Here is a 57,671-nt window from a genome sequence, read left to right as displayed (position 1 = left end):
CATCCGATGATGCGCTTGGTACAGGGCGATGTAGGGTCAGGCAAAACGCTGGTGGCTGCACTGGCTGCGGTGCGGGCGATCGAACACGGTTATCAGGTCGCGCTGATGGCGCCGACCGAACTCCTGGCTGAGCAACATGCGATCAACTTTGCCAACTGGTTTGAAAGCATGGGTATTCAGGTCGGCTGGCTGGCGGGCAAACTGAAAGGTAAAGCCAAAGAAGCCGAACTGGCGCGCATTGCCAGCGGCGAAGTCAAAATGGTGGTCGGCACTCACGCCCTGTTTCAGGAGCACGTGGTGTTTGACCATTTGGCGCTGGTGATCATTGATGAGCAGCACCGCTTTGGTGTTCACCAGCGTCTGGAACTGCGTGAAAAAGGCGCCAAACAGGGTGCTTACCCGCATCAGTTGATCATGACCGCAACGCCGATTCCGCGCACGCTGGCGATGACCGCCTACGCTGATTTAGAGACCTCCGTGATTGATGAATTGCCGCCAGGGCGTACTCCGATTCAAACCGTGGCAATTCCGGATACCAAGCGTGACGACATTATTGAGCGCGTACGCCATGCATGTCTGACCGAGGGCAAACAAGCCTATTGGGTCTGTACACTGATTGATGAGTCGGAAGTGCTCGAAGCACAAGCGGCGGCCGAGACCGCCGAAGAGCTGCAGCGCAAACTGCCGGAGGTCAAAATTGGTCTGGTGCACGGACGTATGAAGCCGGCGGAAAAGCAGGCCGTGATGCAGGCGTTTAAAGACAATCAGCTGCATTTATTGGTCGCCACTACCGTGATTGAAGTCGGGGTGGATGTCCCCAACTCCAGCCTGATGATCATCGAAAACCCGGAGCGTCTTGGTCTGGCCCAGTTGCACCAGCTACGCGGCCGGGTTGGCCGTGGCTCCGTGGCGAGTCACTGCGTGCTGCTCTATCATGCACCGCTGTCAAAAACAGCGCAGAAGCGTCTCGGCGTGCTGCGCGAGAGCAACGACGGCTTTGTGATTGCGCAGCGCGATCTGGAAATCCGCGGCCCGGGTGAACTGCTCGGTACCAAACAGACTGGCCTGGCCGATTTCAAAATCGCCGATCTGGTGCGCGATCAACGCCTGATCCCTGAAGTACAACGCATCGCGCGCCACATTCACGACCATTACCCGGACAGTGCGCTGGCCATTATCGACCGCTGGCTGGGTGAACGCGACGTTTACGCCAAAGCCTAACTCTCACTGTCGACAATAGAACAGGCGCGAACTCGCGCTGATTGACCGCGATCAATCACTTATCTCCACGCCATAGCAAACGTTTGCCTTTCTGAGTAAAACCTCTATAATCGCCGCCAAAATCGAGTAAACGCAAACGTTTACCTCGGGGTGCATCCCCACATCCTGAACCGGACCTGATTAACAGCAATCACAGATAACGTCCGCGTTCCGCTTCCACTGCCCACTCAGCGCAGGCGAAGTGACATAACACATTAGGAAACTGCCATGACAACCCAAAACACGCGTAAGTCCGATCTGGTTTACCAGCTCAATGACCGTCCGCCGCTGCCACAAACGTTCTTTGCCGCTCTGCAGCACCTGCTGGCGATGTTTGTTGCCGTAATCACCCCGTCTTTGATCATTTGTCAGTCGCTAGGCGTACCAGCCGATCAGACCAACACCATCATCAGCATGTCGCTGTTTGCTTCTGGTTTGTCATCGTTTATCCAGATTCGTACCATCGGCCCGATTGGTTCCGGTCTGCTGTCGATTCAGGGGACCAGTTTTAACTTCCTTGGTCCGATTATCGGTGCAGGGCTGGCGCTCAAAGCGGGTGGCGCTGACATCTCAACCATGATGGCGGCCATTTTCGGTACTATTCTGCTGGCCTCTTTTGCTGAAATTCTGCTGTCGCGCGTGCTGGAGTTTGCCCAGCGCATCATCACCCCTCTGGTCTCCGGGATTGTCGTGACGCTGATTGGTCTGACGCTGGTACAAGTGGGTCTGGTTTCCATGGGCGGCGGCTATGCGGCGCTGGGTGATGGTACCTTCGGAAGTCTGGATAAACTGGCGCTGGCAGGTACAGTGCTGGCAATCATCGTGATTCTTAACCGCTCACACAATCCCTATGTACGCGTCGCTTCTATCGTCATTGCGATGCTGGTGGGTTATGTGATGGCGTACCTGATGGGTATGATCGATACCAGCCAGCTGGGCGATACCGCCGTGATTGCACTGCCCATTCCGATGCAATACGGCCTGAGTTTTGACTGGTCGCTGTTTATTCCTCTGGTACTGATTTTCCTCATCACCGCGCTGGAAGCGATCGGCGACATCACGGCAACCTCAGAGGTGTCTGGCGAGCCGGTCAAAGGCCCGGTATACATGAAACGTATCAAAGGCGGCGTACTGGCAGACGGCATCAACTCGGCGCTGGCAGCGGTGTTCAACAGCTTCCCGAACTCTACCTTCAGCCAGAACAACGGTGTGATCATGCTGACTGGTGTTGCAAGCCGCTACGTGGGCTACTTCATTTCCGGCATGCTGGTTCTGCTTGGCCTGTTCCCGGGTGTGGCGAGCTTTGTCCAGCTGATTCCTGAGCCTGTTTTGGGCGGCGCGACCATCGTGATGTTCGGTACCATCGCTGCGGCGGGTGTACGCATCATTTCCCGCGTCGACCTCGATCGCCGCGCGATTCTGATCATGGCGCTGTCGTTTTCGATGGGCCTGGGTATCGCCCAGAAACCGGAAATCCTGCAATTTATGCCGGACTTCATTAAGAGCATCTTCTCATCTGGTGTCGCAGCCGGCGGAATTACCGCTATTCTGCTTAACCTGCTGCTGCCAGAAACACATACTCCTCGTGAAGAAGCGCGCGAAGAGGCACTGGATTCGTAATCGCGCATCCTGACTGCAAATCATAAAAAAGCTCGCCATTTGGCGAGCTTTTTCGTTGTCTCAGTGCTGGAAAAAACTAGCGGGTCGGAAAGCTGATTTGCGCTTTCAGGCCGCCATCACTGCGGTTATTCACCGCCACCGAGCCGTGATGCTGGCTGATGATACGTTTGACAATCGCCAGCCCCAGTCCGGTACCTTCACTGCCACGCGCGGTGTCACCACGAGTGAAGGGTTCAAACAGCTTGTTGACCTGCGACGGCTCGATGCCCGGGCCGTTATCTTCCACACTGACCCACGCCATTTTCTTATCCGCGGTTAAGCCGGTGCTGACTTTGACCCAGCCGTTACCGTAGCGCAGTGCATTGACGACCAGATTGCTCACCGCCCGCTTAATCGCGATCGGGTTGCCAAATGCCGGCACCAGTTCCGGATGCAGATTCACTTCTACCTGCACCTCGTAGCCACCTTCAGACGTCGCCACATCGTTGGCAATCTCATTCAAATCAACCTGTTCAAAACTCTGTTTGTTGACGGGTTTGAGATAGTCCATGAACTGACTGATGATCTCGTTGCACTCTTCGGTGTCACTGATGATGCCTTCGGCGAGATAGCTCTCTTCCGGTGACATCATTTCCGTCGCCAGACGAATGCGGGTCAGCGGCGTACGTAAGTCGTGACTGATGCCCGCCATCAGCAGCGCGCGATCGTCTTCCAGAGCCTGAATGCCTTTCGACATCTGATTGAAGGCGCGCGTCACGGAGCGAATTTCGCTGGCGCCTTTTTCACGGATCGGCGGCGGAATTTCACCACGGCCCACCGCTTTGGCGGCTTTTTCCAGCGCAATCAGCGGCCGGTTCTGCAAGCGGATGAACAGCCAGCCGCCAACCAGAATCAGCACCGCCATGACGATGCTATTGCGAAACAGCGGCGCAAAATCCTCTTCCTGCAGCTCAGACAGCGGGATCAGCAGTACCTGCCCCGGCAGCAAATCGATTTTCATCCACAGCACATAGCTGTCTTTGCCCAACCCCATGCGCACTTCGGTGTGCGAACCGAGTTCCTGCGACATCTCTTCGCTCATCAGATCGATGGTCATCGAATGGTTGAAACCATCGGCCTGCGGGCTGTTCTCATTGAAGATGCTCACCCCAAGCTGTTCCAGCACTTTGCGCCTCATCGGCACATCCATCGACAAACCTTGTTCTGCCGGATTGGGCGAATCGTCCAGCATCAGGCTGATTTCATGGCTGAGGATTTTGTTGAACTGCTGCAAGCTCGGCATCAGCGCATAATTAAACAGGGCGTAATAAGAGTAGGCTTGGCTGGCAATCAGCAGAGTGAAGAACAGCAGAATGGTTTGAGTAAATGAACTGCGGATACGCATGAGACACCTTTAGGGAAAGAGAATGTTGAGTACCAGCGTCAGGGTGACACTGGTACTGCAAGGGGCGTCAGATTAGCTGGCGGATTTACCATCCGGAACGAACACGTAACCCAGACCCCATACGGTCTGAATATAACGCGGTTTGCTTGGATCAACCTCCAGCATGCGGCGCAGGCGAGAGATCTGCACGTCAATCGAACGCTCCATCGCCGAATATTCACGGCCACGAGCCATGTTCATCAGTTTATCACGCGACAATGGCTCACGCGCGTTGGTTACCAGCGCTTTCAGCACGGCAAATTCACCCGACGTCAGTGGCATCGCTTCGTCACCACGGAACATTTCCCGCGTGCCGAGATTAAGGCGGAATTCGCCAAATTCGACCACGGTATCGTCCGAGCTTGGCGCGCCCGGCGCTTCAATCACCTGGCGACGCAGCACCGCTTTAATACGGGCCAGCAGCTCACGTGGGTTAAATGGTTTTGGCAGATAGTCGTCTGCGCCCACTTCCAGGCCGACGATGCGATCAATTTCATCGCCTTTAGCAGTCAGCATCAGAATCGGAATTGAATTGTTGGCGTTACGCAGACGGCGACAAATCGACAGGCCATCTTCGCCGGGCAGCATCAGATCGAGCACCATCAGGTGAAAGGTTTCACGGGTTAACAGGCGGTCCATCTGCTCACTGTTCGCCACGCTGCGCACCTGAAATCCCTGTTCAGATAAATAACGCTCCAGCAATGCACGCAAACGCGCGTCATCATCGACGACTAAAATTTTGTAGTTTTCTTGCATGTGTCCTGATCCCACCAATTAAGTGACTGCGCCCGATAAGACCGGGGCGAGTAAAATGTAACACTGTTATGCACGCTTAGATTCAAAGAATTGTTAACGTTTATTTCCGTTTACCGCCTTGCAGCAACCCTTTGACGGTTGAGGCGGTTACGCGCCGCTAGGCATTAATTTGCTTTTATCATAGCCCATCAGCACTGAACAACCCGTTTCATGCAGCACAAAACAAAAAAGCCAGCCGCTTGGGCTGACTTTCTCATGAATGAGCAGAGAGGGTTACAGCTCGCGCACCAGACGTGCAATCTCGTCCCAGTTGCCGCTGTCCATCAGATCGCTCGGCACCATCCAGGTTCCGCCACAAGCAACCACCGACGGGATCGCCAGATAGTCGGCCACATTGCGGGGGTTAACGCCGCCTGTCGGCATAAACTGCACCGGATAGACCGCAGACAATGCTTTAAGCATCGCGACGCCGCCCGACGGCTCTGCCGGGAAGAACTTGAGTGTTTTTAGCCCCAGCTCCATCGCCTGTTCAACCAGACTGGGATTATTCACCCCGGGAACAATCGCAATACCGCGCTGTTGGCAGTATTTGACTGTGGTCGGGTTTAATCCCGGGCTGACGATGAAATCAGCCCCCGCGCTGATGGCCTGGTCGACTTGCTGAGTGGTCAGTACCGTGCCTGCGCCAATCAGCAGCTCCGGATACGCGTCGCGCATCAGGCGAATCGATTCCTGCGCCGCATCGGTACGAAACGTCACTTCCGCACAAGGCAGGCCGTTTTCTACCAGCACTTTCGCCAGCGGCACCGCATGCGCCGCATCGTTGATCGCAATCACCGGGACAATTTTGATTTGTTGCAGTCGTTGTTCAAGAGTCATCATCAATACACCTTAAAAAATGAAGCTAAGCAGCGCGACGATCACGAAGGCAATCGTGCCGAGCAGGGTTTCCATTACCGTCCAGGTTTTCAGTGTGGTCTTCTCATCCATTTCCAGCAAGCGGGAAACCAGCCAGAAACCGGAATCGTTGAAGTGTGATAACACCGTCGCACCACCGGCAATCGCAATCACGATAAAACACAAATCCAGCTCACTCAGGCCGACGGTCTGAGACACAATCGGTGCCATCAGCGCCGCAGTGGTGGTCAGCGCCACGGTGGCCGAACCTTGCGCGACGCGCAGACAGGTTGAAATCACAAACGCGGCAACAATCACGGGCATACCTGTGTCCGCCAGAACATCCGCCAACGCCTGACCGATACCACTTGAGCGCAGCACGCCGCCAAACATACCACCCGCACCAGTGACAAGAATCACCGCACAAATCGGCGCCAGCGCGTCAGTACACAGTTTTTCCAGCTTACCCATGCCGTATTTGCCAGCGAACACACACAAACACACCAGCAAAGTGATCAGCAGGGCGATCGGCGTTTTACCCAGCATACGCAGGAACTCAATCGCGGGTTGCTGACCATCAATCAGGCCCGCCACCGCCAGCGTGTTCAGACCGGTATCCATGAAAATCAGCAATACAGGCAGAATCAGGATCAGCAGAACCGTGGAAAACTTCGGTAAATCAGTTTTGTCTTTGAACATCACTTCGGTGTTCAGAAACGCTTTAGAGAGAGGAATGTTGAATTTATTGCCAGAATACAGACCAAACAGGTAGGCACCGAAATACCAGGTCGGCATCGCCACCAAAAGGCCGACAATCAGCAGCAGGCCTAAGTCTGCGCCGAGCAAATCCGACGCGGCAACAGGGCCCGGGTGCGGCGGCACAAACGCGTGCATCACCGCAAACGCACCGGCAGCTGGCAGCGCGTATTTGAGCGGCGAACCGCCAAAGCGTTTCGCCACGCTGAACAGGATCGGCATCATTACAATCAGGCCGGCATCAAAGAAAATCGGAAAGCCGAACATCAGCGATGCCACACCAAGCGCCAGCGGCGCGCGCTGCTCGCCGAAACGGCCAATTAAGGTGTCCGCCAGCACTTTCGCTCCGCCAGTCACTTCGAGAATTTTACCGATCATCGCACCAAGGCCGACCAGCAGAGCGACCGAAGCCAATGTGCCGCCAAAACCCGACATCATAGTCGGTACCACTTTCTCACTCGGCATACCAGTGGCGAGGGCGGTGCCAAAGCTCACTAACGTCAGCGAAGCAAAGGCGTGCACCTTCAGTTTCATAATCAAAATCAGCAATGCTGCGATGGCGCAGGCAGCGATCAGCAGCAGATAAGTAGGGTCTGGGCTATGTGCTAATGGTTCCATTTTGTTCACCTTTATCAAGGATTGGATGTTTGTGTATTGGTTCACAAATCTAAAAGTTACGGGTAACATGTTACCGATAACACCACTAAGATAAAGTCAATTCTTAGGGCAATTTTCGAAATTGAGATCTCGCTCAGATCTCGTGATTAAGGAGTCTGTATGACGGGTAGCAGCATTATCGTTATGGGCGTAAGTGGCTCGGGCAAAAGCACCATTGGCGCCAGTATTGCCAAGCATCTCGACGCGAAATTCATCGATGGTGATGACCTACATCCACGCGCCAATATTCAGAAAATGCGCCGCGGTGAACCACTCAACGACGCTGATCGTGCGCCTTGGCTGGAGCGCATTCGCGATGCCGCATTCAGTCTCGAGAACAAGAGCGAACGTGGGGTGATTGTCTGCTCGGCGCTCAAAAGGTGTTATCGCGACCAGATTCGCGAAGGCAATGAGCACATGACGTTTGTGTTTCTCGATGGGGATAAATCTCTGATTCTGGAGCGCATGCGCGCCCGTCAGGGTCACTTTATGAAAACCGATATGCTCGACAGCCAGTTTGCCACGCTGGAGTACCCGACTGCCGACGAGCGCGATGTACTGATCATTCCCATCGATTGCAGCATTGATGAGGTGGTCGCTCATGCCGTCGCGGCACTGAATCAGCAGGAGGCGGTCGCATGATTCAGCCAATCATCGAGCAGGTCACCGAGCGCATTCGCCAGCGCAGCGCACAAACCCGGCAACAATTTCTGGCCAAAACCGCGGCGCAACTCGCAGCCGGGAAAGGCAAAGCCAGCCTGTCGTGCGGTAACTTAGCCCACGCGATCGCCGCATCATGCAGCAACGAAAAATCGCACATTCTTGACTTAACCCGTTCCAATCTGGCCATCGTCACCGCTTACAACGACATGCTCAGCGCCCATCAGGTCTATAAAAACTACCCTGAGCAAATCAAAGCCACACTGGCACCGCTTGGCCATACTGCGCAAGTGGCCGGCGGCGTACCCGCGATGTGCGATGGCGTGACTCAAGGCCAACCGGGCATGGACATGTCGCTGTTCTCACGCGATCTGATTGCCCAGACCACAGCGATGTCTCTCAGCCACAACATGTTCGATGGCACCCTGCTGCTCGGCATCTGTGACAAAATAGCCCCAGGGCAACTGATGGGCGCACTCGCCTACGCTCATTTGCCGACCGCGTTCATTCCTGCCGGTCCCATGGCGACCGGGATCAGCAACGAAGAAAAAGTTGATGTGCGCCAGAAGTACACCGCCGGTCAGGTCGGTCGCGACGCACTGCTGGAGATGGAATGCAGCTCTTATCACTCACCGGGCACCTGCACCTTTTATGGCACCGCCAACACCAACCAACTGGTGTTTGAAGCCATGGGCTTGATGTTGCCGGGATCAGCGTTTGTGCCGCCGCACAGCGCGCTACGCCAGGCATTGACCGATTACGCCGCCCAAGCGATTGCGGCGCAGGCGCCGGGCACACCGGGTTACCGCCCACTCAGCGACGTGGTGACCGAAGAAAGTCTGGTCAATGGCGTGATAGCGCTGCTGGCTTCCGGCGGCAGCACCAACCACACCATTCACATGGTTGCAGTCGCGCGCGCCGCGGGCCTGATTCTGACTTGGCAGGACATCAGCGATCTGTCCGATGTGGTGCCGCTGCTGGTCAATGTCTATCCGAACGGCACCGCCGACATCAATGAATTTGAAGCCGCCGGCGGCGTGCCGATGCTGATGACGCGCCTCAATGAGCGCGGCCTGCTGCATCAAAATGTGACGCCCGCCATCGGCAGCTTTGAGCAGCAATTGCAGCGCCCACAGCTGCGGCGTGGCGAACTATACTGGCAAGCGTGCACCGAGACTCTCAACCCCAGCGTGATTGCGCCGCAAGGCGAAGTGTTTCAGGCCAGCGGCGGTATTAAAGTGCTGCAAGGCAACTTGGGTCAGAGCGTGATTAAGATTTCAGCGGTCAAAGCGCAGCATCACGTGATTGAAGCCGAGGCGAAGGTGTTCGATTCGCAGCACGATGTCGAAGCGGCCTATCATCGCGGCGAGCTGAATCAGGATTGTGTGGTCGTCGTACGCTACAGCGGACCTGCGGCCAACGGCATGCCGGAATTGCACAAACTGATGCCGATTCTGGGCAACGTGCAAAAAGCGGGGTATCGCGTGGCGCTGGTCACCGATGGTCGTTTGTCGGGTGCATCGGGCAAAATTCCGGCCGCGATTCATGTTTCGCCAGAAGCACTGCGCGGTGGCGCGATTGGTTTGCTTCAAAATGGAGACCGGATTCGTCTCGATGCCACTCAAGGTCAGTTAACCTGTTTGACGGATTTACGTGGCCGCACGGCGGTGGCACCCAACTGCGCAACAACGCAGCAGAGTTGGGGCAGAGAGTTGTTTGGTCAGGCGCGCCATCTGGTGACAGCGGCGGATCAGGGCGCGACGTTTCTATTCGACGCGCAGTAAAGTGAGAATTACAGGCTGTCGCCTTCGGTGAGGCGATAGCCGAGATCAAACACTTTCTGCTCCACCGTTTCTCCTGAGAGCGCAGCCAGCAAGAGCTCTGCGCTTTTTTTACCAATTTCAAAACGCGGCGTTTCAACACTGGTCAGCTTAGGAATGATTGCCTGACCGATATCCAGCGCGTTATACCCGACCACACCAATCTGCTCTGGCACTTTGATACCTTTGTGGGCGCAATACATCATGGCACCAATCGCCACGTCATCGTTGGTGCAGAAAATCGCATCCAGTTGCGGCTGTTCGCGCAGCGCCTTTTCCAGCAGCGCACCACCGAGCGTAAAGCTCGAATGCTCACCCGTTGAGACCTGCAGCGGCTCCAGTCCGGCATCCTGCATCGCTCGCTCATACCCTTTCATCCGCAAGCGGGTTCGCGTATCCAAGCGCGCACCGAGATAAACGATGTGCTTTTTGCCGCGCGCAATCATGTTCTGCACCACTTCGTAAGAGGTTTGCTCGTGATCAAGCCCGACCGCCATATCAATCGGGCTGAGCGGAATTTCCATGGTTTCCACCACCGGGATGCCAGCCGAGTTGAGCATCTGCAACGTGCGGTCGGTGTGGTTGGTTTCGGTCAGGATCAAGCCATCCACACGATAGGACAGCAATGCCGCGATCTTCTCTTCTTCCTCTTTGGAGCTGTAGCCGGTATGCGCAATCAGCGTGTCGTAACCGGCCGCTTTGGTGACCGCTTCAATCCCCTGCACCAAATGGGCAAACACTTGGTTGGAGAGCGAAGGCAGAATAATGCCAATCGCACGGCTGGAGGATTTGGACAGAATCGCCGGCACGCGGTTCTGGATGTAACCGAGCTCATCAATCACTGCCGCGATTTTTTCCTGGGTTTTCTGCGCCACCGAATTCGGGTCACGCAAATAGCGCGACACGGTCATCTTGGTGATGCCCACCTGGTCGGCAATGTCTTGTAATGTCGGTCTGGTTTTTCGCTGCATACTTATCCTAATCGGTGCGGGCTAACGCCGCCCTGTCACGACCCCGGTGTCGGCGGGCTATGATAAAACAAGGCTGTAACCGAAACTACGCCAGTTTTTCACAAAAGCACGCCAAACTGAGCGATCGCGTGCGCATTTACGCATTTTTCTCATATTCGATGTGGTTGATGAACCACTCTTTCTCGCCACTCGGCGTACGGACCACGAACTCGTCATCGACCTCTTTTTTCAGCAGCGCCCGCGCCATCGGCGAGTCAATCGAGATGTAATCTTTCACATCGTCGCCGTAAATCTCTTCTGGCCCGACGATGCGGAATTTTTTCACTTCGCCCGCGCTGTTTTCAATTTCAACCCAGGCGCCGAAGAACACTTTGCCTTCCTGCTGCGGAGAGTAATCGACGATTTTCAGCTCTGGCAGCAGCTTGCGCAGAAAACGCACCCGGCGGTCGATTTGACGCAGCAGACGCTTGTTGAACGTGTAGTCCGCATTCTCGGAGCGATCACCAAGGCTGGCCGCCCAAGTAACGATTTTGGTCACTTCTGGACGGCGTTCATTCCACAGATAGTCGTGCTCTTTTTTGAGTTTATTGTACCCTTCGCGGGTGATCAGCTTGGTTTTCATTTACACCTTAAACATTCTAATAATCATTTGGTTAAAAAAATCCAAAACCTAAAATCACATCATTTTAGTTTGTTTTATTACATTAAAAAACACTGTTTCAATAGCATTGTGCGATTAAGAATTACTTTCGAGTCGACTTCATTATGTCTGCACACGATGCAAAACTCCAAATCCTCGCCAGCGCTAAAGAGTTGCTGACCCTGATTGTCATGCTGCTTATCGCACCACTCGCCCTGTATATTGACCTCGCGATTCTACACAATGACATCGGCGAGCTCTCCGTCACCGAGCTCACTCAGGAAACATTAGTCGCTTTTGCCGCGCTGCTGTTTGCGCTGGCAGCCAAACGCACGCCACCAGCACGCGGTTTTTATCTGCTGGCGGCGGGCTTCTTCAGCTGCGTACTGATCCGCGAGCTCGACCAGCTGTTTGATCACGTCTATCACGGTTTCTGGCTGATTCCGGCTCTGCTGACGGCCATGCTGTGTATCGGGTACGCATGCCTGTACTGCAACGACTCCATCTGGATTCCGCTGGCTGCCTTTACAAAGCAAAGAGAGTATGTGTATATGGTCGGCGGATTACTCATGGTGCTGGTCTTCAGCCGCGTGTTCGGAAGCGGACGACTGTTGTGGGAGCACATCATGGGTCAGGACTACAATTTTGTATTCAAGAGTGCCTTGCAGGAAGGACTCGAGCTGCTGGGGTACACCTGGATGAGTTACGCCGCCTATTGCCAGTGCTGGCGCCCCCAAACCCACACCGACGAAATTCAATCTTCTCTGACAAGGCTGGTAGACGTTTAAAATAGACTCTGTTGCCCCCACTTCAGTGATTCTGTTGTAAAAAGTGATATCAACCATGAGCTTAGCTATCTGTCAATCGATTGCCAAAGAGCTGAACGTTCGCTCAGAGCAAGTCATCGCCGCCGTCAAACTGATTGACGACGGCAACACCGTTCCGTTTATCGCCCGTTACCGTAAAGAGGTCACCGGCGGTCTGGACGATACCCAGCTGCGTACGCTGGACAGCCGCCTCGCGTACCTGCGCGAAATGGATGACCGCCGCCAGACCATTATCAAATCCATTCAGGATCAGGGCAAACTGACTCCTGAACTGGAACAAGCGATTCAGGACGCCGACAGCAAAACCCGTCTGGAAGATCTGTATCTGCCATACAAACCTAAGCGTCGCACCAAAGGCCAAATCGCGATTGAAGCGGGTCTGGAACCGCTGGCAGATAAACTGTGGACGCAGCCGGATACCGATCCGGAGCGTGAAGCAGAACGCTACATTGCCGCTGACAAAGGCATCGACGACAGCAAAGCGGCGCTGGACGGCGCACGTGCCATCATTATGGAACGCATCGCCGAAGATGCGAACTTGCTGGAAAAAATCCGTCAGCACCTGACGCGTAACGCCGAAATCGTCTCTCGCGTGGTGGAAGGGAAAGAGCGTGACGGCGAGAAATTCAAAGATTACTTTGACCACCGCGAGCCCATCAGCAAAGTGCCGTCGCACCGTGCGTTGGCCATGCTACGTGGCCGCAACGAAGGCTTCCTGACCCTGACGCTCAACGCCGATCCGGAATTGGAAGAGACCGCGCGTCAGTCGTACTGCGAAACCCTGATTGCCGAACATTACGGCATTCACCTCAGCCAAGCGGCAGCCGACGCGTGGCGCAAACAGGTGATCAGTTGGTCATGGCGCATCAAGGTTTCGATGCACATGGAAACCGAACTGATGAGCGCGATGAAAGAGCGCGCCGAAATCGATGCTATCGACGTGTTCGCCACCAACCTGAAAGATTTGCTGATGGCAGCCCCGGCAGGCCCGCGCGCAACCCTTGGCCTCGATCCGGGCCTGCGTACTGGGTGTAAAGTGGCGGTAGTGGATGCCACCGGTAAAGTGCTGGCGACTGACACCATTTACCCGCACCAACCGCACAATCAATACGACCGCGCGATGGCGAGCGTGGCAGCGCTGGTGAAGCAACACCATGTTGATCTGATTGCGATCGGTAACGGCACCGCATCGCGTGAAACCGACGCTTTTGCTGCTGACCTCATCAAGCGCGGCAACCTCAAAGTGCAGAAAATCACGGTGAGCGAAGCCGGCGCTTCGGTGTACTCAGCGTCCGAACTGGCTGCCAAAGAGTTCCCGAATCTGGATGTTTCCCTGCGCGGCGCAGTGTCCATTGCCCGTCGCCTGCAAGACCCGCTGGCAGAGCTGGTGAAAATCGATCCGAAATCCATCGGGGTCGGCCAATATCAACACGACGTCAGCCAGTCGATGCTGGCCAAGCGTCTTGATGCCGTGGTGGAAGACTGTGTAAACGCCGTGGGCGTGGATGTCAACACTGCCTCTCCGGCGCTGCTCACGCGCGTCGCGGGCCTGTCGAGCACGCTGGCGCAGAATATCGTGGACTACCGCGATGAAAACGGCCGCTTTGATTCGCGCAGTGCACTGAAAAAAGTGCCGCGTCTGGGGCCAAAGGCCTTTGAACAGTGTGCCGGCTTCCTGCGCATTATGGATGGCAAAAACCCGCTCGATGCCTCTGCGGTGCACCCGGAAGCGTATCCGGTAGTGAAAAACATCGCGGAGAAAAACCAAAAAGCGATCAAAGCGCTGATTGGGAACAGCGAGTTTCTGCGTAACCTGCGCGCGGTCGATTACACCGACGAACACTTCGGGGTGCCGACCGTGAGCGACATCATCAAAGAGCTCGACAAGCCGGGCCGTGACCCGCGCCCTGAGTTCAAAACCGCGACCTTTGCCGACGGCGTGAATGAAGTATCGGATCTCGAAATTGGCATGGTGCTGGAAGGCGTGGTGTCGAACGTGGCCAACTTCGGCGCATTTGTCGACATCGGCGTGCATCAGGACGGGTTAGTCCACATCTCTGCGCTGACCGATCGCTTTGTCTCCGACCCCCGCGAAGTGGTCAAAGCGGGCGACATCGTGAAAGTTAAGGTCATGGAAGTTGACGTGCAGCGTAAACGCATTGCGCTTACTATGCGCCTGAACGACGAACCGGGCCAGGAAAGCCGTCCGGCTCGCAGCAGCCAGCCGCGCCAAGAGCGTTCGCCGCGTAGGCGTGATGAACCGTCCAACGCTGGTGGCGCGATGAGCGGCGCCTTTGCCGCGGCCTTTGCCAAAGCGAAGAAATAAGCGCAATTGAGCTGAAAAAGAAAATCCCCAGTGGAATATTCCGCTGGGGATTTTTTCTGCGTGTCTCATCGCAAGCGATGACTACAAGACCGCAATCACTTCTGATGGCGTGTTCGGCGCTACAGCATGGCCGTAATGGAATTTGATTACGGTGCGCCGCTTGGCCATTTTGCCTTCAGTTATCGCAGCATCAATAACGCGTTTCGGCAGGCGAAACCGCATCGCATAACCTTTACCCTGCGAATGGCTGTAAGTCGACAAAGCCAGCAGATCGAACAATCGCTCCAGCTCACTTTTCGGCTCGTCATGCGGACGCACCGCCGTCTCGGTCTCCTGATCCAGCTCATAGCCGGGATGCTCAGACGGATCCCAGGACGACTGCTTACGCCGTTTGTCGTCGCCTTTGACCTTACGCTCCGCGTTGGGTTTGGTCAGCTCTACTGTCGGCATCACAGGCTCACGGACTCGGTTGTCACGCGCGGCCTGCTCTGTCGGCACGTTTACTGATGGGGCGATAAGTGGCACGCTGACATTTGTCGGTGACACGATCATAGCCGAAACCTCCTCAGTATCGCCCGGCCCGGTCGGCGCGTTCACGCGTCGGGGTTAGCTTATTTATCGACCAGTAGTGATAAACATTGAGTGATATTTATGTTAACGCGCGGAATTAAGCCAAAGGTTTAGTGTTGTCCGGCGAACGCCACCAGTTGCTGACAGAAAGTGTCAAACTCTGTCATGAACGGCGCATGGGAAGATTCGGTGAAAATATATTGCTGACTGTCTGGCACCACCTGAGCCAGATCGTGCGCCACTTTAACCGGCACCAACCCGTCAAGGCGACCATACAGGCGCAGCAGCGGCACCGAAATGTGCGGCAGTTGCTCACGCAAATCGACATTAGCCAACATTTGCAAGCCCGCCAGCAAAGAGTGTGGGTTCGGGCTGGGACGCGACAACACCGCCCGCTTGAGAGTTTTGACGTCCTGACGCGCGGATGGGCTGCCCATTGCCTGCAACGCCATAAAGCGCTCAATCGTGGTTTGAAAATCGTCCACCAGTTGATCGGTAAACGCACTCAGCACCTGAGGCTGAATGCCACGCCACGGACGCTCGGCAGCAAATTTCGGTGATGAGGCGACCGTGACTAACTTGGCAACATACTCGCTGTGGTGCAGCGCCATATGCGTCGCCACCAGCCCACCCAGTGACCAACCGACCCAAATCGCCTGCTTCGGAGCACGTTCCGTCAAACGTTGAGCAATGGCTTCGAGAGAATCCGCATGCTGATCGGCGCTGTGTCCGTAGCCGGGCAAATCGACCACATGCACGCGAAAATGCGCAGCTAGTACCTCGGCGGTTTGCTGCCACACCGCGCCATTCATCCCCCAGCCGTGCACCAACACCAAATCCGGACCGCTGCCGTTTACCTGCCAATACAACTCCGCTGCCATCGTCACATGTTCTCCTACTTATTCCATGCACACCGTGCTTGAGCCTGTCGCGATGATAGCGCCATGCCCTTTAGTTTTAGTCTGTTATGTTAACCAATCGACTTCAAAAAACCATGTTTTCGTGGCTGAGACCGTCGTGTCAGCTGTGCGGTTTGCCCCTTGAATCGCATAGCACGCATAGCTTGTGTGGCGCATGCCTCGACTGGTACGCACCAACCACGCGTTGCGTTCGCTGCGGCCTGCCTTGTGAAACCGCCACCGAACAGTGTGGCCAATGCCTGACATCGCCGCCGCCGTGGCACAAGCTCTATTGTTTGGGCGATTACCGTTTTCCACTCAGTCAGAGCGTGCATCAGCTCAAATATCAGCGCCAGTTCTGGCAAGCGCAGCCGCTGGCCGGATTGTTAGCACCACGAATAGTATCGCCCGCCCCACTGGTGACCTGCGTACCGCTGCACTGGCGCCGCCATGCCTGGCGCGGTTTCAATCAAAGTGATGTTTTGGCACGTCAACTTGCGCAGCAACTCGGCAGCCAATACCAGCCTCGGCTGTTTTCCCGTCGCCTGGCTACCCCGCCGCAGCAAGGCCTGAACAAAGAGCAGCGCCGGCGGAATCTCAACCAAGCTTTTGTCTTAAACAGTGCGCCGAGCCACAGACATATCGCGATCGTTGATGATGTCGTCACCACAGGCAGTACGGTGCGACAATTATGCAATTTACTGCTTGATGTAGGCGTCGAAAGCCTTGATATTTACTGCATATGCCGCACTCCTGAACCGGGTGACTGACCCCAGCGTTAAAATGCGCTCACAAAAAAGGGCTGGATCCTCGGCTCGACAGGAGTAGAATGGTGACTAAATAGCCTACAATTTTACTCAGGTATTCGTCGTGTCAAATACTATTACTATTACCGAATCTGCCCAGTCTCACTTTGCTAAGCTGCTTGCTCAGCAACCAGAAGGCACTAACATTCGTGTGTTCGTGGTCAACCCGGGCACCCAAAATGCGGAATGTGGCGTGTCTTACTGCCCGCCTGAGGCTGTGGAAGCTACCGATACTGAAATCCCATACAGCGATTTTTCTGCGTATGTGGACGAACTGAGCCTGCCATTCCTGGAAGAAGCCGTGATCGACTTCGTAACAGACAAAATGGGCTCACAACTGACGCTAAAAGCACCGAACGCGAAAATGCGTAAAGTGTCGGATGACGCCTCACTGATGGAACGCGTGGAATACGCGATTCAGACTCAGGTTAACCCACAACTGGCAGGTCACGGCGGTCACGTCCAACTGCTGGAAATCTCGGACGACGGCGTTGCGCTGGTTCAGTTCGGCGGCGGCTGTAACGGCTGTTCAATGGTGGACGTAACACTGAAAGAAGGGATCGAAAAAGAGCTGCTGGCTCAGTTCGAAGGTGAACTGACTGCGGTGCGCGATTCCACCGAACACGATCGTGGTGAGCACTCTTACTACTGATACACCGACAACGAAAAGCTGATGCGTGCATCAGCTTTTTTATTTTCTGCGCCAGCACGTGTGGTCGCCTGTAAAGAGTGATATTTTCACTCGCAAGATTTTCTCATATAGTAAGAAAACTTTTGAATGCGAAGGAGTTAGCGTATGCCATCTAAATCATTACCGGAGATTTTGGCCCGTAGTACGGTTGCCAAGTCGAGACTGTTTGCCATTGAGGCTCTCGACCTCCGTTTTTCTAATGGTGAGCAACGCACCTACGAACGCATGAAACCCAGTGGCCGCAACGCCGTGATGATGGTACCAGTCACCGAGAGCGGCGATCTGCTGTTGGTGCGCGAATACGCCGCGGGCACTGAAAACTACGAACTCGGTTTTCCCAAAGGTTTGATTGACCCGGGAGAATCAGCTCAGGAAGCCGCCGTGCGCGAACTGAAAGAAGAGATTGGCTTTGGTGCGCATCGCTTAACCTACCTCAAAGAAGTGGTGTTGGCGCCGTCGTATTTTTCCAGCCGTATGACACTCTTCATCGCACAGGATCTATACTCAGAACAATTGGAAGGCGATGAACCTGAGCCACTCGAAGTGGTTCGCTGGCCCCTCGCTCAAGCCGAAGAGTTGCTGACTCACTTAGATTTTAGCGAAGCTCGCAGCATCACTGCACTACTGCTCGCTCTGCGCCATTTGCAATCCTGACCAGCAGAGCTAAAGGAAAGAGTATGCCTACCGCCAAAGATCTGTCTCACCTGCTGCCCGATGTCATCAGCATCGCGCGTTCTGCCGGACAACTGATTCTCGATATTTACGAGAACAAATCCTACGAATCCTATACCAAAAGTGATGAAACCCCAGTCACCAGCGCCGATCTCGCAGCGCATAAACTGGTGGTGGAACGCCTGAGCGAACTGACACCGGACATTCCGGTGTTATCCGAAGAAGCGGCGAACATTAGCCTGACCACGCGGGAAACCTGGCAGCGCTATTGGCTGGTTGACCCCTTGGATGGCACGCAGGAGTTCATCGCCCGTAGCGGTGATTTCGCGACCATCATTGCGCTGGTGGAAAACAACCGACCAGTGATGGGCGTGGTGTATGGCCCGGTTTCCGGCGTCACTTACTACGCGTATTCCGGCAAAGGCGCATGGAAGATCCCGGATATGTCGGAAAGCCTGCGCATCGAGACCCACAAACATGAACTGCCGGGACAGTCGATCGCGATTGCCATCAGCCGCCGTCAGGACATTAACCGCATTACCAACCGGTTAAGCAGTCAATGGAACTACGAATTGGTGCCACTCGGCTCTGCAGCACTCAAAGCGTGCCTGGTCGCAGAAGGGGCGGTCGATTGCTACCTGCGTCTGGGGCCGACTGGCGAGTGGGACACCGCCGCAACCCAGTGTATTGTAGAAGAAGCCGGCGGGCGCATTCTTAGTACTCAGTTAGAACCGCTGTCGTACAACGAGCGGGATACGCTGGAGAACCCAAACTTTATTGTGCTGGGTGACGCTGACCTGCCATGGGATAAGATTCTCAAGGTTAAAGATTAAAAAAGGGCGAGATAATCTCGCCCTTTTCTTTACAGCTGACCCTGACGGGAAAATTGAAAACGTCCTTGTCCATCCGGACGTGGCAGATATTTAAGCTGCTCAGCCATAGAGTTGGGAAATTCTGCGCCGGGTTTAAACCAGGCCTGAGCAGTAAAGCGGCGATTGGCATTAATCTGTGCGCTGAATTCACTGCTCACCTGGCCACTCTGCTGACCACCTTTGACGTTCAATACGTTGTCTTCACATCCCACTTCGGCCATGACCGGCCCAAGCTGTAAATCGCCAAGCGGTGACTGAATGGCACTCTGAGCCCACACCAGATTGCCACTGGCCGCACGACACCAAGGCGCTCCATAGCGATAATCACGCAGTGTCAGCTCGACCTGTCCCATAGCATTGATAGGCAGTGGCAGATGCAGCGACTGCACCACTTTTTCTGCAGGCGCAGACACCACCATATCCTCGGCAAACGGGCCGGAAAAAGTGTAACCCACCATGCCTTTGCCGCGCACATCCAGATCACTGCCGCGTCCAAAACGCACCGCGACTTTGGCTTCGGCGCTGAGCAGTGAGGACCACTGCAAATGCCAGTTCAACGCACCGAGATTGCTGTGCTGCCAGCGCACCTGACTGGCACTTCCCTGCCACCAACTGCCCTGCACACCTTGCAGCTCAAGCCCCGACGGCAATGGCACCGACTTAAGCACCACGCTAGCCGGTAAATGGACAATCGCACTGACCGCAAACACCACCACAAACAGGGCGACATAACCTAACTTGTGTTTCATCACACTCCCCGTTTCAACTGCAGACGTTTCACTTCTACCACGCCCGGCACTTTACCGCGGTCGAGATCCATAAATTCGACATCCACACCCTGTTTCTCTTTGAGGTACGCAATCCACGAGACCAGTTGTGAGAAGGGCAGTGGCTGAATCCACACTTGCATCATCTCGCCTCGAGGCTGCACGCGGATCAGCTCAATATTAAACTGACGCGTCGAGCTGGAAATAACCTGATTAAGCGGTTGAGCCGTGCCCACCACACCTCCCTGCCGACGCAGTGTGACGATATCGTCAGCGGTGGACTGCACCCATTGCAGAAGCTGCTGCTCCGAGACAATACGCGCTCTCGCCGCGTCACTGCGTTGTTGCAGCGGCTGCAGCACACCCCAGTAGAGAATGCCCAGCAGCAGCAAACCGCCGCACACCAGCACCAGACGCTGCTCACGCTGGCTGATACTGCTCCACCAAGTGTGGAGTGAGGTTTGTAACGGGTTGAGTAAATTCTTCATGCTCTGCCCCTATTTGCGTTTGAGGACATACGACCCCACCACTAATTCGCCATTTTTGCTCAGTTGCCCTTGCTCAACCGCAAAGTTCTCTTCGAACTTCACCCGTGCTTGCTCAAAGGTCTGGAAATCTTTACTGGTTGCTTCCAGGCGCACTTCGCCGCGATCGCCATCAAAACGCAGGCTCTGCACCTGCAGCGCGCTGATACTGCGCAGGGTATCGGGCAACTTGCTCAGCCAGCCCAACACATGCTCACCGCTGCTGCCTCCGGATAACATCGCCAGTTCATCGCTCATTTGGCGTTTTAAATAGCTGACGGTCGGAATGCGCTGCTTATCAGGGAAAATGGCTCGGAAAATGCGTTCACTTTCCGCACGGTAAGTCTGTGCGGTCGTTTCATATTGATAAGCTTCAACCAGGCGATATCCCATCGATACCACCAGCAGTAACCCGGCGGCAATGGCCGCTTTGCGCCACACCAGCCAGTATTTAGACCAGGAAGATTTCGGCGTGAATTCTCCAGTCAGCAAGGTCATTTTGCTGCGCAATGCTTCCTGTGTCAGGACCTGCATCACCAGCTCAGAAGGCTCGCTGCGCCAATCCTGACCTTCTGCCAGCGTGAGCTCAGGTAGCGGCGTGTAGGCCGTTAACGGCAGCCAGGCATCACCATCACGCACCCAATCCGACTGACTGAACAGCGGCAACCATTGAGCTTCCACGCTCAGGCCTGAAAACTCACCCTTACGCACCAGCCATTCATCGCCCAGTTGCACCGCAGCCATGCCTTCGGCCTGTGGCAGCGCGAGTACATCCGGCAGGACGCGTTTCACATCAAACTGGAGGGCTTTCAGTGTGTCGAGGCACGATTGCAACCATTGGCGATCTACCCCGGCAACCGAGGCCACGCCACCACTTTTGTTCAATACGCTGAAATGCAGCTCATCGACATCCTGCGCAATCTCATCTTCCACCAAATACGGCAGCATTGATTCCAGTTGTCGGCTGGCGCCCGATGGAATATCGACTTGCGTCAGTACCACATCACTGGCCGCTAACAACAGCAACGTCGAGCGCTGAGCCGCATACGGGGTCAGTTCTTCCAACTGATCCAAACCAGCCACTTCTCCGCTGGCGATCACCGCCTGCTGCTGAGGCGACCACACCAACCAGGGAATGGTGGCATCTTGTTGACTACTCAGCCGAACGGTCAGAAACTCGCTCACTGATTCCTCCAAAGCGACGGCGTATCACCGTTGCAGTTTCTTGTTCATTACTATAAAACAGGCTCCGGACACGCACGCGGGACTCGTCCACTTTCACCTGCGCATCCAGTTCAAAATATTGGCTATCTACAGCCAGATACGCTTTGGCTTCATCACGTATTGCGCTGTCCACCGCGGCTATCTGGGCTTCCGCCAGAAAGTTATCGACACTGCTCCAACCATCAAACGGTCGGTTTTCCAATACCGTTTTGGCATTGGCGTCGCTCAGCGCCGGGCTGAACATCGCGGCCAGCAGTTTGGCCTGATCCGGTGCCAGTGTATTGATGTTGAGCCGCCAGTCATCGACTGGCAACGCACACACATACGGCAATAATTTCTGCATCACATCGCCACTGACCTGATTGACTGCCCGCAGCTCGCTGGCATCGGCCAGCAGCGAGTTGGCCGCCAGATACGCGGGCGACATCGACTCGTAGTAACTGTCTTCAACCCCGCTCGACGCATTGACGCTGTCGTTGCTGTCGATGTAATCCCAGGTCGAATCGGCAATGGTTTCAGCCTGGTAATTATCGATGTCGAGATCATCGAGCAATGCGCGCCACACGCGATAAACATAAGGCTGGCTGGTGCCGGTATTGACGGCTTGTTCACTGGCAAACACATTGACGTTAAAACACGCCTGCTTGTCGGTAATGCTGCCCACCACTTCACCATAATCCAGCGGATAGCGGCGGTCTTTCTGCGCCCATGGCTGATTAAGACTCACCACATCGTTATCTTTCAGGCTCTGCTCAATCGCCGCTCTGGCCAGCGCTTCCACCCCGACGCTGTACCAGTATGCCTGTTGATAATTGAGCTGATGACCCGTGCGCTGGAACTGAGTAAACATACGTTGCGACATCGTTGCGGCGATGGAAACCATGATCGCGAGCAGCAGCAAAACGATAATCAGGGCAACACCACGCTGGTTACGAATCATTGTCATCTCCCAACTGACCACCCGTGGTCAGGTAGATGCGTTCAATCTGACCGTAATCTTTCAGTGTCAGCGTGACCGAAACAGCCTGCGGAATGGCGTTTTTGGCATCCCATTCATCCAGCCACTCCCCTTTGTGATAAAACTTCATAGACCAGGATTCAACCTGAGTCAGCAGCGGCATTACGACAGGCTCTTGGGCCACGGGCGTGTCGGCATAACGCCACCACAACCGTTCAAGCACGCCATCTTTTATACGATAGCCAACCTTAGCAACTTCGCCACGCGGAAACTGTTGCTGCGGGTTATGCCACCCCAGACGCACAAACAGCACGCCTTTGCTGTCAGAGTCGAGCAGATAATCACTCCACAGCAGCATTTTTTCGCCCGGCTCTTCGCCATTGGTTCGAAAGCGGCGCAGCGCCATCTGACGAAAATCGGCATCCATCATCACCACGGCACGTTGCAGCTCGCTCAGGCGGGCTTCGCGCTCAGCAGACAAACTGTTGCTGCGCTGCACCTGATTCAGCACCTGATACGCCGCAAGACTCAGACTGGCAAAAATGGCCATCGCCACCAGCACTTCAATCAGGGTGAAGCCGCGCAGGCGGCGCTGACGTCCAGCGTTATTTCGCCACATAACTTCTCACCGTGACCACCGGAGCGGATTTTTTCTCAGTCGCAACACTGACGTCAAACGCCGCCAGAATATCGTTACTGGTTTTCACTGGCGTGACTTTCCAGTACCAGGTGCGTCCTGCCAGTTGCTGCGTCCCTTCCCGCGCCTGTGGCGTGGTATTCGCCAGCATGACATTGGCCATTTGATTATCCACCACCATCGCCGCAAAGGTTTTCTCTTCCAGATAGCTGATGGTATTGATGTGCTGGCTCACGGCGCGCATGACACTGATGGCCGCGGTGGCAAAAATGGCCAGTGCGACCAGCACTTCCAGCAGAGTAAACCCTCGCTTAGCGCTTCGCATTGTGCTCTCCCGGCGCCAGCAGGCGAATTTCACCATTATCCTGCACACGCACCTGCCACCCTTTCTCCGGGTTATCCCCGGTTGCGAAGACATCAAGCGTAAACGGGGTCAGCTCACCGCTGGACAGAATAAACACCTGCGGCGGACGCACTTTCTTCTCGTCTTCCTTCGCGGTAAACATCTCTTCATCAAACAGCGAGCCGGGTTTGAACAGTCGATCTTTGTCCTGCCAGACATCGCCGCCTGGCAAAAACTGCATCGCCAGACCCTCTTTCAGCGCTAACATCGAAGCAAAACCGGACTTATTCAGCCGCTGCCAGCCTTTCTCATTCAGACTGAGAAAATGCAGTTGGTGCGTTTTTTCATCCACGCGCAGGCCATAATCAAGCCCGCTGAGGATCGCTTCTTCATTCAGCAGTTGCAGACGCTGATAAAGGCTTTCCGCGACTTCTTTGGCGTCGTCGTTCTGTTTCGAAGGCAACGTGGCAATCACCGCCACGGCACTCATTGACAACAGCACCAGCACCAGCAGAATTTCCAGCAGGGTAAACCCGCGTTTGCACTTCATCACACCGTCGCAACTCGTCATACATCACCGGGCGGCAGAACCGCCCTACCGACCTTATTGGAAATCCTGCAGGTTCCAGTTACCGATATCGGTACTGGTACCTTCACCGCCTTCCTGACCATCCGCACCCAGCGTAAAGACGTCAATCGTGCCTTTATCACCCGGGCTCAGGTATTGGTAATCGTTGCCCCAAGGATCTTTTGGCAGACGCTTAATGTAGCCCCCGGCACGGTAGTTGCGCGGCTCGGGACTGGATGGTTTGTTGACCAGCGCGTCAAGCCCTTGGTCGGTGGTTGGGTAAACGTTGTTGTCCAGCTTGTACATATCGAGTGCATTTTCCAGTGCCACGATGTCCGTAATCGCTTTCTGTTGGTCCGCTTTTTCTTTGTTACCTAACAGATTAGGAACAACGAAGCTGGCCAGAATACCCAGAATCACCACCACGACCATCACTTCCAGCAAGGTAAAACCAGACTGTTTGTTTACTTTTTTGTTCATAAAGACTCCATGTTAAACAAGGCGAAGTTGAGCCGACTCAGCGGCTCATCAAGTTATTCATTTCAAGAATAGGCATCAGCGTTGCCATGACGATAAACAGCACCAGACCTGCCATCAGCGCGATCAGTGCCGGAGTGAAAATCCCCAGCGCAATATTGACCGTGGATTCAAAGTTGGTGTCCTGGTTATCGGCCGCGCGCGTGAGCATGCTTTCCAACTCACCACTCTGCTCGCCACTGGCGATCATGTGCAGCATCATCGGGGGAAACAGTTTGGTCTGATCGAGCGCTTTACGCAGGCTCGAACCTTCACGCACGTTCTCAGCCGCCGCCAGCACTTGCTGTTTGACGTACTGATTGGTCATGACATCGACCGCCACGCGCATACCATCGAGAATAGGAATGGCACTGGAGGTACAGATGGACAGCGTGCGCGCAAAACGCGAGGTGTTCAGGCCGCGGGCAATTTTGCCGATCACCGGCATGTGAATCACTCGGCGATCCCAGTTCAGGCGCACATCCGGCTTACGCAGCAGCCAGCGGCACAGGTAGACCACCAGCATCAGCACAATCACCAACTGGATACCCCAATGCTGCACAAAATCACTGGCCGAGAGCAGAAACTGAGTCGATTTCGGCAGTTCCTGCCCCATCTGAATAAACTGGCCGACAATTTTCGGGACCACTGCGGCCAGCAGAAACGCCACGATACAGACTGCAAATACCACCAGTACAATCGGATACAGCATTGCCTGTAGCAATTTGGAACGCAGTTTCTGACGGTTTTCTGCATAATCCGCCAGACGCTCCAGCACCGAATCAAGATGACCGGATTTTTCCCCGGCAGCCACCATGGAGCGAAACAGCTCATCAAACACCTGCGGGTAATCCGCCATACTGTCTGCCAGCGTATAACCTTCGGTGACTTTGGAGCGTACCGCCGCCAGCATGTTGCGAATACGTGGTTTCTCAGACTGCTCGGACACCGCGCGCAGACACTCTTCCAGCGGCATACCGGACTGTACCAGCGTTGAAAGCTGACGCGTCAGCAGCGCCAGATCCGGCGTGCTGATACCACGACGGGAGAAACCGAGACTGGCACTCTGCGCCTTAGCCGCTTTGGCTTTGGTTTCGACGACCTCGACCGGCACCAGCCCCTGCTCTTTGAGACGCAGGCGCACCTGACGCGCATTGTCGCCTTCCAAGACACCTTTTTTCTGTTTGCCACGAGCATCCAGCGCTTTGTATTCAAACGCGGCCATCAGGACTCCTTGGTCACGCGCATCACTTCTTCAAGCGAGGTCACGCCCAGACGCACTTTTTCCAGACCATCGTCGCGAATGCTTGGTGTGGTTTCACGCACCAGCTTTTCAATCGCCTGTTCACCCGCTTCGGCGTGAATCAGCGCCTGAACTTCATCCGTCACCAGCACCAATTCATGGATCCCGGTCCGGCCACGATAGCCTTTGAAGTTACATTTCTCGCAGCCATGCGCTTTGTATAAGATCAGCTCATCTTTTTTCTTCAAATCGAACAACTTACGCTGCTCTTTATCCGCTTCATACGGCACTTTACAGTCCGGACACAGGGTACGTACCAGACGCTGAGCCAATACGCCCAGCAGCGATGAAGAAATCAGAAATGGTTCAATGCCCATATCGCGCAGACGCGTCACCGCGCCAATCGCAGTATTGGTGTGCAGCGTTGACATCACCAGGTGACCAGTCAGCGACGCCTGTACGGCAATCTGCGCAGTCTCCAGGTCGCGAATCTCCCCCACCATCACCACATCCGGGTCCTGGCGCAAGATAGCGCGCAACCCGCGGGCAAAGGTCATGTCCACTTTCGGGTTAACCTGAGTCTGACCAATGCCGTCAATATCGAATTCGATCGGATCTTCGACGGTCAGAATATTGCGCTCGTTGCTGTTGAGCTCCTGCAAACCAGCATACAGCGTGGTCGATTTACCCGAACCCGTCGGGCCGGTAACCAGCAAAATGCCGTGCGGGCGTTCAATCAGATGGCGGAAGTTGTCGTGGTTACGCTCGGTCATTCCCAAACTGTGCAGATCCAGACGGGTCGCGTTTTTGTCGAGCAGACGCATAACCACCCGTTCGCCATGGGATGAGGGCATGGTTGACACCCGCACATCCACCGAACGACCACCAATGCGCAGCGAAATCCGGCCATCCTGTGGGACTCGTTTTTCTGCAATATCGAGCTTAGCCATGACTTTGACCCGCGACACCAGCAGCGGCGAGAGCTTGCGGCTCGGCGACAACACTTCACGCAGTACACCGTCGACACGAAAACGAATCGACAACGCTTTCTCAAACGTCTCGATATGAATATCGGATGCGCCTTCTTTGATCGCTTCGCCGAGCATGGCGTTAATCAGTTTAATGATGGGCGCATCGTCTTCCGATTCGAGCAGGTCTTCGTTTTGTGGCAATTCTTCCACAATCGAGAAGAAATCATCGCTGTCGGCACCGATGTCTTCCATTAACTGACGGGCTTCCGACGAATCACGCTGGTACACCTGAGTCAGTTTGCTTTCAAACTCGTTCGCTGGCAGCTCGACTAAGGTCAGGCTGCCTTTGACCACGCGGCGGACCTCAGCCAGCGGCGCCATCGACATCGGAGCCACGTAATAGACCGTCGGCGCCTCTAGGCCATCGTGCCATTCCAGCACAATCTTGTAGCGGTTCGCGAAGCTAAACGGCAAACGGCGAACCAGATTACGGGCCACTTGCGCTGCTACCACTTCCGTCATTGCTTCTCGTCCATTTGTTCAATAAATGCCTGAATTTCAGGTTGATGCAGGCGATCCTGACCATATTTCGGCAGCACCGGAATGTTGCTGTCTTCCATCAGTTTCAAGCCTTTATCCGCTTTAAACAGTTGTTCAGCGCGAATGTAGTTGTATTTACGCTGCGTAATACCATCGGCGGTTACGCCGTTGCGGATGATGGTTGGCTTGATAAAGACCATCAGGTTTTTCTTCTCAACCTGAGTACTGGTTGAGGTGAACAGATGGCCCAGAATCGGAATGTCGCCCAGCAGTGGCACTTTGGATTCGCTTTCAGCCGTACGCTCATCAATCAAGCCACCCAGCACCAGCATCTGACCATCCTGTACCATGACAGAAGTATTGAGCTGACGTTTGGCAAAACGCACATCGACCGCGCCATTCGCACCCAGTACGTTGGAAACTTCCTGTTCAATCGACAGCTGTACGGAATCGCCTTCGTTGATTTGTGGTACCACTTTGAGTTTGATACCGACCTCTTTACGATCCACCGTCTGGAACGGATTATCGTTATTTGAGCTCGATGTTGAGCCGGTAATCACTGGCACTTCTTCACCGACGATGAACGACGCTTCGCCGTTATCCATCACGGTGATGCTTGGCGATGACAGGATGTTGGTGTTGGAGTTGGTCGATACCGCGCTGATCAGTGCGGTCCAGTCGCCCATCAGCACGCTGACCGCAGCACCATTGATGCCGGAGAGTGCTGACGCGAGGCTGGTGTAATCACCCGATTCGGTACTGGTATAAGGACGACGGTTGCCGCTTGAGTCATAGTAGTACTCGGTCGTGGTCTGATCTTTGGCTTCTTCCAGACCGACCATCACATTACCGATCGAAGCGCCGCTGTTGCTGAACTGAACCACAGAGCCGCTTTCCAAAGAGCCCCACTGTACGCCGAGGTTAATACCGTCCGCTTCCGACATTTCGACGATCAGCGCTTCAATTAAGACCTGAGCACGACGAATATCCAGTTGTGCAACCACATCAAGAATCGCGTTCATGATGTCCTGCGGCGCCGTGATCACCAATGAGTTGGTTTCCGCATGCGCAGCAATCATCACGTCATTACGCTGGCCGCCACCGGACGCTGTGGCGCCCTTCTGGCCATTTTGCTTATCGGCCTGCAGGTTATCCGACACGCCTTTGAGCACATCGACCAAGTCTTCCGCTTTGGCGTATTTGAGGTACACCACGCGGTTGTTGCCTTTAGTGGCCATCTCAACATCCAGCTGTCTGATCAGACGTTTGAGACGTTCACGCACTTTCGGGTCACCAGAAATCAGAATTGAATTGGTTCGCTCGTCGGCGACGAATTTCGGCTGCAGGAATTCCGGCGTATTTTTCGCGTCGTTGGCCTTATTGAGCGCTTCAACGATACGCACCATTTCAGACGCCGACGCATTTTTAAGCTCAACCACTTCGATGTCTTTATCACCAGCCTGATCGACACGACGAATAATGTCCGCCAGACGGTTAACCACCGCCGCGCGGCCAGTGATCAGAATGATGTTAGCCGGGTCGTAATGCACCACGTTACCCGCGCCTGCGTTATCAATCAGCTGACGCAGCAGCGGCGAGAGTTCACGCACTGATACGTTTTTGACCGCCACTACCTGAGTGATGACGTTATCGCCGTTGGCGCGATCATTATCGCCCAGAACCGGAATGGCGGACGTTTTGGCATCCTTCGCCTTGATGACTTTCAGCACGCCGTTGTCCATTTCAACCACCGCGAAGCCGTACACTTCGAGAACATTGAGGAAAAAGCTGTAGTACTGCTTTTCATTCAACGTATCGTAGCTACGAACATCCACTTTGCCTCGTACAGAAGGGTCAACAATAATGGTTTTCTCGAGGTTGCGGCCGACAATGTTGATGAATTCCTGAATATCCGTGCCTTTAAAGCTGGCGCTGAATTCATTCGCCAGTGCTAACGGCGTTGCCAATAAACTTCCGGCTAACAGCCATGCACTTTTGTTAAGCCAATGCTTCACAGAATACTCCCTCAACGTTTGCTGACACTTTGATGTTAAAACTGAATATAGATGTCATGTTGCTGTCCATCTCGTTCTACTGTGAGGTTAATCTCGGTCAAATCCGTAATCGACTCAAAGACTTTACTCATCACATCCGGATCCGTCAGATCCAGACCATTTAATTGTGTGGCGATATCGCCGTTCTGTAATCCCACTGACTCAAACAGTGCCGGGTCTTTACCCGGACTGACACGATAGCCCAGAATTTTGTCATCCTGCTTCAACTGGGAGAGCGTGACGTATTGGAAAATTTCGCGGGGGTTTTTGGCGACCGCGGCGCGAATCGCGTCGAGTTTATCTTCCACGGGCGTGTCTTTGGCTGTTCGGGTTGGTGCTGCGGCAGGTTGGGCACTGACTTTAGAATAGTCTATTCCTTCCAGCATCAGGGTCTCATCCCGGCCAGAATTATCAATAATGACCCGATCCGGCATCACCGCTTTGAGTTTTACTCGCGTGCCTTCAATCACTTCATTCAGACCATACGTCGCCTGAGACCCACGATTGGCAATCACCGCCAGACTCTGGCTCGGCTCAGAACTCGCAACAACGCCCACCAGCACCAGGTTTAAACGGGTTTTAGGCGCGTCGACTTTGACAGGCGCCGGAGGTGGCGTCTGGTCGTTGTAATGCCCGAACAGATCGCCTTTCTGCAATACGCTGATGTCCATGCCACTGCTGGTTTTGGGCTGAGCAGACGCATTGGCTGACCATGCGGCGACCGTCGTCTGTTCACTGTGCAGCATCCAAACCATTTTGCCGACGATCCACGCAGACAATGCGATGCAAATCAAAGTGACCCACAAACTGAGCGGCTTTTGCCAATGTGGAAAACGCTGCATCCAATCCCCGGATGTCAGCTGTTGTAAATTGATACGCTCCACTCTGTGTCCTTCATTCCTAAATTGTTGCGCTAACGTCATGTTTTTTATCAGTAGGAGCCTTTTAATTCAGGACCTTATATAAAATATAGCAATATATCACAAGCTTCGCGGACTTCTTTTAACTTACGATTAAATTGTCGACTTGCTTGAAAAACTGACATGCAATCACCATTGTAACCAGCAAGCCAAAAGCGAAATAAACACATTAGAGGTAATTTGCCAGCATGAGTTCCCCATCTGAAGCGGTTCGACTCGATAAATGGTTGTGGGCCGCAAGATTTTACAAAACTCGCTCGCTGGCGCGGAATATGGTCGATGGTGGCAAAGTTCACTATAATGGCCAGCGAACAAAACCAAGTAAGCTGGTCGAAGTCGGTGCGATCATTACCCTGCGCCAAGGCAACGAAGAAAAAACCGTTGTAATTGAACGCGTATCCGAACAGAGACGTGGCGCACCGGAAGCTCAGACCCTGTATTCAGAAACGGCTGAAAGCGTGGTGAAACGCGAGCGCATGGCGCTGGCGCGTAAACTCAACGCCACCAACCCAGCCCCGGATCGCCGCCCGGATAAAAAACAGCGCCGCGATCTTCTAAAATTTAAACATCAATAAAGAGCCGGACTATTCCTTATGACTACAAGCTCAGTGTCGAAAAACACGTTAAACCGCTACCTATTTGAAGATCTTTCAGTACGTGGCGAGTTGGTGCAACTGGATGAAACGTACCAACACATGATTACAAGCAAGGAATACCCAGCTCCAGTACAGAAACTGTTGGGTGAGCTTTTGGTTGCGACCTCACTGCTGACGGCTACGCTGAAGTTTGAAGGCTCGATTACCCTGCAGCTGCAAGGCAACGGCCCGGTTTCACTGGCTGTGATTAACGGTGACAACAACCAGAAAGTACGTGGTGTGGCTCGCTGGGAAGGCGATATTGCCGATGACGCAGGCCTGCACGATATGATGGGCAGCGGCTATCTGGTGATCACCATTGAACCGAAACAGGGCGAGCGCTATCAGGGCGTGGTTGGCCTGGAAGGTGACAATCTGGCAGAGGTACTGGAAGGTTACTTCCTGCGTTCAGAACAGCTGAAAACCCGCCTGTGGATTCGCGTTGGTGAACAAGATGGCAAACCTCATGCTGCTGGCATGCTGCTACAAATCATGCCTGACGGCACAGGCACTCCGGAAGATTTCGAACACCTGGAACAACTGACCAATACGGTGAAGGATGAAGAGCTGTTCACACTGGAAGCCAATGAGCTGCTGTACCGCCTGTACAATCAGGAAAAAGTGAAAGTATTCGAACCTCAACCAGTTCAATTCCAATGCGGTTGTTCTCGTGAGCGCAGCGCCGCAGCGATCGTAACCCTCTCGCGTGACGAGGTGTACGAGATTCTGGCAGAAGAAGGTTTTGTCGCTCTGCATTGTGACTATTGCGGCACCACTTACTCGTTCGATTCCGCGCAAGTGGCTGAATTGTTCGCACAAGATAGCTCAGAGAACAAAACCCTGCATTAATTTATCGGGTTTAACAAGCACGAAAATTTACCACTACAGCCAGCATTATGCTGGCTTTTTTTGTGATCAAAACCCAATAAAATCAATAGTTACACTCACCGTACGCCGTACTTAATTTCTTTGGAATAATAATCCCTTTGGTCTGGCGCAATGGTTTGCGTGCGCGATAAAATACCCCAGCCAACAATATGTGACGGGTTACCTAAAACCACAGGGAAAGCGTGGGTAATTTTTGAACTATCTCCCTGTTTTTTCCCCACCCCGTTGCTAGCATGGTGAGCAGATAACAATTACAAACATTATTAAAAATCCCTACAAAATCCTTATAAGGAGCACCTATGACCGTTATGGAACATACTAAGGCTGCACAATTAGATCTTACCCAATATGGAATAACCGATGTAACTGAAGTGGTGCGAAACCCAAGTTACGAATTGTTATTCGAAGAAGAAACTCGCTCAGATCTGGAAGGCTACGAAAAAGGCGTAGTCACTGAACTGGGTGCAGTGGCCGTTGATACCGGCATCTTCACTGGCCGCTCACCAAAAGACAAATTCATCGTTAAAGACGCCACTACCGAAGAAAACATGTGGTGGACGTCTGAACAAGCGAAAAACGACAACAAACCGATCAATCAGGCCGTGTGGAACGATCTGAAAGCGCTGGTTGGCAAGCAATTGTCCGGCAAGCGTCTGTTTGTGGTCGATGGCTACTGTGGCGCGAACGCTGATACCCGTCTGTGCGTACGCTTTATTACTGAGGTCGCATGGCAGGCTCACTTCGTGAAGAACATGTTCATCCGTCCTTCTGAAGAAGAGCTGGCAACGTTCAAACCGGATTTCGTGGTCATGAACGGCGCGAAATGCACCAACGATAAATGGCAGGAACACGGTCTGAACTCTGAAAACTTCACCGTATTCAACCTGACCGAAAAAATGCAACTGATTGGCGGTACTTGGTACGGCGGCGAGATGAAAAAAGGTATGTTCGCGATGATGAACTACTTCCTGCCGCTGCAAGGCATCGCGTCAATGCACTGTAGTGCCAACATGAGCAAAGATGGCGACGTCGCTGTGTTCTTTGGTCTGTCTGGTACCGGTAAAACGACTCTGTCGACCGATCCAAAACGCGCGCTGATTGGTGACGATGAGCACGGCTGGGACGACGATGGCGTCTTCAACTTCGAAGGCGGTTGCTACGCGAAAACCATCAAGCTCTCGAAAGAAGCTGAACCAGACATCTATAACGCGATTCGTCGTGATGCGCTGCTGGAAAACGTGACTGTCCGCGCTGATGGCTCGATCGATTTCGATGACGGTTCAAAAACCGAGAACACCCGTGTTTCTTACCCGATTTACCACATCGACAACATCGTTAAACCCGTCTCCAAAGGCGGTCACGCGAACAAAGTGATCTTCCTGTCTGCCGATGCATTCGGCGTGCTGCCTCCAGTGTCTAAACTGACGCCGGAACAAACCAAGTACCACTTCCTGTCTGGCTTTACTGCCAAATTGGCCGGTACTGAACGCGGCATTACCGAGCCAACGCCAACCTTCTCTGCTTGTTTCGGCGCAGCGTTCCTGACGCTACACCCGACTAAGTACGCCGAAGTGCTGGTGAAACGCATGGAAGCCGCTGGTGCGGAAGCTTACCTGGTTAACACGGGCTGGAACGGCACGGGCAAACGTATCTCGATTAAAGATACCCGTGGCATCATTGATGCAATTCTGGATGGTTCAATCGAACAAGCCGAAACCAAGCACATTCCTATCTTCAACCTGGAAGTCCCAACAGCGCTGCCAGGCGTAGATCCTGCAATCCTTGACCCACGTGATACTTATACCGACCCACTACAATGGGAAAGCAAAGCTAAAGATTTGGCCTCTCGCTTTATCAACAACTTTGCTAAGTACACCGACAACGCGGAAGGTAAAGCGCTGGTTGCGGCAGGTCCTCAACTGGACTAAAACTGATAACTCAGTAGCAAGCCCCTCTTTTGAGGGGCTTTTTTTGTTGAAGCCAGCGCCAATTTACTCCAAGCTGTGGACTTTCAGGACGGTCATCGCATCAGGGAATTATGAAAAAGCTGCTTGCTCTCGGGGTTGGATTGGTTGCGCTGCTGCTGGCACTGACGCTGGTCGCATTCGGCATCATGCACACCCGTTACCTGACACCGTCTGCGCAGTGGCTGACCGAGCATCTGTGGCCCGAAAAACTGACCTTCAGTGAGCTCGATTACGAATACCCACTCCATTTCCGCCTGCACAATGTGACGCTGGAAACCAGCGCCAACCCCTTGAGCTTTCAACAAGTGGATATCTGGCTCAGCCCGCAACTGTTTCATCAGGACAAATGGGTGATCGACAGCGTACTGCTCGATGGCGCTAACTTTTCCGATGGCTTGCCAGACAATGATTTTCTTGCCCAACTGCAACTCAATCAACTGGCGCTGCACAATATCGATTTCGCCAATCACGGCCTGATTGCACGCGGCGTCAATTTACAGGTCAAAAAGCCTATCTGGAACAACGCCAAACAGTGGCTGCCTTACGGCGAACTGCAACTCTCAGCCGAACAGTTATACTGGCAAGGTGAAGCGCTCAACAATGTACTGATCGATGCCGATTACAAAGCACAGGACAGCACCGTTTACGGCGCCTCGTTTCAATGGCGCGGCGGTGAGTTTTCTGGTCAGGCAGAGCAGTATCCGGCCGGTTGGTCGCTGGTCAACGTCACCATCAGCAAGCTGGACCTGAAAGACGATCTGTCTACACTGAGCGCGCCGTGGTGGCAGCTGGCCAAGCCTTATCTTCACCACATCAACAGCCTCGATGTGCTGAGCAGCAATTTGCAGTTGGGTGAGACCAAACTGACCAACCTCGCGCTGTCGCTGGAGAACCTGACGGTCGATCAGTCACTGTGGCAGCAAGACAGTGGCTACCTGTCACTCAACGCCGAATCCGCGGACTGGCATGGACTGCAATGGATTGAACCGACGTTTAAGCTCGAGTTTCGCCCGGGCAACATCACCATCAGTGATTTTGCTACCGAACTGCTGCAAGGCAGCATTCAACTCAGTGGTGACATTCAGCCCTCCGGCATCCATCTTCACCAGTTAACCGCACGCGGCATCAAATGGTTTGCCGAGCAGCAACAGGATTGGGCGTGGCTAGACAGCGATCTTCCTGCGCTGAAAAATCTGACCATTGATCAATGGAATCTCAACAACCTGCAATTGATCCAACTGACTCATAAGCCGTTTTGGCAACTCTCCGGCCTGAATGTTGAAGGACGCAATACCGAGCTCAATCGCAATGGCCGCTGGGGCTTGTGGAACGGGAAACTGAGCATCAGCGCCAACAGCGCCAGTATCGGTCCGCTCGTCAGTAGCCAAGGTGTGGTGGAGATGAGCAGCAAAGAGGCCCACTGGCAGCTTGAGCGCGCGTTCCTGCCGTTGGAGAACGGTTATTTGGATGCCACTGCCAACTGGGCATTTGACGCAGCCAGCGCGCCATGGAACGTTAATTTGCATGCGGACGGCGTGCCGCTCACTCAACTCGGCCAGTGGCTGCCTCTGCCATTGAAAGTCGATGCCTTGGCCGAAATCGATTTGGCCGCTGATGGCCTTGCGGGCGACTATCCGATGCTGGCTCACTCACTGAGCGGCGAATTGAACCTCAATTTGCGCGATGGCACTTTGGTGATGAAGAACTCTGATGCGTTGGTGGTACAGCCTTTCTCGCTCGACGGGCTGAGGCTGAACGCCGACCGCGGTCGCCTGTCACTGCATGCGACGCCGCTGTCCGGCCCAACGCTCAATGCCCGCCTGCACGGTGACATCGATTTGGTTGAACCCAAACAAGGGATGTTGGAACTGGAGGTGACTCAGCGCTGCGATACTCAGCATTTTGATCTGCTGCGCAATCAACAGCGCGAGGAGAAAGGTTCGGACAAAGCGTGCGTGCCAGTCCCTTAGCCGCGCGCATTTTCCAAAATGGCTTGGTAGTTCGGGATCAGCATGTAAGTGCCGATGAACTCCACGGCGTCGTTATCGCCACTCGAAATATTCACGTTAACCACAATGCGTGCTTTGCGCCCGGAGGCCAGGCGGTCCAAATCGCCGCTGATGCCATCCAGTGACGTCGACGCCACCGGGTTGTGTACCACCGGATGGCGGTAACGGATACGGCTGTCGACCAGCACAATATCTCCTTCCAGGTTACGCTCACGCATCAGCAGCCACGCCATTCCCCAGCCAGTCAGCGTCGCCAGCGTAAAGGCAGAGCCCGCAAACATGGTGTTATGGGGATTGAGGTTCGGGTTAAGCTGCGCGCCACACTGGAACTGATAGCCCGTGTACTGCAGCACTTTGATCCCCATTTTTTCGCTGATCGGAATGTGCGCCGCCCAGCGCTCCTGAAGCTCGGTACACCACTCCGGTTTACGCAGCACATTGGCCATCGGGTCGAGCGGTTTGACCATCTGCTGATGGCGTACCGGGCCGCGTTCATCGGTCAGTTCACCGCGGCGCTCAAAACCATTTTTCTCATAGAATTTGATCGCGTCTTCACGAGCGTTACACACCAAGCGTTTCGCCCCTTCCTGACGCGCCAGAGACTCAAGAGCAACCAGCACAAGCGAGCCCATCCCCTTGGCGCGACGACTGGCTTTGACCGCCATGTAGCGGATCTGGCCTTCGTTATCCGGGGTGATATACAGGCGACCAATCGCGATTGGCCGTCCCCGACTGTCGACAATCATGCGGTGATGGCTCATCGCGTCATATTCATCACGCTCTGAGCCAATCGGCATACGCCACGGCTCGCGCAGCAACTGCCAGCGGAAGTGGTAATACTTATTGAGCTGATTATCCGTTTTCGGCGTAATAAGTTTAAACATAGAGTCCGTTCCCGAAAGCTCACAAGGAGCCGAAATTTAAGCCTGCAACCAGAAGGTTACCGGGCCATCATTGATGAGTGACACTTTCATGTCGGCCGCAAAACGTCCACGCTCTGTCGGCAAAACCTGTGCACACAAATCAGAAAAATAGTCGTATAGACGCTGCGCCTCTTGTGGGTGCGCGCCACGTGAAAAGCCGGCACGGGTGCCCTTTTTCGTATCCGCAGGCAAGGTAAACTGCGAGACCACCAGCACACTGCCCCCGACATCTTTGACGCTGAGGTTCATTTTGCCTGCATCATCCTCAAACACACGATAGCTGGTCACTCGTTCCATCAGGCGTTTGGCTTTGGCTTCATCATCATCACGTTCAACCCCAAGCAGCACTAACAGGCCATGGTTAATCTCACCGACGATTTCGCCCTCCACGCGGACTGCCGCTTCACTCACCCGTTGAATCAAGGCTATCACTTTGGTTTCCTTCTTGTTTGTGCTGAGTTTGAGGCAGTGAGTGTACCACGTCTGGGTCGTCACTCCAGTACTCACGCTCACCGAGCGCAGCGGTCACTTCGGCCCCGATCAACACAATCAGCCAACATAAATACACCCAAACAAACAGAATGGGAATCGCGGCAAGCGCCCCGTATATCAACTGATAAGAAGGGAACTGAGTAATGTAGGCCGCAAAGGCTTTTTTACTCAGCTCAAACAGAATAGCAGCGACAAATGCGCCAGCGATAGCATGCAGAAAATGAATTTTTTTGTTCGGCACCAACAGATATAACCCGGCAAACGCAGAAAACGAAAGCAACAGCGGCAGGCGACGCAGGAAGAAGTTGAAGGCACCCGTCAGTGCCTCGCTGTCGAGCAGTTTGAGCGACGTGATGTACGAGGTGACCGCAATACTGGCACCGACCAGAATTGGTCCCAGCGTGAGGATCATCCAGTACATTGAGAACGAAAACACCATGCGGCGTTTCTTACGTACCCGCCAGATGTAGTTGAGGTTCTTATCGATATTCGAAATCAGCGTCAGCGCTGCGACAAACAGGAACATACCACCCACTGCGGTCATTTTGCCGGTATTGGTGACGAACTCTGTCAGCGCGTTACGCACCGCATCCCCAGCCGCGGGCACGAAGTGGGTAATCACATAATCCTGAACCACATCACCGACGTTTTCAAAAATGGAGAATGAAGAGAGGATCGACAGCAATACGGTCAACATTGGTACAATCGACAACAGCGTGATGTACGCGAGGTATCCGGCATTCACATTGACTCGGTCGTGGCCCATACGCACCAACAAATAACGCCCGAACAATACGCTATCCTTAACCAAAGATTGGATTTTCAACTTGTCTCTCCCATGCGACTAAGCCATGCTAACGCCTTCATTTTAATAGAAAGGAGCTCATGATGCCTTACCTGTTGGCCATCTTCTTATCGATCTTTACCCTGACAGGCTGTCAAAGCGCCTATTATTCGGCGTTGGAAAAGGTCGGTTATCACAAACGCGACATTATGGTTGACCGTGTCGAGGCCGCCCAAGAGTCACAAAAAGACGCACAGCAGGAGCTGACCAGCGCACTGGAAGCCCTGTCGGCATTCACGCAATTTGATGGTGGCGAACTGGAAAGCGCCTATGAGCGCATCAACGATCAGTACCAACAAAGCGAAGCAGCAGCTGCCGATGTGCATGAGCGCATTGCCGCGATTGAAGACGTTGCCGATGCCTTGTTTGAAGAATGGCAAGGGGAGCTTGCGCTTTACACCAGCAGCAAACTGCGCCGTGCCAGTGAGCAGAAACTCAACACCACCAAAGCTTCATATCAGACGATGCTTAAAGCGATGAAACGCGCCGAGCAAAAGATGACACCAGTGCTCAACACCCTGCGCGATAATACTCTGTATCTGAAGCATAACCTCAATGCCAGCGCGGTGGGTTCACTGCAAGGCGAATTTGCGACCTTAGAGCAGGATATTCGCACCGCGATCACGCAGATGAACGCCGCGATTAAAGAATCGGATCAGTTCCTCGCCCATCTCAAACAGTAGCGTGGCATGATGCTGCGTGCTCCACAGCGCGCAGCACAAAGCGCACTCGCTCGCTGACCGCATCAAACGGCACCTCAACACAGTGATAACCCAGTTGTATGTAAGTCATCACTAACTGTTCATGAATCGCCAATGCTTGCTCAAATGGATAAGGTCTCACATCATCCTGCACATAAATGGCGGCGTGTGGCCGACACACAAACACGGTCGGGAAATAGCCCTGACTGGCCTGTACATAATGCAGATCCGGTTCAATATCCGCCGCCTGCAGATAACCACAAATGTCAGGAATCGCGCGGTCGAGAAACGCCAATGGCTCTTTGCCCGCATTCCGTTTTTGCTCACTCATCGCGACCAGACACAATTGAGCAAATCCCGCTAAATCGTGCCACGGCAATATGCCATTCGGCTTCGCACTCTCCTGCTCAATCAAGGTGCGCGACACTTCGGGAAACGTCGCCAAACCCGCCTGCGCTAACGCGTCAATCAGAGTGGTTTTGCCGGCGCCCGGACCGCCAGTGATGATGATGGGTTTCACATTCGCTCCTTATCAGATGCATAAAAAAAGCCCCCAGCGTTACCGCCGAGGGCTCAATTCTATTCGTTCAACGATTATTTTGCGTCGCGAGATGCACGTTTACGATCGTTTTCAGTCAGGTGACGTTTACGAATACGGATGCTTTGTGGCGTAACTTCTACCAGCTCATCGTCATCGATAAACTCAAGCGCTTGCTCTAGCGTGTATTTGATTGCTGGAGTCAGAACCTGAGCTTCATCGGTACCTGATGCACGTACGTTCGTCAGCTGTTTACCTTTCAGACAGTTTACTGTCAGGTCGTTCGAACGGTTGTGAATACCCACGATTTGACCTTCGTAAACTTCGTCCGCGTGTTCAGTGAACAGACGGCCACGCTCTTGCAGGTTAAACAGAGCGTAAGTCAGTGCTTTACCAGTTGCATTCGAAATCAGTACGCCGTTCACACGTTGGCCGATGTTACCGCCTTTGTGTGGACCGTAGTGGTCAAAGGTATGGTACAGCAGACCAGAACCTGAAGTCAGGGTCATGAACTCAGTCTGGAAGCCGATCAGGCCGCGTGATGGCATCACGAAGTCTAGACGTACACGACCTTTGCCATCTGGAGACATGTCTTTCAGTTCGCCTTTACGCAGACCGATTTTCTCCATGATGCCGCCTTGGTGCTCTTCCAACACGTCGATAGTTACCGTTTCAAACGGTTCCATCAGTTGGCCGTTTTCTTCTTTCAGGATTACTTCTGGACGAGATACCGCCAGTTCGAAACCTTCACGGCGCATGTTTTCGATCAGGATAGACAGGTGAAGTTCACCACGGCCTGATACGCGGAATTTATCTGGATCGTCCGTTTGCTCAACACGTAGTGCAACGTTGTGAACCAGTTCTTTTTCCAGACGCTCAAGGATGTTACGTGAAGTCACGAACTTACCTTCTTTACCCGCGAACGGAGAAGTGTTTACCTGGAAAGTCATGGTTACCGTTGGTTCGTCAACGCTCAGTGGTGGCAGCGCTTCGATGCAGTTCACGTCACAGATGGTGTCTGAAATTTTCAGTTCACCAAGACCGGTGATCGCAACGATGTCGCCCGCAGTCGCTTGTTCTGTTTCTGAACGTTGCAGACCCAGGTAACCCAGAACAGTACCAACTTTGCCGTTACGTTTTTTGCCATCAGCGCTCACAACGGTCACTTGCTGGTTTGGTTTTACCGTACCGCGAGTCACACGGCCAACACCGATAACACCAACGTATGAACTGTAGTCCAGCTGAGAAATTTGCATTTGCAGCGGACCTTCAAGGTCAACTTGAGGAGGCTCTACGTTATCAACGATGGCTTGGAACAGCGGTTCCATGTTTTCGCCAGTTTCGCCTTCTTCCAACGTTGCCCAGCCGTTCAGAGCTGATGCGTAAACCACTTGGAAGTCCAGCTGTTCATCCGTTGCACCTAGGTTGTCGAACAGGTCAAATACCTGATCCATTACCCAGTCAGGACGCGCGCCAGGGCGGTCGATTTTGTTGATAACAACAATTGGTTTCAGACCGTGAGCAAACGCTTTTTGGGTTACGAAACGAGTTTGTGGCATTGGGCCGTCAACCGCATCAACGATCAGACAAACACAGTCAACCATTGACATGATACGTTCAACTTCACCACCGAAGTCCGCGTGTCCCGGAGTGTCTACGATGTTGATACGGTAGTCGTTCCAGTTGATAGCGGTGTTCTTCGCCAGGATGGTAATGCCGCGCTCTTTTTCAATGTCGTTCGAGTCCATGACTCGCTCTTCAACATCACCGCGCGACTCTAACGTGCCTGATTGCTGGAGTAGTTTATCCACCAGGGTCGTTTTGCCGTGGTCAACGTGCGCGATGATCGCGATGTTTCTTAATTTTTCAATCTGTGGAGTAGCCATGGAGTTTTGCTTCACTTAATTACACAAAATGGTCCGCTTCCGCGCGTAGGCAAAACCGGTACCTGAGTTTGGTTCAAAAAACGGCCAATAATGTACCAGATTTTGGCGAAAAACCTAGGAATATGTGATCTGTCACGCTGAATTTCGCTCCTTTAGAGCCTAGCCGTCAAATTGATTTAAAACAAACCGCGGCATACTGGACGGAAATGCCAATTGACAACCCTACAAATTATCGGCTGAATAGTGTTCGCTTTGATAGATATTGGTGCAGTGAAACCGATAACGCACCAACAAGGTGCAACAAGGGATCTTATTGGTGCAACGGAAAGCACCAAAAAGAGCCAATCTTATGCAAAGCATTGAATTTATAGGACTTAAGAAATTGGCACGATTCTAGCTAATATGAATTCAGCACAGATTAAGTAGTAGTTCAGACATTAATCAATGCTGGTTTCACTTTGATTCGAGCCCAAACCGCTTTATTAACACTGGAGGTTATCCAAGATGTCAGTAGAAAACGTACTATCGCTGATCCAAGAAAACGAAGTTAAGTTTGTTGACCTACGCTTCACAGACACAAAAGGTAAAGAGCAGCACATCTCAATTCCTGCTCACCAAATCGACGCAGACTTCTTCGAAGAAGGTAAAATGTTCGATGGTTCATCAGTTGCTGGCTGGAAAGGTATCAACGAATCAGACATGGTAATGATGCCAGATGCATCATCAGCTGTGCTTGACCCATTCACAGAAGACGCAACGCTGAACATCCGTTGTGACATTCTTGAGCCTGCAACAATGCAAGGCTACGACCGTGACCCACGTTCTATCGCAAAACGCGCGGAAGAGTACATGCGTTCTACTGGAATCGCAGATACTGTTCTGGTAGGTCCAGAGCCAGAATTCTTCCTGTTTGACGACGTGAAATTCTCTACTGACATGTCAGGTTCTTTCTTCAAGATCGATGACGTAGAAGCAGCTTGGAACACAGGTACTGACTACGAAGACGGTAACAAAGGTCACCGTCCAGGTGTGAAAGGCGGTTACTTCCCAGTAGCGCCAGTTGACTCATCTCAAGACATCCGTTCAGCCATGTGTCTGATCATGGAAGAAATGGGTCTGGTTGTTGAAGCACACCACCACGAAGTAGCAACTGCAGGTCAGAACGAAATCGCAACACGTTTCAACACACTGACCAGCAAAGCGGACGAAATCCAAATCTATAAGTACGTTGTTCATAACGTTGCTCACGCATTCGGCAAAACAGCGACTTTCATGCCTAAACCACTGGTTGGCGACAACGGTTCTGGTATGCACGTACACCAATCTCTGGCGAAAGACGGCGTTAACCTGTTCGCTGGCGACAAGTACGGCGGCCTGTCTGAAATAGCGATCTACTACATCGGTGGTATCATCAAGCACGCACGTGCACTGAACGCACTGACTAACCCATCGACCAACTCATACAAGCGTCTGGTTCCACACTACGAAGCGCCTGTCATGCTGGCTTACTCTGCACGTAACCGTTCAGCGTCTATCCGTATCCCAGTGGTACCAAGCCCTAAAGCACGTCGTATCGAAGTTCGCTTCCCAGATCCAGCAGCGAACCCATACTTGGCGTTTGCAGCAATGCTGATGGCTGGCCTTGACGGTATTAAGAACAAGATCCACCCAGGCGAAGCAATGGATAAAGACCTGTACGATCTTCCAGCTGAAGAAGCAGCCGAGATTCCAAAAGTTGCTGAATCACTGCAACAAGCGCTGCAGTGCCTGAGCGATGACCGCGAGTTCCTGACTGCAGGTGGCGTATTCTCTGATGATTTCATCAACTCTTACATCGAACTGAAAACGAAAGATGTAGAGCGCGTGAACGTTGCAGTACACCCACTAGAATTCGAACTGTACTACTCTGTATAAGTCTTATTCTTTGTAAGTGTAACGCAGGTTACACACGAAAATCAGGCTCGCCTCGCAGGCGGGCCTTTTTCGTATTTGGGCCCGTGATGAAGGCATTTAACATGAACGTTACATACTCAGTATCGAACCAGTGACTCCGCGTCTTGGCGAACCCACAACCTCGTGAGGTGGAAGATGAAACGTTTTTCAGGTTTATGCTTATCGTTGCTGCTCATTGTGCCCCAATGGCTTTACGCACAAAGCGTTTACACATGGGAAGATGAACATGGCGTTGTTCACTTCAGTGATGCTCCGGCCGATACACAAGCCCAGACTCTTCAGTTGCCCGATTATGACGCATCTGCGCCAGAACCCAGCTACGAAGCCGCGCAGCCTATTGACCTGCCTGCACCGAAAGCGAACAAAGCAGCGCCTGTCGCGTTACAAGTCCGCCTGACTTCTCCCCAGCCAGACCAAACCATCCGCAATAATCAGGGGAAAATCACCGTCGCTGCCGAGCTGAACCGCTCACTTGGAGTCTCCGAACACCTGCAGCTCGTCATAGATAGCAAACCTTATGGTGCGCCCAGCACCAAAACGGTGTGGGAGCTGAAAAATATTGAACGCGGGTCGCATACCTTTTCAATTCAGGCGTTTGGAAACGGCAAGGTTATTGCATCGTCTCTATTTGTAACGGTGCATTTACATCGAGCGTCCGTGAATTAGGCAAGATCTGCACTAAATAGCTCGATTTCCAACAGTCTCTGACTTTTTCTTTGTGCTCCGTTGCGCCATACTTGACAAAATCAATGCACCAATATTGTGCATTGCATCATTTTGGAACACGGACAAGGACGAACCTGTGAGCGCAGAGCTAAGCGAAACGATACTGAACAACGTTGTAACCGCCACTTTAATGCTGGATGAAACCCTGTGTGTGCGTTATGCCAATCCCGCCGCCGAGCAGTTGTTCTCACAAAGTGCCAAACGCATCATTAATCAACCGCTCTCCAAGCTGATTCAACACGCTTCGATGGATCTGGCGTTGCTCTCCCAACCGCTACAGAGCGGACAAAGCATCACCGACAGCGATGTAACGTTTGTGGTGGATGGCAAGCCGCTGATGCTGGAAGTTACCGTCAGCCCGCTGTCATGGCAGAAAGAGCTGATGTTGCTGGTTGAAATGCGCAAGATAGGCCAGCAGCGCCGCCTGACTCAGGAACTCAACCAGCATGCGCAGCAACAAGCCGCAAAGCTGTTGGTGCGTGGCCTGGCTCATGAAATTAAGAATCCGCTCGGAGGCCTGCGCGGCGCGGCTCAGTTACTTGAACGCATGCTGCCCGACCAGAGCCTGACCGAATACACCCAAATCATTATCGAGCAAGCCGATCGCCTGCGCGCTCTGGTCGATCGCCTGCTGGGGCCGCAAAAGCCGGGTAAAAAAACCTCCGAAAATTTGCACCTGATTCTGGAAAAAGTACGCCAGTTGGTCGAACTGGAAGGCAGTGCCGATCTGCATATTGAACGTGATTACGATCCTAGCCTGCCCAACATCATGATGGACACCTACCAGATTGAGCAGGCGCTGCTCAACATTGTCAGTAACGCAGCGCAGATTCTGGCCAACCAGCCACATGGCGTGATTACCCTGCGCACCAGAACAGTGCACCAAGCCAATATTCACGGCCAGCGACATAAGTTGGTGGCCAGAATCGAAATTATTGATAACGGTCCGGGCATTCCGCTAGAACTGCAGGACACCTTGTTCTACCCCATGGTCAGCGGCCGTGAGGGAGGAACCGGGCTCGGCTTATCCATTTCGCAAAACCTGATAGACCAGCACAATGGAAAAATAGACGTAGAAAGCTGGCCAGGAAGAACAACATTTACGATTTATTTACCGATTTGAACGACGTGACCATTCTCACCATGAGAATGGGGCTGCTGTTGAGGAACCAAAACTATGAGTAAAGGATACGTATGGGTTGTCGATGACGACAGCTCGATTCGCTGGGTGATGGAGAAAACCCTGTCATCAGCCAACATCAAGTGCGAAACATTTTCCGATGCCGAAAGTGTGTTAATGGCACTCGAAAGAGAAACGCCTGACGTGCTGGTGTCCGATATTCGCATGCCCGGAATTGACGGCATTGAGTTGCTCCATCAAGTGCACTCACGTTCACCAGAACTGCCCGTGATCATCATGACCGCGCACTCCGATCTGGATGCTGCCGTCAACGCTTACCAAAAGGGGGCATTCGAATATCTGCCTAAACCGTTTGATGTGGATGAAACCCTGACGCTGGTCGAACGTGCCATCGCCCACGGCCAGGAGCAGCGTAAAGAGCAATCACAACGCCTGACCCCAACCTATGATGCTCCGGAAATCATCGGCGAAGCGCCGGCGATGCAGGAAGTGTTTCGCGCCATTGGTCGTTTGTCCCGCTCGTCGATTTCAGTACTGATCAATGGTGAATCCGGTACCGGTAAAGAACTGGTGGCTCATGCACTGCATCGTCACAGCCCACGCGCGCAGAAACCCTTTATCGCACTTAACATGGCGGCCATTCCGAAAGACTTAATCGAATCAGAGCTGTTTGGTCACGAAAAAGGTGCCTTTACCGGCGCGAACAATGTGCGTCAGGGACGTTTTGAGCAGGCCAACGGCGGCACTCTGTTTCTCGACGAAATCGGTGATATGCCTTTAGATATTCAGACGCGCTTGCTGCGCGTACTGGCCGATGGGCAATTTTATCGCGTCGGCGGTCACTCTGCGATCAAGGTGGATGTACGTATTGTCGCGGCCACACACCAGAATCTTGAGAAGCTGGTGCATCAGGGTAAGTTTCGTGAAGACTTGTTTCACCGCCTCAACGTGATTCGAATCCAGATCCCGTCATTGCGTGAGCGGCGTCAGGATATTGATAAATTAACTAAACATTTCCTCGCTTTGGCCGCAAAAGAGTTAGGCGTGGAGATGAAAACCCTGCATCCTAAGACCATCGAGATTCTTAATCGCCTCGACTGGCCAGGCAACGTTCGCCAGTTGGAAAACATGTGCCGCTGGCTGACCGTAATGGCGAGTGGGACAGAGGTACTGCCGAGCGACCTGCCTTCAGAGTTGCTGGCCGAGAAGAAAAACGTCGATTTCGACAGTGATGTCAGCTGGCAGAAACAGCTGGAATCCTGGGCGAAATCCGCTCTCGCTTCAGGAGAAACTGAGATACTGTCTTACGCACTCCCGGAGTTTGAACGTATACTTTTAGAAGCAGCGCTCAACCATACCAATGGCCATAAGCAGGATGCCGCAAAAGTATTAGGCTGGGGACGCAATACACTCACACGTAAATTGAAAGAGTTGTATTAACGGACTTTTGTTGTCTCCACTGCCAATGCCCCGAATCACAGGCCATTATTGCAGAATCAGGATATGCCGTTCAGACAACAGATGACTTTGAAAACCGCTGTGTTATTCCCTTTCGTGATCATTATTCTGGTGACGATCGGTGTCATTGGAGCGGTTCAGAAATACAGCTACGAACAGATGGTGCAGGATGTGAGCCGCAAACAGCTCACCTTCCTGACCCACAACGTTGACCAACGCTTACACGCCTTTCTCGATGAACCGTTCCGTGCTAATCAGAGCATGAGCCACGGCATCGGCTTTCACCATCTGTATCAGCCCAATGACTCACAGCAGATCGAACAATTTCTGGTTTCCGGCTTCAGCGACCTGTACCACCCGATTTCTCAAATCGATGTGATGAGTTTTGCTGGCATCAACGGCGAATTTGTCGGCTTTCGCAAGGAAGACAATCAGAGCTTCACGCTGATGCTCAAAGACAGCCGCACAAAGCAGCAGCTCACGATTTACCATGGCGATTCTGTCAGCGATGAAATCCGTTCCGTGATAGCCGGATACGATCCCCGTACTCGTCCCTTCTATACGCCAGTGGCAGCGAATCCACATCCGATGTGGTCATCGGTGTATACCAACATGGACGAACGCCAGGACATCACGTTATCTGCTCTGACACCAGTGATGCAACAAACCCAGTTTGTCGGCGTCATGGTCACCGACGTCAAAATCAGCACCTTTAACACCTTTCTCCACATGCTGAAACGTGAAACTAATGCCGACGTGTATATCTTTGACGAAACCCAGCGCCTGATCGCACATTCAGCGCCAACGGGAGTTGTCTCGTGGGGCACCGAGTATTCACCCAAAGGCGATCGACTCACCACTCAGGAAACCCCGAATCCGGTGTTGAAAGCCAGTGCCATCGAGATTTCCCGCGTTCTGCAAAGCGCGCATACCCTGCCGAAAGAGGTGTTCAGTACCGAGGTCGATGGCGCGCGCTATTTCAACCAAGTGACGTCGGTCGAGGACGAACATGGGCTCAAGTGGTACATCAATGTCACCATCTCCGAAGCAGACCTTCTAGGCTCTCTGCCGCAAAACCAGCGCAACAGCTGGTTGCTGGGCCTGATCGTCAGCCTGTTTGGGATTGGCATCGGCTTTATCACCTTTAACCGCATCACGGCGCCCATTACCTCTACCGCGGCGGCAGCAAAACATCTGGCGCAGGGAGATTGGGATAGCCCAATGCCCAAACCGGGCAAGATCTACGAAACCAGTATGATGGTGTTTGCCTTTACGGAAATGGCGAACAACCTTAAAGCGTCATTTAAAGCGCTGCGCGAGCAACTCATCTACGATTCGCTGACCAAGGTTTACAGTCGCGAAGGCATGATAGACAGCTGCAACCAATTGCCAACGTTGCATGGTAGCCTGTTCTTGATTGGCATCGATAAGTTCAGAGACATCAATGATAGCCTTGGCCATCACCAGGCCGATCAGCTGCTCGTCCTCATCGCCCAACGCCTGAAAACCGTCAGTCACGACAACAGCTACATCGCCCGTATCGGTGGTGATGAGTTCGCCATCTATCTTCCTCAATGCGATGATATTCAGGCCATCAAGCAGTTTGCCCAACAGTTGCTGCAACTGTTCGCCACGCCGTTCAATATGCCGAATGAAAACATCGCCGTGAACATCTCGGTGGGTATTGTTCATGGGCTCGAGCCTGCTAGCATGACGGTGTGGCTGCGCAACGGCAGCATCGCATTAAGTAACGCCAAGCAAGACTCGACCCGTCTCAGTTACTATGTGCCGGAGATGGCCGATGTTTCTCGCAAGCGAACCCAAATGGTGACGCAGATTAAGCTGGCGCTGGAAAACCACGAGTTTGTTCCGTTCTATCAACCAATCGTTGACCTGCACAGCGGCGAAGTGTTGGGAGCAGAAGCCTTAGCGCGCTGGCTGTCGCCAGAATACGGTTTGGTACCACCCATGGACTTCATCCCGATTGCAGAAGAAAGCGGGCTTATTAACGCGATTGGCGAACAAATCCTGCGACAAGCATGCTGCGATACCGTGAAAGGTATCGAGCAAGGGAAATGGGCCGCCGACTTCCAGATGCACGTTAATTTGTCAGTCAATCAGCTTTCCCATCCTGAATTCATGCCACAGCTTGAAGAAACGCTGCGTATCACGGGCATGCAACCGAACAATCTGACGCTGGAAATTACCGAATCCCGTATCGTCAATAACGACCCGGTGATTTTAAACACCATGCACTCCATCAAGCGCTTGGGGATCCGTCTGGCGATTGACGACTTTGGGACCGGCTACAGCTCGCTCGCCTATCTGTATAAGCTGCCTTTCGATTGCCTTAAGATCGATCGGGCTTTCGTTTCTCTACTCAAGCAAGAACAGTATGAAAGCAGCATTGCAGCCACCATCATCAATCTGGCCAACAGTTTTAAGGTCAACATCGTTGCAGAAGGCATTGAAACACCTGAACAGGCCGAATTGCTAGCCAAACTTGACTGCCCACAAGGCCAGGGGTTCTTGTTCAACAAACCGATGTCGTACCATGAATGGCCAACAGATCTGGTTAACATGAAGAGAATATCAGCAAAATAGCACTCGATTCGCCATTCTCACTACTGACACCGCAAGGTTTGGTTTTTATACTTAGCGCAGATTTTGACTTGGTAGACGATAATGATTACGAAAAATATTCCACTCACTGATTTACACCGCCATCTTGACGGTAACATTCGCACTCAAACCATTCTCGACCTCGGTCAAAAATTTGGTGTAGCTCTGCCAGCCTACACCGTTGCGGATCTCACTCCGCACGTACAGATCGTTGAAGCTGAGCCTTCACTGGTCGCTTTCCTGTCTAAACTAGACTGGGGTGTGGCAGTACTGGGCGATCTGGACGCTTGCCGCCGCGTTGCGTATGAAAACGTAGAAGATGCACTCAACGCGCAAATTGATTACGCCGAGCTGCGCTTCTCACCGTACTACATGGCGATGAAACACAACTTGCCTGTAGCGGGTGTCGTTGAAGCCGTTGTCGACGGCGTAAAAGCCGGCGTGCGCGATTTTGGCGTACAAGCCAACCTGATTGGCATCATGAGCCGTACTTTTGGCACAGACGCTTGTCAGCAAGAACTGGACGCGATTCTGAGCCAGAAAGATCATATTGTGGCCGTCGACCTTGCAGGGGATGAGCTCGGCCAGCCCGGCGATCGTTTCGTCAGCCATTTTAAACAGGTACGCGATGCAGGCCTGCATATTACTGTTCATGCAGGAGAAGCGGCTGGTCCGGAAAGCATGTGGCAAGCGATTCGTGATTTAGGCGCGATCCGTATTGGTCATGGCGTGAAAGCGATTCACGATCCGCAGCTGATGGATTATTTGGCGAAACACCGCATTGGTATTGAGTCATGTCTGACATCCAACATTCAGACCAGTACAGTAGAAAGCTTGGCACTACATCCTCTCAAGCGTTTTCTTGAGCATGGAGTACTCGCCTGTCTAAATACCGATGATCCTGCCGTAGAGGGCATTGAGCTGCCTTATGAGTATGAAGTTGCTGCGCCTCAAGCCGGATTGAGCCAAGAGCAGATTCGTCAGGCGCAATTAAACGGCTTGGAACTGGCGTTCTTGTCCGATACCGATAAACAGGCGCTGAGAGCCAAAGTTGCTCAACGCGTTTAGTGTAAAGAATCTATCTCTTCCCAAGCCGATGCCCAGCATCGGCTTTTTTATATCTTTGCTCTCCCAGAGAGCACTGCTTTGCGACCCGGATAAATCTAATCAACGTAAACTCTCGAACGCTAGCTTTCACTGACAGACTTGATTAGCAAAGAGAAGTACCCGATATTACTGATGACAAAGCTATGTAATACACCAGTCTGAAGCCAACCTGAGCAATGCCAAGCAAGATAAGCCAGGTCTATCTTTGCCAAACAGAGGCGCGATGACAACAAAGCTGAGGGGGTAAGAGCCTGAGAGAGGTAGCGACCCGTTAGGAATAACGCTTACGAGCGACAAAACGCTGGGGCATAAAGAGAAAGAGGAGAGCGAAGCACTCAGTGAGTCTGGAGAGTGTGGAGGTTTACCCACTCCCCAGATAGCAAAAAACCCCAGCATTGCTGCTGAGGTCTTAAATAAGTGGCGGAGCGGACGGGACTCGAACCCGCGACCCCCGGCGTGACAGGCCGGTATTCTAACCAACTGAACTACCGCTCCGCACTGGTTAGACTCAAGAGTCTAAATTTAAAGCCTGGCGATGTTCTACTCTCACATGGGGAAACCCCACACTACCATCGACGCTGTTTCGTTTCACTTCTGAGTTCGGAATGGAATCAGGTGGGTCCAAAACGCTATGGTCGCCAAGCAAATTCTTAAAATTCGGAAAGCTGTTTTCGTTCTCACAACATCAGGCCACATCAATATAATGGTGGTCTAACACCCAATGAGTCTGAACGACTGTATTGGGAAAACTCTAAAACCGTGGCCAATTTTAGTTGACCATTACAAGCGAATAACATTGCAATGGCGTTGTTTTCATTTCCATCTTTATCTGACTATGAAAAATACCGTCATGACTCGGTATCAGACGAAAATTGTAAAGCTGCATTCAAGTATGCAGAGGAAACTGATTGCGTAATGAGTTATGAGCGTAGCTTTTTCCGTCCGATTCTTACTGAGTGACTCTTGTGTCAGCAGCGATAAGTGTTTGACATTAGTGTACCTATCATCGAGTCAGCTAGCCCTGAGCTGACTCATTTCTTCTGTTATAAATTGGCTTATTTTTGGTAATGCTAAAAGTGGCTACGATACTGGTGGCTATTCAAATAATAATGCCTTGTTTCAGTCACAGTTTTTTCAACAATCCCCCTATATAGTAACTTGCATACAATCAATACTCTGCTCCGATGTACGCTGTTTAAGTACGCGCTACAACAAGTTTATAAAACGTTCCCATGGAGGTCTCTATGTCCCAGGTTTATGATAGACATATCAGTAATTTGACCAAAGACACTTACGCTTTGATATTGGCAGGTGGTCGAGGGAGTCGTTTATTTGAACTTACCGATGTCCGAGCAAAACCTGCTGTATATTTTGGTGGTAAGTTTCGTATTATCGATTTTCCACTATCAAACTGTTTCAATTCAGGTATTCACCGCGTAGGTATCGCTACACAATACAAGTCGCACTCGTTGATCCGTCACATTAGCCGCGGTTGGGGAAGTTTTAGGGCTCAACAATTTGTTGAAATTTTACCTGCTTCACAACGAACGGGCGATGATTGGTATGCTGGTACAGCAGATGCGGTATATCAAAATATTGATATAATTCGTTCACATAAACCCAAGTACATTCTAATTCTGTCTGGTGACCATGTATATCGTATGGACTATGGTTCTCTGCTAGCGGAGCATGTGGCAAATAACGCCGATATGACAGTCTGTTGCCTGGAAGTTGATACCGAGGAAGCCGCAGGTAGTTTTGGTGTTCTGACCGTAGATTCCAACAACAAAATAGTCGCTTTTGATGAGAAACCAGCCCAACCCAATGCAATTCCGAACAAACCAAATAAGTGTTTGGCTTCAATGGGCAATTATTTATTCAATGTTGATTTTCTTTTTAACCAGTTATTAAAAGATGTGGATGTCCAAGGGTCCACCCGCGATTTTGGCCACGATATCATTCCTTCAATCATTAATGACAGCAATGTTTTTGCGTACTCTTTCAAAGATCCAGACAGTGAAAATCAGCCCTACTGGCGTGACGTGGGTACACTAGACTCATTTTGGGAAGCCAATATGGAACTTGTGACACCTAAACCACAACTTGACCTTTATGATAAAGATTGGCCGATTTGGACATATCAAGAACAGCTTCCACCTGCTAAATTCATTTTTGATAACGATGAACGCCGTGGTATGGCCGTAGATTCAACGGTTTCTGGAGGGTGCATTATTTCTGGTTCTACTATTAGAAAGTCATTGTTGTATTCAAGTGTCCATGCCCACTCATACAGTCTTATTGAAGAGTCAGTATTGTTGCCTGGCAGTGAAGTTGGAGAACACGCTAAACTGAAGCGAGTTATCCTTGATAGTTATTGTTGTATCCCAGCCGGTTTGAGCATTGGTTATGATAGGGAACAGGATGAAGCCAATGGTTTTCGTGTTACAAAAAAAGGAGTCACTCTAGTAACTAAAACTATGCTGGAAAATCTTGCGAAATAAACGTACTGAATAATTTTTTCGAAATACGAGTCAACGACATCGCATGGCGAGAAATATAGCACGAGAGTACAATTAGTCTTATACCCAAATTATGGTCTTATCTTCACCACTCGGAGATAAGACCACGTTCCACCTAAATACATACATATGACCTTCATAGCTTATTTATGGACAGAAATGCGTTAAGTTAACGACGCTAACGCGGTTGACTCAGATTAGTAAAAGTATATTAAAGCCTTGAACGTTTGTTAGTATGATTTAACGTATGATGCTTTTTTCAAAGAAACTCTCCACAAAAACAAAATCTAAATCATTTGTAACTAAAAATGCCACGCGTTGGTTGTCAGCTTGAACAGTTAACTGGCGATGTTTTCAATTGTATGAGCGCTTTTTATAGCTAAATCTAAGTAGCGCTCCGCCTCTTCTTGTGTAATAGCGAAATCTGGCATATGGCTCGCTCGATTACGCAATTGCCTTAGGCTATTTATAACTTCAATGCTATTCGGGCTAAAGTGACCAGTGTTAGCTAAGTGATCAAGTATTAACTTTGGATTAGTACGTTTAAATGCTGTACCAGTAGTTAAGTCACTTTTCACCGCTGCTGTTTCAATTAATGTCCAAGCCTCGACGATTGCTGCACGAGGAGAAATCTCAGCTAAACGATAAAGTTGTTCTTTCTGACTTAGTTCTTCAGGAGTCGATTCATGTACTGGCTCTTTAGGTTGTACTATTTCAGAAGCCTTTTGTTCTACTTGTTCCAAGCCTCGGTTGAAGCTTATTTCTGTATCACCGTGCTTCAATGCGGTCAGACGTCCCATTAAGCTCCGAACTTCATTTCGAAATAGATATCCGAGCCACACAAATGCGACTGGCCAAGCCAAAGCTTTTATAATTTCAACGATATGTTCCATACTACTCCTAGCCAGTTAACACTTGTTATGCCTTTTCACCTACAGACTCTACTTGGGTATTCAAGATCTTACGCATCATAATGAGAGAAAACTTAACTCCATCTTTCTCAGCCAGTATATCTTTTAAATAGATTTTTTCGTGACCGTAACTGATAGGGAAGTTAATTGTTATGTACGTCATCTTTTGTTTGTCAGGCTCCCAGAAACGATATTTCACAGGAGCGGCTTTACTGTATTTAGCGAGAAAGCAGTCGATTGTTAAACCGCTTCTCTGCCAGTTTGCCATCGGCTGATTAATCCAAACATCATCCCAGCGTTCAAACAATGGGAAATGAGCCAGTAAGTTTCTAATAAACTTGAACAGCTGCCCTCCAATCTCCGATTCCATTGGTGGACGTTGAGTTTTCATTAGTTCTAAAACGTGTTTCAGTGGCTCATAAGAAAGTAACTCCGCATACACTGCAAATGCCGCTGAAACTTTACTAAATCGGTACCAATCATCCCTATACAAAAACTCGTCATCCATGATTTCTTCATACAAATCGTAAAAACGATTATACGCATGTTTTAGAAATAGCTCCTCGGATATTGTAGGTTTCATTTGTTTTCCTGTGATTGCCATGGAGGCATAACTCATTGTTATGTAGCTTCTTTCCACGAATCTACGGTTGCGTCTGCCCGAGCCATGACTTCTTGAGATGAGATTCCACCTGCGACTGTTAACTCCCATAGCCTAGCTTCAATATCACTCTGAATTTCTACTGACAGATCCGTAAACTTAGTTGTGCGGTTAATAAAGAAGTTACGATCAGTTTGAGAGTAAAGGAGGTTCTCTGTTTCTCGCATGGAGTTATGTACTACCCATTTTCGTATATCGTTATATCCACGAAGCTTTTCAACGAAGTCTTCTGTGACAATTGGAGTACCATCAAGTAAACCGATTAACTGCCCCAGAGTCTTTTTACTAAATTGATCTAACTTCGATTCTGCGTTTTTTGCTGATATACCGTTGAGATTAAGGTGAATAGAACCAACGATATGGAGTTTGATAAGAAAATCTTCAACATGCTGAAGGTGCCAGATTGCTTCTCCTGTCTTCTGATAGAAGTAGCTCAACTCTTGAGGGTCTATCTCTCTTCCCATGTATATACTCCATTTGCTACATAACAGTGGTAAGACCCCAGATTACTAGACATTACGCAGATAAGAAAATGTAGGTCAAACCACTTCACAGTGATTTGAGAGGTTGAACGCTACTGACAAGGAAAAGGGCAGAAGTGAGATAATAGTTCTTGTGGGGCTTTTTTGGGAGTTCGATGAAGGGTGATTTTCGCTTTTGGGGCTAAATTGGGGCTTTTCTGGGGACTAAATGGGGCTAATTTTTCCATTTAACTGTTTGTGCATACATGTTGGTAGGAAAGAAAAAGCGCCCCAATCGGAGCGCTTCAGATTCAATATTCGATTATTCCCAATCAAGGATAACTTTACCGGAAGCCCCACTACGCATAGCGTCGAAGCCTTTTTGGAAGTCGTCCACTTTGAAGTGATGGGTGATGATTGGCGTCAGATCCAGGCCAGATTGAATCAGGCTTGCCATCTTGTACCAAGTCTCGAACATTTCGCGGCCGTAGATGCCTTTGATCACCAAGCCTTTGAAGATCACTTGGTTCCAGTCGATTGCCATGTCTGATGGTGGAATACCCAACAGGGCGATGCGGCCACCGTGGTTCATGGTTTTTAGCATGGAGCTGAACGCGCTTGGTACACCAGACATTTCCAAGCCAACATCGAAACCTTCCGTCATGCCCAGTTCAGCCATCACGTCTTCCAGCTTTTGCTCAGCAACGTTCACTGCGCGGGTTACGCCCATTTTACGCGCCAGATCCAAACGGTATTCGTTCACATCGGTGATCACCACGTGACGTGCGCCAACGTGCTTCGCTACCGCTGCCGCCATAATGCCAATTGGGCCTGCGCCAGTGATCAGCACGTCTTCACCCACCAGATCAAACGACAGAGCAGTGTGTACTGCGTTGCCGAACGGGTCGAAGATGGATGCTAGGTCGTCTGAGATGCCTTCTGGGATCTTGAACGCGTTGAATGCTGGAATCACCAAGTATTCGGCAAATGCGCCAGTGCGGTTTACGCCTACACCGATGGTGTTGCGGCATAGGTGAGTGCGACCGCCACGACAGTTACGGCAGTGGCCACACGTGATGTGACCTTCGCCAGAAACGCGGTCGCCGATGTTAAAGCCGCGAACTTCCTGACCAATCGCAACCACTTCACCCACGTATTCGTGGCCTACAACCATAGGTACTGGAATGGTTTTTTGTGACCAGTCGTCCCAGTTGTAGATGTGTACATCAGTGCCGCAGATCGCGGTTTTCTTAATCTTGATCAGCAGATCGTTGTGGCCCATTTCTGGTTTATCCACTTCGGTCATCCAGATGCCTTGTTCAGGCTTTAGCTTAGACAGCGCTTTGATTTTCATACTATTCACCCAATATTGCCCCGCTCAGTGCGAGGCAAAAAATTCCATGTTCTTCGTTATCACTAATGGCCGTGAAAACTTAGATGATGCCCATGTCTTTACCGACTTCGATAAAGGCATCAATCGCTTTATCCAGTTGCTCGCGCGAGTGCGCTGCAGACATCTGAGTACGAATACGAGCCTGACCTTTTGGTACCACTGGGAACGAGAAGCCAATCACGTAGATGCCTTTCGCCAGTGCGCGCTCAGCAAATTCCGCTGCGACTTTCGCATCACCCAGCATGATTGGGATGATGGCGTGGTCAGCACCCGCCATCGTAAAGCCCGCATTCGTCATGCGCGCGCGGAAGTGCGCCGCGTTGTCCCACAGGCGTTCACGCAGATCGCCGCTTTCTTGCAGCAAATCCAGAACGCGAATCGATGCAGACACAATCGCCGGAGCCACTGAGTTCGAGAACAGGTATGGACGAGAACGCTGACGCAGCCAGTCGATCACTTCTTTCTTACCCGAGGTGTAACCGCCTGAAGCGCCGCCCATGGCTTTGCCCAGCGTACCGGTAATGATGTCGATGCGGTCAATCACGTTGTGGTATTCGTGCGTACCACGACCGTTTTCGCCCATAAAGCCAACCGCGTGAGAGTCGTCAACCATCACCAGCGCGTTGTATTTGTCTGCCAGGTCACAGATAGCCGGTAGGTTTGCAACCACGCCATCCATTGAGAACACGCCGTCAGTGACGATCAACTTGTGACGAGCGCCTGCGGCATCAGCGGCAATCAGCTGCTCTTCCAGTTCTTGCATGTTGTTGTTGCTGTAACGGAAACGCATCGCTTTACACAGGCGAACACCGTCGATGATCGACGCATGGTTCAGCGCGTCAGAAATGATGGCGTCTTCTTTGTCCAACAGCGTTTCGAACAGGCCAGCATTGGCATCGAAACATGAGGTGTAAAGAATGGTGTCTTCTTTACCCAGGAATTCAGACAGCTTCTGCTCCAGTGTTTTGTGCGTGTCTTGTGTACCACAAATGAAACGCACTGACGCCATACCAAAACCGTGAGAGTCCATGCCCTCTTTCGCCGCTTCAATCAGCGATGGGTGGTTAGCCAGCCCCAGATAGTTGTTGGCACAGAAGTTCAAGACTTCTTCGCCAGACGCGATGTGCACCGCCGCTTGCTGCTGAGAGGTGATCACTCGTTCGGCTTTATAAAGACCCTCAGCTTTCACTTCCTCAAGCTGATCGCGAATCTGTTGGTAAAAAGCAGAAGACATTGCATTTTCCTTCTTGTTTTTTCTTTGCCTTACGGCATGTAGGGTCAGTGAACGAATCCTTCAGGTTGATCCATTTACACTGTAAAAATTCAACTCTTCTAAGTGTAATCGAAGCTCAGAAAAGGGATTATCCCGCTTTGTGGAAAAGCATTGGTGATTTGAAATCACAAATAAGATTTATTATTCCTCTATCGCCGAAAAAAGGGACGAAAAA

At 52.2% G+C, this 57,671-nt stretch carries 52 protein-coding genes, 1 tRNA gene, 1 rRNA gene and 1 pseudogene (1 of these 55 only partly in view); 23 read left to right on the top strand and 32 right to left on the bottom strand.

Features of this window, described 5'->3' with window-relative positions; translation table 11 throughout:
- Positions 1–1,221 carry the 3' portion of an ATP-dependent DNA helicase RecG gene (gene recG / locus LGV68_RS15300; protein WP_020329355.1) on the top strand. Its footprint begins 858 nt before the window's first position, so only the last 1,221 of its 2,079 coding nucleotides appear in the window; the start codon falls outside the window, past its left edge; it ends in the stop codon at positions 1,219–1,221.
- Between the two features lie 267 nt (positions 1,222–1,488).
- The gene (locus tag LGV68_RS15295) at positions 1,489–2,880 is read left to right on the top strand and encodes a uracil-xanthine permease family protein (RefSeq protein ID WP_032080316.1); all 1,392 of its coding nucleotides are present in this window, start codon (positions 1,489–1,491) and stop codon (positions 2,878–2,880) included.
- A gap of 76 nt (positions 2,881–2,956) precedes the next feature.
- On the opposite strand, the gene envZ is transcribed toward LGV68_RS15295, so the two are convergent.
- The 4 genes from envZ to LGV68_RS15275 all read right to left on the bottom strand — a co-directional run bounded on the left by envZ (position 2,957) and on the right by LGV68_RS15275 (position 7,330).
- Positions 2,957–4,264, bottom strand: coding sequence for a two-component system sensor histidine kinase EnvZ (gene envZ, locus LGV68_RS15290; protein WP_020329353.1), 1,308 nt, complete (start codon positions 4,262–4,264; stop codon positions 2,957–2,959).
- A 72-nt stretch (positions 4,265–4,336) separates the two neighbouring features.
- Entirely contained in the window at positions 4,337–5,059 is a 723-nt protein-coding gene (ompR, locus tag LGV68_RS15285; RefSeq protein WP_020329352.1) for a two-component system response regulator OmpR, read from the bottom strand.
- A gap of 273 nt (positions 5,060–5,332) precedes the next feature.
- On the bottom strand, positions 5,333–5,938 hold the full coding sequence (locus LGV68_RS15280; RefSeq protein WP_172465285.1) for a bifunctional 4-hydroxy-2-oxoglutarate aldolase/2-dehydro-3-deoxy-phosphogluconate aldolase: 606 nt from the start codon (positions 5,936–5,938) through the stop codon (positions 5,333–5,335).
- A gap of 12 nt (positions 5,939–5,950) precedes the next feature.
- Entirely contained in the window at positions 5,951–7,330 is a 1,380-nt protein-coding gene (locus tag LGV68_RS15275) for a GntP family permease (RefSeq protein WP_020329350.1), read from the bottom strand.
- A 159-nt stretch (positions 7,331–7,489) separates the two neighbouring features.
- Between LGV68_RS15275 and LGV68_RS15270 the strand changes: the two genes are divergently transcribed.
- Together LGV68_RS15270 and edd are read left to right on the top strand one after the other, a co-directional pair.
- Complete coding sequence (locus LGV68_RS15270; protein ID WP_047459248.1) at positions 7,490–8,011, top strand: gluconokinase; 522 nt, start codon at positions 7,490–7,492, stop codon at positions 8,009–8,011.
- Positions 8,008–9,813, top strand: a complete 1,806-nt coding sequence (gene edd / locus LGV68_RS15265; protein WP_252535647.1) for a phosphogluconate dehydratase — start codon at positions 8,008–8,010, stop codon at positions 9,811–9,813. Before LGV68_RS15270 ends, edd begins: the two co-directional genes overlap by 4 nt.
- A gap of 8 nt (positions 9,814–9,821) precedes the next feature.
- Here edd and LGV68_RS15260 read toward each other — a convergent pair whose 3' ends face one another.
- Both LGV68_RS15260 and greB read right to left on the bottom strand, forming a co-directional pair.
- Positions 9,822–10,820: a LacI family DNA-binding transcriptional regulator gene (locus LGV68_RS15260; RefSeq protein WP_020329347.1), complete on the bottom strand. Its 999-nt coding sequence runs from the start codon at positions 10,818–10,820 to the stop codon at positions 9,822–9,824.
- A 136-nt stretch (positions 10,821–10,956) separates the two neighbouring features.
- A complete protein-coding gene (gene greB / locus LGV68_RS15255; protein WP_020329346.1) occupies positions 10,957–11,442 on the bottom strand; it encodes a transcription elongation factor GreB in 486 nt (161 codons plus the stop codon).
- A 143-nt stretch (positions 11,443–11,585) separates the two neighbouring features.
- Here greB and LGV68_RS15250 point away from each other — a divergent pair, with 143 nt between their 5' ends.
- Both LGV68_RS15250 and LGV68_RS15245 read left to right on the top strand, forming a co-directional pair.
- A complete protein-coding gene (locus tag LGV68_RS15250; protein ID WP_047459239.1) occupies positions 11,586–12,248 on the top strand; it encodes a hypothetical protein in 663 nt (220 codons plus the stop codon).
- Positions 12,249–12,303: 55 nt separating this feature from the next.
- The gene (locus tag LGV68_RS15245) at positions 12,304–14,613 is read left to right on the top strand and encodes a Tex family protein (protein ID WP_061057133.1); all 2,310 of its coding nucleotides are present in this window, start codon (positions 12,304–12,306) and stop codon (positions 14,611–14,613) included.
- Between the two features lie 81 nt (positions 14,614–14,694).
- On the opposite strand, the gene LGV68_RS15240 is transcribed toward LGV68_RS15245, so the two are convergent.
- Together LGV68_RS15240 and bioH are read right to left on the bottom strand one after the other, a co-directional pair.
- On the bottom strand, positions 14,695–15,165 hold the full coding sequence (locus LGV68_RS15240) for an ATP-dependent Lon protease (protein ID WP_140229734.1): 471 nt from the start codon (positions 15,163–15,165) through the stop codon (positions 14,695–14,697).
- A 128-nt stretch (positions 15,166–15,293) separates the two neighbouring features.
- On the bottom strand, positions 15,294–16,064 hold the full coding sequence (gene bioH, locus LGV68_RS15235) for a pimeloyl-ACP methyl ester esterase BioH (RefSeq protein ID WP_165880872.1): 771 nt from the start codon (positions 16,062–16,064) through the stop codon (positions 15,294–15,296).
- Between the two features lie 86 nt (positions 16,065–16,150).
- Between bioH and LGV68_RS15230 the strand changes: the two genes are divergently transcribed.
- The 4 genes from LGV68_RS15230 (at position 16,151) to cysQ (ending at position 19,084) form a co-directional block, all read left to right on the top strand.
- Positions 16,151–16,852 (top strand): phosphoribosyltransferase family protein, encoded by a 702-nt coding sequence (locus LGV68_RS15230; protein WP_252535646.1) that lies wholly within the window; start codon positions 16,151–16,153, stop codon positions 16,850–16,852.
- Positions 16,853–16,952: 100 nt separating this feature from the next.
- Positions 16,953–17,540: a Fe-S biogenesis protein NfuA gene (gene nfuA / locus LGV68_RS15225; RefSeq protein WP_024373335.1), complete on the top strand. Its 588-nt coding sequence runs from the start codon at positions 16,953–16,955 to the stop codon at positions 17,538–17,540.
- A gap of 144 nt (positions 17,541–17,684) precedes the next feature.
- Entirely contained in the window at positions 17,685–18,233 is a 549-nt protein-coding gene (gene nudE, locus LGV68_RS15220) for an ADP compounds hydrolase NudE (RefSeq protein WP_222763002.1), read from the top strand.
- 23 nt (positions 18,234–18,256) lie between these two features.
- Positions 18,257–19,084: a 3'(2'),5'-bisphosphate nucleotidase CysQ gene (gene cysQ / locus LGV68_RS15215; RefSeq protein WP_020429367.1), complete on the top strand. Its 828-nt coding sequence runs from the start codon at positions 18,257–18,259 to the stop codon at positions 19,082–19,084.
- A 29-nt stretch (positions 19,085–19,113) separates the two neighbouring features.
- Here the strand turns inward: cysQ and LGV68_RS15210 are convergent, their stop codons facing one another.
- Genes LGV68_RS15210 through gspC form a run of 12 tightly spaced genes read right to left on the bottom strand, consistent with a single transcriptional unit; the run spans position 19,114 to position 30,310 of the window.
- Positions 19,114–19,872 (bottom strand): type II secretion system protein N, encoded by a 759-nt coding sequence (locus LGV68_RS15210; RefSeq protein ID WP_143682658.1) that lies wholly within the window; start codon positions 19,870–19,872, stop codon positions 19,114–19,116.
- Positions 19,872–20,378, bottom strand: a complete 507-nt coding sequence (locus tag LGV68_RS15205) for a type II secretion system protein M (RefSeq protein ID WP_020329336.1) — start codon at positions 20,376–20,378, stop codon at positions 19,872–19,874. Before LGV68_RS15205 ends, LGV68_RS15210 begins: the two co-directional genes overlap by 1 nt.
- A 9-nt stretch (positions 20,379–20,387) precedes the next feature.
- A complete protein-coding gene (gspL, locus tag LGV68_RS15200) occupies positions 20,388–21,599 on the bottom strand; it encodes a type II secretion system protein GspL (protein WP_100267570.1) in 1,212 nt (403 codons plus the stop codon).
- Complete coding sequence (gspK, locus tag LGV68_RS15195) at positions 21,568–22,578, bottom strand: type II secretion system minor pseudopilin GspK (RefSeq protein ID WP_020329333.1); 1,011 nt, start codon at positions 22,576–22,578, stop codon at positions 21,568–21,570. Before gspK ends, gspL begins: the two co-directional genes overlap by 32 nt.
- Complete coding sequence (gene gspJ / locus LGV68_RS15190) at positions 22,568–23,215, bottom strand: type II secretion system minor pseudopilin GspJ (protein ID WP_252535645.1); 648 nt, start codon at positions 23,213–23,215, stop codon at positions 22,568–22,570. The genes gspK and gspJ overlap by 11 nt, the downstream gene beginning before the upstream one ends.
- Positions 23,202–23,558 (bottom strand): type II secretion system minor pseudopilin GspI, encoded by a 357-nt coding sequence (gene gspI / locus LGV68_RS15185; RefSeq protein WP_044363322.1) that lies wholly within the window; start codon positions 23,556–23,558, stop codon positions 23,202–23,204. The genes gspJ and gspI overlap by 14 nt, the downstream gene beginning before the upstream one ends.
- On the bottom strand, positions 23,545–24,126 hold the full coding sequence (gene gspH, locus LGV68_RS15180) for a type II secretion system minor pseudopilin GspH (protein WP_055453015.1): 582 nt from the start codon (positions 24,124–24,126) through the stop codon (positions 23,545–23,547). Before gspH ends, gspI begins: the two co-directional genes overlap by 14 nt.
- A gap of 54 nt (positions 24,127–24,180) precedes the next feature.
- A complete protein-coding gene (gene gspG / locus LGV68_RS15175) occupies positions 24,181–24,624 on the bottom strand; it encodes a type II secretion system major pseudopilin GspG (RefSeq protein ID WP_020329329.1) in 444 nt (147 codons plus the stop codon).
- A 37-nt stretch (positions 24,625–24,661) separates the two neighbouring features.
- Positions 24,662–25,885 (bottom strand): type II secretion system inner membrane protein GspF, encoded by a 1,224-nt coding sequence (gene gspF, locus LGV68_RS15170; protein WP_100267568.1) that lies wholly within the window; start codon positions 25,883–25,885, stop codon positions 24,662–24,664.
- The gene (gspE, locus tag LGV68_RS15165; protein ID WP_020429371.1) at positions 25,885–27,396 is read right to left on the bottom strand and encodes a type II secretion system ATPase GspE; all 1,512 of its coding nucleotides are present in this window, start codon (positions 27,394–27,396) and stop codon (positions 25,885–25,887) included. Before gspE ends, gspF begins: the two co-directional genes overlap by 1 nt.
- Positions 27,393–29,429, bottom strand: coding sequence for a type II secretion system secretin GspD (gspD, locus tag LGV68_RS15160; RefSeq protein WP_020329326.1), 2,037 nt, complete (start codon positions 29,427–29,429; stop codon positions 27,393–27,395). The genes gspE and gspD overlap by 4 nt, the downstream gene beginning before the upstream one ends.
- 35 nt (positions 29,430–29,464) lie before the next feature.
- The gene (gene gspC, locus LGV68_RS15155; RefSeq protein ID WP_206769376.1) at positions 29,465–30,310 is read right to left on the bottom strand and encodes a type II secretion system protein GspC; all 846 of its coding nucleotides are present in this window, start codon (positions 30,308–30,310) and stop codon (positions 29,465–29,467) included.
- Between the two features lie 266 nt (positions 30,311–30,576).
- Here gspC and hslR point away from each other — a divergent pair, with 266 nt between their 5' ends.
- From hslR to LGV68_RS15135, 4 genes are all read left to right on the top strand, one after another.
- Positions 30,577–30,963, top strand: coding sequence for a ribosome-associated heat shock protein Hsp15 (gene hslR, locus LGV68_RS15150; RefSeq protein WP_020329324.1), 387 nt, complete (start codon positions 30,577–30,579; stop codon positions 30,961–30,963).
- A 33-nt stretch (positions 30,964–30,996) separates the two neighbouring features.
- Positions 30,997–31,872 carry an Hsp33 family molecular chaperone HslO gene (gene hslO, locus LGV68_RS15145; protein WP_024373342.1) on the top strand — a complete coding sequence of 292 codons (876 nt, stop codon included), beginning with the start codon at positions 30,997–30,999 and terminating at the stop codon, positions 31,870–31,872.
- Between the two features lie 338 nt (positions 31,873–32,210).
- On the top strand, positions 32,211–33,839 hold the full coding sequence (gene pckA / locus LGV68_RS15140; RefSeq protein ID WP_020329322.1) for a phosphoenolpyruvate carboxykinase (ATP): 1,629 nt from the start codon (positions 32,211–32,213) through the stop codon (positions 33,837–33,839).
- A 110-nt stretch (positions 33,840–33,949) separates the two neighbouring features.
- Positions 33,950–35,848, top strand: a complete 1,899-nt coding sequence (locus LGV68_RS15135) for an AsmA family protein (RefSeq protein WP_252535644.1) — start codon at positions 33,950–33,952, stop codon at positions 35,846–35,848.
- Here the strand turns inward: LGV68_RS15135 and LGV68_RS15130 are convergent.
- Genes LGV68_RS15130 through LGV68_RS15120 form a run of 3 tightly spaced genes read right to left on the bottom strand, consistent with a single transcriptional unit; the run spans position 35,845 to position 38,128 of the window.
- Entirely contained in the window at positions 35,845–36,771 is a 927-nt protein-coding gene (locus tag LGV68_RS15130) for a bifunctional GNAT family N-acetyltransferase/hotdog fold thioesterase (RefSeq protein ID WP_020329320.1), read from the bottom strand. The two genes, LGV68_RS15135 and LGV68_RS15130, sit on opposite strands and share 4 nt — an antisense overlap.
- A 36-nt stretch (positions 36,772–36,807) precedes the next feature.
- On the bottom strand, positions 36,808–37,242 hold the full coding sequence (dtd, locus tag LGV68_RS15125; protein WP_020329319.1) for a D-aminoacyl-tRNA deacylase: 435 nt from the start codon (positions 37,240–37,242) through the stop codon (positions 36,808–36,810).
- A complete protein-coding gene (locus LGV68_RS15120) occupies positions 37,214–38,128 on the bottom strand; it encodes a virulence factor BrkB family protein (protein ID WP_038127848.1) in 915 nt (304 codons plus the stop codon). Before LGV68_RS15120 ends, dtd begins: the two co-directional genes overlap by 29 nt.
- 62 nt (positions 38,129–38,190) lie before the next feature.
- Here LGV68_RS15120 and LGV68_RS15115 point away from each other — a divergent pair, with 62 nt between their 5' ends.
- Positions 38,191–38,829: a DUF2959 domain-containing protein gene (locus LGV68_RS15115; protein ID WP_100267564.1), complete on the top strand. Its 639-nt coding sequence runs from the start codon at positions 38,191–38,193 to the stop codon at positions 38,827–38,829.
- Here LGV68_RS15115 and LGV68_RS15110 read toward each other — a convergent pair.
- Together LGV68_RS15110 and typA are read right to left on the bottom strand one after the other, a co-directional pair.
- Entirely contained in the window at positions 38,819–39,367 is a 549-nt protein-coding gene (locus tag LGV68_RS15110) for an AAA family ATPase (protein WP_203344519.1), read from the bottom strand. The genes LGV68_RS15115 and LGV68_RS15110 overlap by 11 nt on opposite strands.
- Positions 39,368–39,441: 74 nt before the next feature.
- Complete coding sequence (gene typA, locus LGV68_RS15105) at positions 39,442–41,271, bottom strand: translational GTPase TypA (protein WP_020329314.1); 1,830 nt, start codon at positions 41,269–41,271, stop codon at positions 39,442–39,444.
- A 504-nt stretch (positions 41,272–41,775) separates the two neighbouring features.
- Between typA and glnA the strand changes: the two genes are divergently transcribed.
- From glnA to add, 6 genes are all read left to right on the top strand, one after another.
- Entirely contained in the window at positions 41,776–43,185 is a 1,410-nt protein-coding gene (gene glnA, locus LGV68_RS15100) for a glutamate--ammonia ligase (protein ID WP_252535643.1), read from the top strand.
- Positions 43,186–43,359: 174 nt separating this feature from the next.
- Entirely contained in the window at positions 43,360–43,890 is a 531-nt protein-coding gene (locus LGV68_RS15095; RefSeq protein ID WP_252535642.1) for a DUF4124 domain-containing protein, read from the top strand.
- A gap of 136 nt (positions 43,891–44,026) precedes the next feature.
- Positions 44,027–45,073 (top strand): nitrogen regulation protein NR(II), encoded by a 1,047-nt coding sequence (glnL, locus tag LGV68_RS15090; protein WP_020329311.1) that lies wholly within the window; start codon positions 44,027–44,029, stop codon positions 45,071–45,073.
- Between the two features lie 54 nt (positions 45,074–45,127).
- The gene (gene glnG, locus LGV68_RS15085; RefSeq protein ID WP_020329310.1) at positions 45,128–46,531 is read left to right on the top strand and encodes a nitrogen regulation protein NR(I); all 1,404 of its coding nucleotides are present in this window, start codon (positions 45,128–45,130) and stop codon (positions 46,529–46,531) included.
- Positions 46,532–46,594: 63 nt separating this feature from the next.
- Positions 46,595–49,153 carry a GGDEF and EAL domain-containing protein gene (locus LGV68_RS15080; RefSeq protein ID WP_252535641.1) on the top strand — a complete coding sequence of 853 codons (2,559 nt, stop codon included), beginning with the start codon at positions 46,595–46,597 and terminating at the stop codon, positions 49,151–49,153.
- A gap of 81 nt (positions 49,154–49,234) precedes the next feature.
- Positions 49,235–50,239, top strand: coding sequence for an adenosine deaminase (gene add, locus LGV68_RS15075; protein WP_158147051.1), 1,005 nt, complete (start codon positions 49,235–49,237; stop codon positions 50,237–50,239).
- A 457-nt stretch (positions 50,240–50,696) separates the two neighbouring features.
- Here the strand turns inward: add and LGV68_RS15070 are convergent.
- Both LGV68_RS15070 and rrf read right to left on the bottom strand, forming a co-directional pair.
- Positions 50,697–50,773, bottom strand: a tRNA-Asp gene (locus LGV68_RS15070).
- 32 nt (positions 50,774–50,805) lie between these two features.
- Positions 50,806–50,921: ribosomal RNA gene (gene rrf, locus LGV68_RS15065) — 5S ribosomal RNA — on the bottom strand.
- Between the two features lie 143 nt (positions 50,922–51,064).
- On the opposite strand from rrf, the pseudogene LGV68_RS15060 reads away from it, so the two are divergent.
- Positions 51,065–51,238 (top strand): annotated as a pseudogene (locus tag LGV68_RS15060) (NIPSNAP family protein); the annotation flags it as partial.
- Positions 51,239–51,522: 284 nt separating this feature from the next.
- Entirely contained in the window at positions 51,523–52,779 is a 1,257-nt protein-coding gene (glgC, locus tag LGV68_RS15055) for a glucose-1-phosphate adenylyltransferase (RefSeq protein WP_020332491.1), read from the top strand.
- A 356-nt stretch (positions 52,780–53,135) separates the two neighbouring features.
- On the opposite strand, the gene LGV68_RS15050 is transcribed toward glgC, so the two are convergent.
- The 5 genes from LGV68_RS15050 to LGV68_RS15030 all read right to left on the bottom strand — a co-directional run bounded on the left by LGV68_RS15050 (position 53,136) and on the right by LGV68_RS15030 (position 57,457).
- Positions 53,136–53,690 carry a DUF4145 domain-containing protein gene (locus LGV68_RS15050; protein ID WP_016799675.1) on the bottom strand — a complete coding sequence of 185 codons (555 nt, stop codon included), beginning with the start codon at positions 53,688–53,690 and terminating at the stop codon, positions 53,136–53,138.
- Positions 53,691–53,715: 25 nt separating this feature from the next.
- Positions 53,716–54,291 (bottom strand): hypothetical protein, encoded by a 576-nt coding sequence (locus tag LGV68_RS15045; RefSeq protein ID WP_252535640.1) that lies wholly within the window; start codon positions 54,289–54,291, stop codon positions 53,716–53,718.
- 38 nt (positions 54,292–54,329) lie between these two features.
- Positions 54,330–54,833, bottom strand: coding sequence for a hypothetical protein (locus tag LGV68_RS15040; RefSeq protein ID WP_252535638.1), 504 nt, complete (start codon positions 54,831–54,833; stop codon positions 54,330–54,332).
- Between the two features lie 319 nt (positions 54,834–55,152).
- On the bottom strand, positions 55,153–56,184 hold the full coding sequence (gene tdh, locus LGV68_RS15035) for an L-threonine 3-dehydrogenase (protein WP_024374360.1): 1,032 nt from the start codon (positions 56,182–56,184) through the stop codon (positions 55,153–55,155).
- Positions 56,185–56,263: 79 nt separating this feature from the next.
- Positions 56,264–57,457: a glycine C-acetyltransferase gene (locus LGV68_RS15030; protein ID WP_024374359.1), complete on the bottom strand. Its 1,194-nt coding sequence runs from the start codon at positions 57,455–57,457 to the stop codon at positions 56,264–56,266.
- Between the last annotated feature and the right edge of the window lie 214 nt (positions 57,458–57,671).

It is taken from the genome of Vibrio sp. LQ2 (genome assembly GCF_023920125.1).
Classification (GTDB): domain Bacteria; phylum Pseudomonadota; class Gammaproteobacteria; order Enterobacterales; family Vibrionaceae; genus Vibrio; species Vibrio fluvialis.
This window is presented reverse-complemented; position numbering and strand designations above follow the sequence as displayed.

Coding starts and splice junctions, on each gene's coding strand:
- LGV68_RS15295 (WP_032080316.1), top strand. CDS start 1,489: ATGACAACCCAAAACACGCGTAAGTCCGATCTGGTTTACCAGCTCAAT.
- envZ (WP_020329353.1), bottom strand. CDS start 4,264: ATGCGTATCCGCAGTTCATTTACTCAAACCATTCTGCTGTTCTTCACT.
- ompR (WP_020329352.1), bottom strand. CDS start 5,059: ATGCAAGAAAACTACAAAATTTTAGTCGTCGATGATGACGCGCGTTTG.
- LGV68_RS15280 (WP_172465285.1), bottom strand. CDS start 5,938: ATGACTCTTGAACAACGACTGCAACAAATCAAAATTGTCCCGGTGATT.
- LGV68_RS15275 (WP_020329350.1), bottom strand. CDS start 7,330: ATGGAACCATTAGCACATAGCCCAGACCCTACTTATCTGCTGCTGATC.
- LGV68_RS15270 (WP_047459248.1), top strand. CDS start 7,490: ATGACGGGTAGCAGCATTATCGTTATGGGCGTAAGTGGCTCGGGCAAA.
- edd (WP_252535647.1), top strand. CDS start 8,008: ATGATTCAGCCAATCATCGAGCAGGTCACCGAGCGCATTCGCCAGCGC.
- LGV68_RS15260 (WP_020329347.1), bottom strand. CDS start 10,820: ATGCAGCGAAAAACCAGACCGACATTACAAGACATTGCCGACCAGGTG.
- greB (WP_020329346.1), bottom strand. CDS start 11,442: ATGAAAACCAAGCTGATCACCCGCGAAGGGTACAATAAACTCAAAAAA.
- LGV68_RS15250 (WP_047459239.1), top strand. CDS start 11,586: ATGTCTGCACACGATGCAAAACTCCAAATCCTCGCCAGCGCTAAAGAG.
- LGV68_RS15245 (WP_061057133.1), top strand. CDS start 12,304: ATGAGCTTAGCTATCTGTCAATCGATTGCCAAAGAGCTGAACGTTCGC.
- LGV68_RS15240 (WP_140229734.1), bottom strand. CDS start 15,165: ATGATCGTGTCACCGACAAATGTCAGCGTGCCACTTATCGCCCCATCA.
- bioH (WP_165880872.1), bottom strand. CDS start 16,064: ATGGCAGCGGAGTTGTATTGGCAGGTAAACGGCAGCGGTCCGGATTTG.
- LGV68_RS15230 (WP_252535646.1), top strand. CDS start 16,151: ATGTTAACCAATCGACTTCAAAAAACCATGTTTTCGTGGCTGAGACCG.
- nudE (WP_222763002.1), top strand. CDS start 17,685: ATGCCATCTAAATCATTACCGGAGATTTTGGCCCGTAGTACGGTTGCC.
- cysQ (WP_020429367.1), top strand. CDS start 18,257: ATGCCTACCGCCAAAGATCTGTCTCACCTGCTGCCCGATGTCATCAGC.
- LGV68_RS15210 (WP_143682658.1), bottom strand. CDS start 19,872: ATGAAACACAAGTTAGGTTATGTCGCCCTGTTTGTGGTGGTGTTTGCG.
- LGV68_RS15205 (WP_020329336.1), bottom strand. CDS start 20,378: ATGAAGAATTTACTCAACCCGTTACAAACCTCACTCCACACTTGGTGG.
- gspK (WP_020329333.1), bottom strand. CDS start 22,578: ATGATTCGTAACCAGCGTGGTGTTGCCCTGATTATCGTTTTGCTGCTG.
- gspJ (WP_252535645.1), bottom strand. CDS start 23,215: ATGTGGCGAAATAACGCTGGACGTCAGCGCCGCCTGCGCGGCTTCACC.
- gspI (WP_044363322.1), bottom strand. CDS start 23,558: ATGCGAAGCGCTAAGCGAGGGTTTACTCTGCTGGAAGTGCTGGTCGCA.
- gspH (WP_055453015.1), bottom strand. CDS start 24,126: ATGAAGTGCAAACGCGGGTTTACCCTGCTGGAAATTCTGCTGGTGCTG.
- gspG (WP_020329329.1), bottom strand. CDS start 24,624: ATGAACAAAAAAGTAAACAAACAGTCTGGTTTTACCTTGCTGGAAGTG.
- gspF (WP_100267568.1), bottom strand. CDS start 25,885: ATGGCCGCGTTTGAATACAAAGCGCTGGATGCTCGTGGCAAACAGAAA.
- gspE (WP_020429371.1), bottom strand. CDS start 27,396: ATGACGGAAGTGGTAGCAGCGCAAGTGGCCCGTAATCTGGTTCGCCGT.
- gspC (WP_206769376.1), bottom strand. CDS start 30,310: ATGCAGCGTTTTCCACATTGGCAAAAGCCGCTCAGTTTGTGGGTCACT.
- hslR (WP_020329324.1), top strand. CDS start 30,577: ATGAGTTCCCCATCTGAAGCGGTTCGACTCGATAAATGGTTGTGGGCC.
- pckA (WP_020329322.1), top strand. CDS start 32,211: ATGACCGTTATGGAACATACTAAGGCTGCACAATTAGATCTTACCCAA.
- LGV68_RS15135 (WP_252535644.1), top strand. CDS start 33,950: ATGAAAAAGCTGCTTGCTCTCGGGGTTGGATTGGTTGCGCTGCTGCTG.
- LGV68_RS15130 (WP_020329320.1), bottom strand. CDS start 36,771: ATGTTTAAACTTATTACGCCGAAAACGGATAATCAGCTCAATAAGTAT.
- LGV68_RS15115 (WP_100267564.1), top strand. CDS start 38,191: ATGCCTTACCTGTTGGCCATCTTCTTATCGATCTTTACCCTGACAGGC.
- typA (WP_020329314.1), bottom strand. CDS start 41,271: ATGGCTACTCCACAGATTGAAAAATTAAGAAACATCGCGATCATCGCG.
- glnA (WP_252535643.1), top strand. CDS start 41,776: ATGTCAGTAGAAAACGTACTATCGCTGATCCAAGAAAACGAAGTTAAG.
- LGV68_RS15095 (WP_252535642.1), top strand. CDS start 43,360: ATGAAACGTTTTTCAGGTTTATGCTTATCGTTGCTGCTCATTGTGCCC.
- glnG (WP_020329310.1), top strand. CDS start 45,128: ATGAGTAAAGGATACGTATGGGTTGTCGATGACGACAGCTCGATTCGC.
- LGV68_RS15080 (WP_252535641.1), top strand. CDS start 46,595: ATGCCGTTCAGACAACAGATGACTTTGAAAACCGCTGTGTTATTCCCT.
- add (WP_158147051.1), top strand. CDS start 49,235: ATGATTACGAAAAATATTCCACTCACTGATTTACACCGCCATCTTGAC.
- glgC (WP_020332491.1), top strand. CDS start 51,523: ATGTCCCAGGTTTATGATAGACATATCAGTAATTTGACCAAAGACACT.
- LGV68_RS15050 (WP_016799675.1), bottom strand. CDS start 53,690: ATGGAACATATCGTTGAAATTATAAAAGCTTTGGCTTGGCCAGTCGCA.
- LGV68_RS15045 (WP_252535640.1), bottom strand. CDS start 54,291: ATGAAACCTACAATATCCGAGGAGCTATTTCTAAAACATGCGTATAAT.
- LGV68_RS15040 (WP_252535638.1), bottom strand. CDS start 54,833: ATGGGAAGAGAGATAGACCCTCAAGAGTTGAGCTACTTCTATCAGAAG.
- tdh (WP_024374360.1), bottom strand. CDS start 56,184: ATGAAAATCAAAGCGCTGTCTAAGCTAAAGCCTGAACAAGGCATCTGG.
- LGV68_RS15030 (WP_024374359.1), bottom strand. CDS start 57,457: ATGTCTTCTGCTTTTTACCAACAGATTCGCGATCAGCTTGAGGAAGTG.